Genomic DNA, 57,344 nt, shown 5'->3' on the forward strand with positions numbered 1-57,344 from the left:
GTGCCTACACCGAGCGCGAGCTCATGATGGTGAAGGTGCGCGCGGTGGGCAAGGAGCGCGAGGAGATGAAGCGCATGGCCGACATCTTCCGTGGTCGCATCATCGACGTGACCGAGAAGAGCTACACGATTGAGCTGACCGGCGACCAGTCGAAGAACGACGCTTTTCTGCAGGCCATTGACCGCACCGCCATCTTGGAAACCGTACGTACGGGTGCCAGTGGCATCGGCCGCGGCGAGCGCATCTTGCGCGTGTAAGACAATTCACCCCGTTTTTCCCATTTCAACCCCCAACAACGCATTTCAACCGGAGCGACCCATGAAAGTTTTCTACGACAAAGACACCGACCTGAGCCTGATCAAAGGCAAGACCGTGGCCATCATCGGCTACGGCTCGCAGGGCCATGCCCACGCACAAAACCTGAACGACAGTGGCGTGAAGGTAGTGGTCGGCCTGCGCAAGGGCGGTGCATCGTGGGACAAGGTCGGCAAGGCTGGCCTGACGGTTCTGGAAGTCAACGACGCCGTCAAATCTGCTGACGTGGTCATGATCCTGCTGCCTGACGAAGACATCGCAGCCGTCTACAAGAACAACGTCGAGCCCAACATCAAGCAAGGCGCCTCGCTGGCCTTCGCCCACGGCTTCAACGTGCACTACAACCAGGTCGTGCCCCGCGCTGACCTGGACGTTTGGATGGTGGCGCCCAAGGCCCCTGGCCACACCGTGCGCAACACCTACACCCAAGGCGGCGGCGTGCCCCACCTGGTCGCTGTGCACCAGGACAAGTCCGGCAAGGCCCGTGACCTGGCCCTGAGCTACGCAGCTGCCAACGGCGGCGGCAAGGCCGGCATCATCGAGACCAACTTCAAGGAAGAAACCGAGACCGACCTGTTCGGCGAACAAGCCGTGTTGTGCGGCGGTGCCGTCGAGCTGATCAAGATGGGTTACGAAACCCTGGTTGAAGCTGGCTACGCCCCTGAAATGGCCTACTTCGAGTGCCTGCACGAGCTCAAGCTCATCGTGGACCTGATCTACGAAGGTGGCATTGCCAACATGAACTACTCGATCTCGAACAACGCCGAGTACGGCGAGTACGTGACCGGCCCCGAAGTGATCAACGAGCAGTCGCGCGCCGCCATGCGCAATGCCTTGAAGCGCATCCAGAACGGCGACTACGCCAAGATGTTCATCCAGGAAGGCCGTCTGAACTACCCATCGATGACAGCCCGTCGCCGCAACACGGCCGACCACAGCATCGAAAAGGTAGGCGGCCAACTGCGCGCCATGATGCCTTGGATCGCCAAGAACAAGCTGGTCGATCAGACCCGCAACTGATTCTCCATCGCTGGAGCATCACGAGGCCACTTCGGTGGCCTTTTTCGTTGGCGGTCGGTCCTGTTGGCAGGCGCTACACTGCGACCTTCGCCTTGATGGCGCGCGGCGATCTGTCTGTGCAGCGGGAGTTGCCGGATACTATAAATTTAATAGCTGCTCACGCAATATGGGCAAGCGCTGGAGGTCAATTTAATGCATGACGGCAATGAATCCACCGACAACCCCGGTGTGATGGTGCGCAAACGGCGCAAGGGCATCTACATCCTGCCCAACCTGTTCACGCTGGCGGCATTGTTTGGGGGCTTCTATTCGATCGTGATGGCCATGAATGGCCGTTTCGACATGGCGGCCGTGGGCGTTTTTTGTGCGATGGTGCTCGACAGTCTTGATGGCCGGGTAGCGCGCATGACCAATACCCAGAGCGCGTTTGGCGAGCAGATGGATTCGCTCTCCGACATGGTGTCCTTTGGAGCGGCGCCTGCCCTGATCGCCTATGAGTGGTCCCTCCAGGGGCTGGGCCGCTGGGGCTGGATTGCCGCATTTGTGTACTGCGCCTGTGCCGCGCTTCGCCTGGCGCGCTTCAATGTGAATACCGGCGTGGTGGACAAGCGCTATTTTCAGGGGCTGCCTTCGCCAGCCGCTGCAGCTTTGGTGGCGGGGTTCATCTGGCTGATGACCGAGCTGGGCGTGCATCCTGGTGAAGACCACTGGCTGACCTGGAGTCAGACGACCTGGATCATGTTCGCATTCACGCTGTACGCGGGGCTCACCATGGTGACCAATGTGCCGTTCTACAGCTTCAAGGATGTGCAGATGAAAAAGAGCGTGCCTTTTGCAGCCATTGTGTTGATCGCGCTGGGCATTGCCATCATCAACATCCACCCGCCCATCGTGCTGTTTGGTGTGTTCGTGTTCTACGGCCTGAGCGGTTACGGCGTGTACGCCTGGCGCAAGGCCAAAGGACAGCACAGCAGCGTGATCAGCACCTCGACGGACGAACCGGACGAACGTGGACTGCACAAGTGATTGGAATGATGTCTGGCCAGTTGTGCTACATTGCACCGCATGAATTCGTTTGCACTGGCTCTACTGCTACCTCCCTACGGGCGGAGACAGTAGGCGCACGCGCACACTTTTTCCACAAAGGCCCGTATGCACCCGCAACGGGCCTTTTGTTTTGGGCGCCAGATTTTTAGTGTTGCGGGCCAATTCCACCCCACCAGTATCAGGAGAAACAACATGGCTGACAAACTCATCATTTTCGACACGACCTTGCGCGATGGCGAGCAGTCCCCCGGCGCCTCGATGACCAAGGATGAGAAGCTGCGCATTGCCCGCCAGCTGGAGCGCCTGAAGGTGGACGTGATCGAAGCCGGTTTTGCGGCCAGCTCGAACGGAGATTTCGAGGCGGTGCAGGCGATAGCCAATGCCATCAGGGAGTCCACCATCTGCTCGCTGTCGCGCGCCAATGACCGCGACATTTCCCGCGCAGCAGAAGCGCTTGCAGGGGCGAACAGCGCGCGCATCCATACGTTCATTGCCACCAGCCCGCTGCACATGGAAAAGAAGCTGCGCATGACGCCAGAGCAAGTGCTGGAGCAGGCCAAGCAGTCGGTGCGTTTTGCGCGCAACCTGGTGGGAGATATTGAGTTCAGCCCCGAAGATGGCTACCGCAGCGACCCAGACTTCCTGTGCCGCGTGCTCGAAGCTGTGATCGCCGAGGGTGCCACGACCATCAATGTGCCCGACACCGTGGGCTATGCCATCCCCGAGCTGTACGGCAACTTCATCAAGACCCTGCGCGAGCGCATTCCCAACAGCGACAAGGCCATCTGGTCCGTGCACTGCCACAACGACCTCGGCATGGCCGTGGCCAATTCGCTGGCTGGTGTGAAGATTGGCGGCGCGCGCCAAGTGGAATGCACGATCAATGGACTGGGCGAGCGGGCAGGGAATTGCTCGCTGGAAGAGGTGGTGATGGCGGTCAAGACCCGCCGCGACTATTTCAACCTCGATCTCAACATTGATACCCAGCACATCGTTGCGGCCAGCCGAATGGTCAGTCAGACCACGGGGTTCGTGGTGCAGCCGAACAAGGCCGTGGTGGGGGCCAATGCCTTTGCGCACGCCAGTGGTATCCACCAGGATGGCGTGCTCAAGGCGCGCGATACCTACGAAATCATGCGTGCCGAGGATGTGGGCTGGAGCGCCAACAAGATCGTGTTGGGCAAGCTCAGCGGCCGCAACGCCTTCAAGCAGCGCCTTCAGGAACTGGGTGTGAGCCTGGACAGTGAAACCGAAGTCAACACCGCTTTCACGCGTTTCAAGGAACTGGCCGATCGCAAGAGCGAGATTTTTGACGAGGACATCCTGGCACTGGTGAGTGATGAGAGCGTGACTAGTGAAAGGGAGCAATATGGCTTTGTCTCTCTGTTCCAGCAGAGCGAAACGGGTGAGCACCCCCGGGCACGCATCGTCTTTACGGTAGATGGCCAGGAGGTGCGGGGCGAGTCCGAAGGAAACGGCCCTGTGGATGCTTCACTCAAGGCCATCGAATCGCATGTGAAGAGTGGTGCGGAGATGGTGCTGTACTCGGTGAATGCCATCAGCGGCTCGACAGAGAGTCAAGGCGAGGTCACCGTGCGCCTGCAGAACAGTGGCCGCGTGGTCAACGGCGTGGGAGCAGACCCCGATATCGTGGTCGCTTCGGCCAAGGCCTATCTGAGTGCGCTGAACAAGTTACAAAGTAAAGCTGACCGGGTGGCTGCACAGGGTTGAATGATCAATTTATAATTTCATTCACTTTCTTGGAAAGTCGCGCAAGGTATTGATCTTGCGCGACTTTTTTTGATTCTGTACACTGCTCAACACTTATTACCGTTTGGAGCACTTTGATGCACCATCGCCACCGCGCCGCAGTGACCCGTTTTTTCCAGCTTTTGGGCTTTGTCGTCGTCAGTACGGCGCTGGTTGTGCCGATTGCGCACTCAGGTGAGCGCTCCAAGGCGCCAGCCAAAAAGCAGCAAGCCAGTTCGGCCAATGCCAAGCGCGCTGCTCCGGCCCGCAAGGTCGCTACCAATACCCGGGCCGTGCGTGTCACGGCCAAGACCGCCAAGGCGCCGACCCGTGTGGCCTTTGTGCCTGCCAAGCAGTCGTTCGGGCAAATGGCGGGGCTGCATGAGGTGAGTGATCCGCTGGACCTGAAGTCCAGCGTCGCACTCGTCATCGACCAGGACACACATGAAGTCCTACTCAGCAAGAATGATCAGGCCGTGCTTCCCATTGCGTCCCTGACCAAGCTCATGACGGGCTTGCTGATTTCCCAGGCCAAGCTGCCGATGGATGAGCCCGTTACGATCACTCAGGATGACGTTGATACCGAAAAAGGCAGCCGCTCGCGCCTGACCGTGGGCTCTACGTTGACCCGGGGCGAGATGCTGCACCTGGCGCTCATGTCCAGCGAGAACCGCGCAGCGCATGCGCTGGGTCGTACGTACCCTGGTGGCCTCGAAGCGTTTGTTGTGCAGATGAATGTCAAGGCCCGCCTGCTCGGCATGACCGATACCCGTTATGTTGAGCCAACCGGCCTTTCCAGCCGCAACCAGTCCAGTGCACGTGACCTGGCTACCCTGGTGAATGTGGCGCATGGTGATCCCCTGCTGCGCGAACTGTCCACGTCACCGGGATATGAGGTGGCAGTGGGTCCCAAAACATTGCAGTACAACAACACCAATGGGCTGGTAAAAAACCCCACCTGGGACATTGGCCTCCAGAAAACCGGCTACATCTCGGAAGCAGGGCGCTGCCTGGTGATGCAAACCCAGATCGCTGGGCGCAAGCTCATCATGGTGTTTCTGGACTCGGCGGGCAAATTCAGCCGCCTGGGTGATGCTGAGCGTGTGCGCCATTGGGTGGAGTCGATGCCGTCATTGACGGCGCCTTTGCAGGCCCGTGCAGGGTCCAATGGGTGAGGCAGCTAATCCTGTAGCTTGTACATCCTTCCCTGGTGCGCCAAGCATTTGGTGCTGGTAGCGTCGGCGGGATTTCGTGCCGACTGCCTTGTGCGCTGATTTGATGGATCCACCGGCCGACCGGGCATCACTGCCCGAGTCGGTTTTTTTTCAAGGATCAGGCCCGGCTGCGGCTGCGGCTGCGGCTGCGGTAGCTGTTGTGTCCCGAGGCTCAGCGAAGTCCCGGACGCAAACCCGCATCACCGGATGCCGACGCTTCCATGCTGGGTGTGTGACCCAGAGCCAGAGAAATTTCGTTGGCCGTGGCTTGGAGCTTGGGAAGCCATCCTTCGTCCAGTCGATCAGCGGGTGCTGATATGGACAGTCCGGCTACCAGCTTGCCTTGGTCATCGTAGACGCCAGCGGCCATGCAGCGCACGCCCAGTTCCAGCTCTTCGTTGTCGCGGGCAATACCGTACTGGCGTGCTTTGGCGAGTTCGCGCTCCAGGATGGGCAATTGGGTGATGCTGTTGCGGGTGTGTCCGGCCAGACCGGTTCGGGTGGCGTAGGCCCGCACGCGCTGGGGGTCGTCCAGGGCCAGAAAGAGCTTGCCTGTGGAGGTAAGGTGCAGAGGGGCCCGTCCGCCAATGGCGCGCACCACCTGCATGCCGGAGCGTTCACTGTAGGCACGTTCGACATACACAATCTCGTCGCCCTGGCGCATGCTCAGATTGACGGGCTGCTGGATCAGCTTGTGAAGATTGCGCATCGGGGTCAGGGCGGCATCGCGCACGCTCAGGCGCGCTTTTACGAGGTTGCCCAGTTCCAGCAGGCGCATGCCCAGTCGGTAGCTGCCCGATTCTGGCCGATCCACGAAACGGCCAATCGTGAGGTCGTTCAGGATGCGGTGCGTGGTGGACGGGTGCAGCCCTGTTTTCTCGCTGATTTCCTTGAGAGATATCGCCTCTTCGCGTGACGCCAGAACATCGATCAGCGTAAACATGCGCTCAAGCACCTGAACGCTGGGTTTGACGGGGATGCTGGGATCGTTTTTTTTCATGGACGGCGATGCAGTGACGGCCGCAGCATTTTATCTTGTGAAATGCGAGCCTGCATTCACGCGCTCTGATTCGCGCCTGGGCTGGAGCGATGCCACTGGCCATCGGTCCGGATCTCGTGGGGGTGAAAGCGCGCCTTGTAGTTCATCTTGGGGCTGGCCTCGATCCAGTAGCCCAGGTACACATGGGGCAACTCCAGGGAGCGTGCCTGGGCAATCTGCCACATCACGTTGTAGGTGCCGTAGCTGCAATGTGGCTCGGGTTCGTAGAAGGTGTAGACCGCCGAAAGCCCGTCGTCGAGCACGTCGAGGATGGACACCATCTTGAGCGCGCCGGGCTCTCCTGTTATGCCATCTGTTTCGCGGAACTCCACCAGACGTGAATTCACCCGGCTTTGCAGCAGAAACTGCGTGTATTGGTCGATGCTGTCATGGTCCATGCCGCCGCCCGCATGGCGGCCGTTCTGGTAGCGCAGGTACAGCTGATAGTGCTCGGGTACAAAACACAGGCGCAATACCCGCGCCTGCAGATTGCCGTGCCGCACGGTAGCGCGCCGCTGGCTCCGATCCGGCTGAAACTCGTTCACCAGCACGCGCAAGGGGGTGCAGGCCTGGCAGCCATCGCAATAGGGGCGGTAAGTGAACATGCCACTGCGGCGAAACCCCTTGGCCACGAGATCGGAATACACATCGCTCTGGATCAGGTGGCTGGGCGTGGCGACCTGCGACCGTGCCTGCCTGTCCGGCAGATAACTGCAGGGGTAAGGGGCTGTCGCGTAGAACTGCAGGGTCTGCAGTGGTAGGTCATTGAGTTGCGTCATGCCGTGGGCGCCGTGGAGGGCAGCAGCTCGTTCCAGTATACGGGTTCAAACGACCACGAGAGGGCGGGCTGGTCCAGTGCGTTTTGTATGTGAGACAGGAACTGGGCTCGCGAGATTTCGTGGGCTCCCAATGAGGCCAGGTGCCGGGTGTTCTGTTGGCAATCAATCATTGCCACACCCTGGCGGCGGCACAAGGCCACCAGGGCTGCAAGCGCGATTTTCGATGCATCGGTAGCGTGGGCGAACATCGATTCACCGAACACTGCCTGCCCCAGTGCGACGCAATACAGGCCGCCTGCCAGTTTTCCATCGATCCAGGTTTCAACGCTATGAGCACTGCCCGCTGCATGGAGGCGGGTGTAGGCTTCAACCATCTCGGGCACGATCCAGGTGCCAGCCTGCCCGTCGCGCTCCTTGGTAGCGCAGGCCGTGATCACTTCCAGGAAGTTGTGGTCTATGCGGATCTCGCAGGCTGTATTCGCTCGGAATGCCTGCAGGGTCCTGCGAAGCGAGCGATGGAGTCGGAAGTTCGCCACGGGCAAGACCATGCGTGGATCGGGAGCCCACCACAGGATGGGTTGCCCCGGGCCGTACCAGGGGAAAGTGCCCTGGGCATACGCCGCTCGCAGATGCGCTACATCCAGCGTGCCACCGGCAGCCAGGAGTCCGGGGGCGGGGTCGTCGGGTCCCCATGCTTTCGCAGGGTCGGGTAGCGGATCTTCAAGCTCCAGCCAAGGCAGTTGCGGGGGCATGGGGTTGCAATACAAATAGGACTTGCGCAAATCGGGGTGCAACGGCCGCCTCGCCTTGGGATGAGCCGCTTGGCTGGGCCAGTTTTGCGCAAGTCATGACAAAGAACTGTATTGTCAGGCAGGCACAGGGGTGGTGGATTTTCTTGAGGCGTATGAATGAAAAAGCCCACCATGCGTGAACATGGCGGGCTTCTTGGCTGGCTCCTCGACCTGGGCTCGAACCAGGGACCTACGGATTAACAGTCCGGCGCTCTACCGACTGAGCTATCGAGGAATGATCGGTATGTAAAAGGCCCCGCGTACACATGCAGGGCCTGCAAAATTCTTGGCTCCTCGACCTGGGCTCGAACCAGGGACCTACGGATTAACAGTCCGGCGCTCTACCGACTGAGCTATCGAGGAACAAGACTTAGATTATATACATAAAAATTGGGGCTCCGAAGATTTGACGCCGGGTTCTTGCGTGGTGTTGCGGTCGCGTGCCGAGGTGTGCGAATGACGGTCCACTTTCACTACTCCGGTGAGGGGAAGGGTGAGCTTCAGGGCTCGGGGCGGTGCCACAGCCAGGCTGCCACGCAAACCATGGAGGTGATGGCGATACCCACCACCCACGGCCGGGTGCCCGTGGCGAACAGCACGATGCCGCTCAGCGCCATGAGCAGTGTGGCGCTCCACTTGGCCCGTCGGCTGACCTTGCCGCCCTGGGCCCAGTTGCGAAGCAGGGGGCCGAACAAGCGGTGGTTCCATAGCCAGCGGTAAAGCCGTGGCGAGCTGCGGGCTGCGGCCCAGGCCGCCATGAGGATGAACACCGTGGTCGGCAGTCCGGGAACGATCACACCGATGATGCCCATGACCAGGCACAGCACGGCAAATGCGAGCAGCAGCCAGCGCACGGGCCAGGGCAGGGTGCGCAGTGGCGGCGCGGCGTCTTCGTGGGACTCGGTGGGGGGCTGGGGCATGTCCGTTATTGTGAATGCCCCGGCGGCGGCGCCTGGGCGTGCGCACGCGCTATGCTGCCGCAGCAGCGCATGTGCCGCTTTCTTCTCTTGACCTGAATGCACCTTCGATGACCATCCACACCATCCTGAAGATGGGCGATCCGCGCCTGCTGCGTGTTGCCCAGCCTGTCACTGAATTCGATACCGATGCGCTTCACCTTCTGGTGCGCGACATGTTCGAGACCATGCAGTCTGTCAACGGCGCGGGGCTTGCCGCGCCGCAGATTGGCGTGGATCTGCAGCTCGTGATTTTTGGGTCTGGCGAGCGCAATCCACGCTATCCGGACCGGCCCGTGGTCCCTCCCACCGTCTTGCTCAACCCGGTCATCACGCCCCTTGGTGATGAGGAGGACGAGGACTGGGAAGGTTGCCTTTCGGTGCCAGGGTTGCGCGGCAAGGTGCCCCGCTGGTCGCGCATTCGCTATACCGGGTTTGATCCGTATGGCGACCCGATCGACCGCACGGTGGAAGGGTTTCATGCCCGGGTGGTGCAGCACGAATGCGACCACCTCATCGGCAAGCTCTACCCCATGCGGGTGCGCGATTTCACGCAGTTTGGCTTTACCGAAGTGCTGTTCCCGGAGATCAGCGCCAACGAGGACGACTGATGCCTCCGCCTGCCAGGCACGCATCTGTCACCGGTGTACCCGCACCGGGATAGATCTTGCTGTGGGTGAGGGCTTCGTACGCGTGGTTGCTGAAGCTGATCAGGGTTTCATATATCAAAAAAATGCCGCTAGCGCTTTCTGGTAAAGCGCTGGTAGCTATTAAAAAGAGAGCATTTTTTCGGGCGTGGCTCACGCGGACAGTTCGCGCAGCAGCTCGGTCTCGATCTCGATCTGGCGGGCGTTGTTCTGCAGCTCGGGGCCCTGGATCAGGAAGGTGTCTTCCACCCGCTCCCCCAAGGTGCTGACCTTGGCCAGTTGCACGCTCAGGTGGTGCTGCGCCAGGATACGGGCCACCAGGTAGAGCAGGCCCGCCCGGTCGCTGGCCGAGATGGCCAGCAGCCAGCGCTGGGCCTTTTCGTCGGGTCGCAGGGTGACGCGCGGCGCCACCGGAAAACTCTTGACCCGGCGCGAGACCCGCTTGCGGGCGGGCTCGGGCAGCGGGCCACCGGCCTCGATTACACGCACCAGATCGCTTTCGACCATGTGCGTCAGCTCCCGGTAGTGCCCCGGCTGCGATGAGGCCACCACCTGGAAGGTGTCGAGGGCATAGCCGTTGTTCGCGGTGTGCACGCGGGCATCCAGGATGGAAAACCCCGCGCGGTCGAAGTATCCGCAGATGCGCGCAAACAGATCGGCCTGGTCGGCCGCATACACCATCACCTGCAGCCCGTCGCCCGCTAGCGACTGGCGCGCGCGCACCACAGGCTTTGCCGTGCCGACATGGCGCGACAGATGGCGCGTGTGCCAGGCGATGTCGGCGGCCTCGTGCCGCATGAAATAGCTCACGTCCAGTGTGGCCCAGAGAGCCTTGTGTGCCTCGAAGGGCAGGGCGCTCAGGGCCAGCAGCACCAGCGCCTCGCGCTTGCGGGCCTCGATTTCGGCGGCAGCGTCGGGCGCCCGGCCGCCCAGGGTGCGCAGCGTGGCGCGGTACAGGTCTTCCAGCAGTTTGCCCTTCCACGCATTCCACACCTTGGGACTGGTGCCACGGATGTCGGCCACGGTGAGCAGATACAGCGCGGTGAGATAGCGTTCGTTGCCCACGCGCTGTGCGAACGCGGCGATCACGTCGGGATCGCTCAGGTCTTCCTTTTGGGCGATGCGGCTCATCGACAGGTGTTCGCTGACCAGGAATTCGACGAGTTTTGCGTCCTCGCGGGCGACGCCGTGCTGGCGGCAAAAGCGGCGCACTTCCACGGCACCGATCTGCGAGTGGTCGCCCCCACGGCCTTTGCCAATGTCATGGAAGAGTGCGGCGATGTACAGGATCCACGGCTTGTCCCAGCCGCCAGCCAGCTGCGAGCAAAAGGGGTACTCGTGCGCATGCTCGGCCATGAAGAAGCGCCGCACATTGCGCAACACCATCAGGATGTGCTGGTCCACCGTGTACACGTGGAACAGGTCGTGCTGCATCTGGCCGACGATGCCGCGAAACGCCCACAGGTAGCGGCCCAGCACCGAGGTCTGGTTCATCAGCCGCATGGCATGCGTAATGCCCGACGGCTGCCGCAGGATGCGCATGAAGTTGTCGCGGTTGACCGGGTCGCGGCGGAAAGCGCCATCCATCACGCCGCGTGCGTTGTACAGCGCACGCAAGGTGCGGGCTGACAGGTCTTTCAGGCCCACCGTGGTCTGGTAGAGCAAAAAGGTTTCGAGGATGGCGTGTGGGTCGCGCGTGTAAAGGTCATCGCTGGCCACCTCGATGAGCCCAGCCTTTTCGAAGAAGCGCTCGTTGATGGGGCGCGGCTCGTGCGTCGAGGGATTCAGGCGCTCTTCGATGTTCAGCAGCAGGATCTGGCTGAGCTGCGATACAGCCTTGGCCGCCCAGTAGTAGCGCCGCATGAGGCTCTCGCTGGCGCGCATGGGCAGCCGCGATCCGTCGGGCGCCTGTGAGCGGTAGCCAAACGACTCGGCCACGGCGGTCTGCAGGTCAAACACCAACCGGTCTTCATGCCGCCCAGCGGCGGCATGCAGGCGCGCACGGATGAGGCACAGCACCGCCTCGTTGCGCTCGATCTGGCGCACCTCGAACGCGGTGGCCATGCCGCTGGCGGCCAGCTCTTTCCAGTTGCGGCCCAGCCCCGCCGCCTGGGAGACCCACAAGATCATCTGCAGGTCGCGCAGCCCCCCAGGAGACTCCTTGCAGTTGGGTTCCAGCGAATAGGGCGTGTTCTCGTACTTGTTGTGGCGCTGGCGCATCTCCAGTGTCTTGGCCACCAGAAACGCCTGGGGATTCATCTGCGCGCGGTACTGTCGCTGGAAGTCTTCAAACAGCGCTGCGTTGCCGCACACGAGGCGTGATTCAAGGAGGGAGGTCTGCACGGTGACATCGCCCGCACTTTCGGCCAGGCATTCGGCCACCGTGCGCACGCTGGAGCCAATCTCCAGCCCCGCATCCCAGCAGCTGCCGATGAAACCTTCGAGCTGGGTGCGCAGTGCGCTGCCCGCCTCGGGCGCCGCACCATCGGGCATCAGCAGCAGTACATCCACATCCGAATAAGGAAAGAGCTGGTCGCGCCCGAAACCGCCCACCGCCACCAGGGCCATGTCGGCAGGCAGTTCGGCGCGCTGCCACAGCGTTTGCAGCAGGTTGCCTGCCAGGGTGGACAGCTTGCGCAGCAGCACCCGGATGCCGCGTGTGGAGGCCCCCGTCGCTTTCATGGCGGCCAGCAGCGCCGCTTTGTCGCTGCGGTAGGCGTCCCGCAGGACGTGCACTTCAGGCAGGGCATGGATTTTGGTCATGGTCGTCGAAGGTCGCGCTGAAGAAGGGCCATGCAAAAAGCCATGCAAGAGTTGTGCGAGCCGGCTGGCAGGGGCCGGCGAGCGGGTCAGGTCTTGGTCGCGGTCACAAACGCCGGGAGCGGCGGCGAGCCTGCCGACAGCGTCATGACTTCATAGCCTGTTTCGGTAACCAGCACCGTGTGCTCCCACTGGGCTGACAGGCTGTGGTCCTTGGTCACGATGGTCCAACCGTCGTTACCAAAGTCTTTTACCTCGCGGCGGCCAGCGTTGATCATGGGCTCGATGGTGAACACCATGCCGGGCACCAGTTCTTCGAGCGTGCCGGGACGGCCGTAGTGCAGCACCTGAGGCTCTTCGTGGAATTTTTTGCCAATGCCATGGCCGCAGAACTCGCGCACGATGGAAAAGCCCTGGCCTTCGGCAAACTTCTGGATGGCGTGGCCGATGTCGCCCAGATGCGCGCCGGGCTTGACCTGCACGATGCCGTGCCACATGGCATCAAACGTGATGGCCGACAGCCGCTTGGCGGCGATCGAGCATTCGCCGATCAGGTACATGCGGCTGTTGTCGCCATACCAGCCGTCCTTGGTGATCACAGTCACGTCCACATTGACGATGTCACCCTTCTTCAAAGGCTTGTCGTTGGGGATGCCGTGGCACACCACATGGTTGACCGAGGTGCACAGCGAGGCCGGGTAGGGTGGATAACCCGGTGGCTGGTAGCCCACGGTGGCCGAGATGGTGCCCTGCTGGGCCATGCATTCGGCGCCCAGGCGGTCGATCTCTTTGGTGGTGATGCCGGGCTTGATGTGGGGGGCGATGTAGTCCAGTACTTCGGAGGCCAGACGGCAGGCCAGGCGCATGCCCTCGATGTCCTCAGCGCTTTTGATGGTGATGCTCATCCCCGGATTATCCCATTGGCCCCCGCGCCGCGCAGGCGGTGCGGCCATGCCCGGTAAAATAGCGGGCTCCGGTCCTGGCTGCACGCTGGCGCCCGGAGCCACCCTCTACCCCTGACACCCCCCAACAGGCCGCTACCGTGACCTTGCACATGACCACGCTGGCGGGCGGCAACGCCCTCAGCTCCTTCCGCGCCCAGCAATTTCAACCCGCCCTGGAGGCGATCCACCCCAAGATCAGCGGCATTGCAGCGCGTTTTGTGCACCTGGTCGCTACCGACGCGGCCCCTACACCCACTGAGCAAGAACGTTTGGCCGCGCTGTTGACCTACGGCGACCCTTATGCGGGCCCCGAAGACGGCGCCGTGCTCATCGTCACGCCCCGCCTGGGCACGCTGTCGCCCTGGGCCTCCAAGGCCACCGACATCGCCCGCAACTGCGGCATCGCCATCCGCCGGGTCGAGCGCATCACTGAATACCGCATCAGCCTCAAATCCGGTCTGCTGGGCAAAACCCCTGAGCTGACGGCCGAGCAGCTGGGCCAGGTGGCCGCCTTGCTGCACGACCGCATGACCGAATCGGTGGTGGCCGACCGCAGTGCCGCTGCCGCCCTGTTCACCGAACTGCAGCCCGCGCCCATGGAGCATGTGGACGTGCTGGCCGGCGGCCGCGTTGCACTCGAAGCCGCCAACACCCGCTTTGGCCTGGCCCTGGCCGATGATGAAATCGACTACCTTGTGACTGCCTTCACGGGCCTCGCGCGCAACCCCACCGACGTGGAGTTGATGATGTTCGCGCAGGCCAACAGCGAACACTGCCGCCACAAGATCTTCAACGCGCAGTTCACCATCGACGGCGTGGCGCAGGACAAGAGCCTGTTCGGCATGATCCGCAACACCCACCAGCTGGCGCCTCAGCACACGGTGATTGCGTATTCGGACAACGCCTCGGTCATGGAAGGCCACCAGGTCGAGAGATTTGTGGCAAAAATGGCCGCTACCGCGCATCCATCAAGCGCTAATAGCTATCAAAAGAGTAGCGTTACTCAGCATGTGCTGATGAAGGTGGAAACCCACAACCACCCCACGGCCATCTCGCCCTTCCCTGGCGCCTCCACCGGCGCGGGCGGCGAGATCCGCGACGAAGGCGCCACCGGCCGGGGCTCCAAGCCCAAGGCGGGCCTGACGGGCTTCACCGTCTCCAAGCTCTGGGGCAGCACCGTGGGCAAGCCTGAGCACATTGCCAGCCCACTGCAGATCATGGTCGAAGGCCCCCTGGGCGGCGCGGCGTTCAACAACGAATTCGGCCGGCCCAACCTGAACGGCTACTTCCGTGAGTACGAGCAAGAAGTCGGCGGCGTGCAGCGCGGCTACCACAAGCCCATCATGATCGCGGGCGGTGTGGGCGTGATCGACGCCGAGCTGACCAAGAAGATCGAATTCCCTGCGGGCTCGCTGCTGATCCAGCTGGGCGGCCCCGGCATGCGCATCGGCATGGGCGGCAGCGCTGCCAGTTCCATGGCCACCGGCACCAACGCGGCCGAGCTGGACTTTGACTCGGTGCAGCGTGGCAACCCCGAGATCGAGCGCCGTGCGCAAGAGGTCATCAACCACTGCTGGGCGCAGGGTACGGCCAACCCGATCCTCGCCATCCACGACGTGGGTGCAGGCGGCTTGTCCAATGCCTTCCCCGAGCTGACCAACGACGCAGGCCGTGGCGCACGTTTTGACCTGCGCGCCGTGCAGCTCGAAGAGTCGGGCATGGCGCCCAAGGAAATCTGGAGCAACGAATCGCAAGAGCGTTACGTGCTGGCTATTGCGCCCGAGTCGCTGGAACAGTTCAAAGCCTTTTGCGAACGCGAGCGCTGCCCGTTTGCCGTGATCGGCACCGCCACCGAAGAGCGCCAGCTGGTGTTGCACGACCCCGCTGCCACGGCCGAAGACCAGAAGCTGCCCGTGGACATGCCCATGAACGTGCTGCTGGGCAAGCCGCCCAAGATGCACCGCGATGTGAAGACCGTGGAGCGCCAGTTCGCACCGATGGACTTGACCGGCGTGCCGCTGCAAAAGGCCGTGATCGACGTGCTGGCCCACCCCACCGTAGCCTCCAAGCGCTTCCTCATCACCATTGGCGACCGCACCGTGGGTGGCCTCAGCCACCGCGACCAGATGGTTGGCCCCTGGCAAGTGCCTGTGGCCGATTGCGCCGTGACCCTGGCCGACTACAAGGGTTTTGCGGGCGAGGCGATGAGCATGGGCGAGCGCACGCCGCTGGCCGCCATCAACGCGCCCGCCTCTGGCCGCATGGCTGTGGCCGAGGCCATCACCAACCTGCTGGCGGCACCCATCGAGCTGCCGCGCGTGAAGCTGTCGGCCAACTGGATGGCCGCCTGTGGCGAGCCCGGCGAAGACGCCGCGCTGTACGAAACCGTGAAGGCCGTGGGCATGGAGCTGTGCCCTGCGCTGGGCATCAGCATCCCCGTGGGCAAGGACAGCCTGTCCATGCGCACGCAGTGGAGCGAAGGTTCTGAGAAGAAGAAAGTTACCTCGCCCGTCAGCCTGATCGTGAGCGCATTTGCCTCGCTTGCCGACGTGCGCGGCACGCTCACGCCCCAGCTCAACGCCACCGAGACCGACACCACGCTGGTGCTGATCGACCTTGGCAAGGGCCAGAACCGCATGGGCGGCAGCATCCTGGGTCAGACGCTGGAGCAAAGCGGCGATGTGGTGCCCGATGTGGACGACCCGAAAGACTTGGTCAACCTCGTCAACGCAGTGAACGCACTGCGCGCCAAGGGCCAGATCCTGGCGTACCACGACCGCAGCGACGGTGGGCTGCTGGCGGCCGCCGCCGAAATGGCCTTTGCGGGCCATGTGGGCGTGGCGCTGAATGTGGACTTGCTGGTCACTGAAGGCGACGGCATCAGCGACAGCCGCATGGACACGGGCGATGCCAAGAACTGGGCAGGCCAGGTGGGGGCTCGCCGCGAAGAGCTCACGCTGAAAGCCCTGTTCAACGAGGAACTGGGTGTGTTGCTGCAGGTGCGTACTGCCGAGCGCAACGACGTGATGCAGACCTTGCGCGAGCATGGCCTGTCCAAGTTCAGCCACTTCGTCGGCAAAACGCGTCCAGCATCGTCCGAGATCGACGCAGGCAAGGGCGAACTGCAGGTCTGGCGCGATGCCAAGGCCGTATTCAGTGCGCCGCTGGCCGACCTGCACCAGGTGTGGGACGCTGTGAGCTGGAAGATTTGCCAGCAGCGCGACAACCCCGCCAATGCCGATGCCGAACACGCCGCAGCGGGCGAGCCCACCGACCCCGGCATGCACGTGCACCTCACGTTCGACGCCACTGACAACGTGGCTGCGCCATACCTGAACCTCGCCAAACCCAAGGTCGCCATCCTGCGCGAGCAGGGTGTGAACTCGCACATCGAGATGGCCTACACGTTCACGGAAGCAGGCTTTGAGGCCTACGACGTGCACATGACCGACCTGCAGACTGGCCGCGTCAAGCTCGAAGACTTCAAGGGTGTGGTTGCCTGCGGCGGCTTCAGCTATGGCGACACGCTGGGTGCGGGCATTGGCTGGGCTCGGTCCATCACCTTCAACCCTGTGCTGGCGGCGCAGTTCCAGGGCTTCTTCGGTCGCACCGACACGTTCGGCCTGGGCGTGTGCAACGGCTGCCAGATGTTTGCCGAGCTGGCCGACATCATCCCCGGCGCACAAGACTGGCCGCGCTTCACCACCAACCAGAGCGAGCGTTTCGAAGCCCGCCTGTCGCTGGTGGAAGTGCTCGAATCACCCAGCCTGTTCCTGCAGGGCATGGCCGGCAGCCGACTGCCGATTGCTGTGGCGCATGGCGAGGGTTATGCCAACTTCAAGTACCGGGGCAACGCCGACAAGGCCATTGCCGCCATGCGCTACGTGGACAACCACGGGCGCGGGACGGAGCAGTACCCCTTCAACCCCAATGGCAGCGCAGGCGGCCTGACGGCGGTGACCACGGCCGACGGCCGCTTCACGGCCATGATGCCGCACCCCGAGCGCGTGTTCCGCAACGTGCAGATGAGCTGGACGAGTGAAGACAAGGCGCAGTACAGCGGCTGGATGCGCATTTGGCGCAACGCGCGCAACTGGGTAGGCTGACCCAGCGCTGATCATCTGCACCGCTGCGGCGGTTGTTGCCAAAAGGCTGGCCCTTCATGGGGTCGGCCTTTTTTCGTGGAGCCAACCATTGAGAAATGTGTGCGGCGCGGGTGAAAGGCGGCAAGCCAAGGGCTGCACCGCAACGGGGGCCCGGCCCGGCCCCCTCGGGGGAGGGTGCTCCCGGCGGCTCCGGGGCTTATCCCATCTTGCGTTGGTAGATCAGCAGGCGGCCCTTGTAGGCCGGGCGGTCTTCCAGGGCCGGGTGGTCCAGGCGCTCTTCCACCACTTCAAACCGGTGCACTGCCATCTGCTTGTGGAAGGTAGAGCGGTTGCCCCGGTTCGGGTCCACGATCCAGATCTGCGCGCCCTGGCCGGCGTGGCGGTCCAGAAAACTGGCCAGCGAGGCGCGGGCGTCGCGTTCATACAGCACATCGCTGCCCATGATGAGGTCGAACTGACCTTGTACCGCGCCTGTTCCCGCGGCGGCGTCCGCGCCCCACTGGCCCGTGCGGTATTTGAGGGGCGGCAGGCCGTTGAGCCGCAGGTTTTCCAGCAGAAACGTTGGTGCCAGCGGGTGGCAGTCGCTGGCGGTCACATCCATGCCGCGCCGATGGCACACCAGGCTTGCCAGGCCCAGGCCACAGCCAATCTCCAGCACGCGCTCGCCGGTCAGCAAAGGGCGGCTGGCCATGCGTTGTGCCAACTGTGCCCCCGATGGCCAAAGCAGGCCGAACAGGGGCCACGCGGCCGACGATATGCCAAGCGCCTCGGCGGCTCCCAGTGGATCAGAGAACTGTTGCCTGTCGAGCAATGATCGAATGATCAGGTCGGCTGCGCCAGTGATGGCGATGTCTTCGTGTTTGGTGAGGTAGCCGGGCATGGCTTGGGCATGAAGCCCGAATGAGAGCACATGCTCCAGGACCCCAGAGGTGATGGGTGAGGGCGCGAGTATGCGCTTTGTGCGGGGCGGCATTCGCGCCATCCATCGCTGTGCGGAGCAAGGCGCGGCCCACCAGTGGGAAACAGGTCGTGCAAGGGCCGCCCAGATCGAGGGGTCTGTGCCGCGCGGCGCCGTTGGCCTGGGCGTTGCTATAGTCCGGCGCACGCATGGCGGCATGCCCGCCGATTTTGTATAGACTTATTTCAAGGATTCCCCATGGCCACTGGCAGCCTGCTTGCCCTGTTGGACGATATCGCCACCATCCTCGACGACGTGGCCCTCATGACCAAGGTGGCGGCCAAGAAGAGCGCTGCCATGGCCGATGACGTTTCGGTCATGACCAAGGTGGCCGCCCAGAAGACGGCGGGTGTGCTGGGGGATGACCTGGCACTCAATGCCCAACAGGTCACCGGGGTGCGGGCCGAGCGCGAAATCCCTGTGGTGTGGGCCGTGGCCAAGGGCTCCATGATCAACAAGGTCATCCTGGTGCCTGCCGCGCTGCTGATCAGCGCGTTTGCGCCCTGGGCGGTCACGCCTTTGTTGATGGTGGGGGGCGCATTTTTGTGTTTTGAGGGCTTTGAAAAAGTGGCTCACAAGCTGTTGCATGCCCAGCACCAGGATGAGGCCGAGCACGAAAGCCATGCCAAGGCCAATGCGAACCCGGCGGTGGACCTGGTAGCCTTTGAAAAGGACAAGATCAAGGGCGCGGTGCGCACCGATTTCATCCTGTCGGCCGAAATCATTGCGATCACGCTGGGCACCGTGGCCAATGCACCGTTTACCCAGCAGGTGGCCGTGCTGTCGGGCATCGCCATCATCATGACCATCGGTGTGTATGGCCTGGTGGCGGGCATCGTCAAGCTCGATGACCTGGGCCTGTGGCTCAACAACAAGGCCAGCAGCGCGGCCCGTGCCGTGGGGGCAGGCATCCTGCGCGCTGCTCCCTGGCTCATGAAGGGCCTGTCCATTGCTGGCACGGCGGCGATGTTTCTGGTGGGCGGTGGCATCCTGGTGCATGGCGTTCCGGTGCTGCACCATGCTGTAGAGGGCGCAGCTGCCGCAGCAGGCCAATGGCCGACGGGCGGGTTGTGGAAGGTGGTGGTGGAGAACCTGCTCAACGCTGTGGTGGGCATTGTGGCCGGGGGGCTGGTGCTGGCCGGTGTCACGCTGGTGCAGCGCCTGCGCGGCAAGTCCACAGCGTGAGAGTGGGTATGCCTTGATCTAGGTCTAAGGGTTAGTACGGAGGTCTTGAGATAGGGCAAGGTCGGCGGGTGGATGCAGCGGTTCAATACATGCACGGGGGTCGTCCCCGTCCAACCGATGCGAAATCACCATGAAAAAAACTCTGCTGGCTGTAGCCGCTCTGTGTGTTCTGTCTTCTGGCGCTGCGCTGGCGCAACAAGCAGAAGGCCCCTGGATGGTCCGCGCGCGCGTTGTCAACCTTGACAGCGCCAACAAGGACAGCACGCCGCTGGGCCTGACGGTCAACGACAAGACCATCCCTGAAGTAGACATCACCTACTTCTTCAACAAGAACATCGCCGCCGAGCTGATCCTCACCGTCCCCCAGAAGCACACCCTGCGTGCGGGCGGCGCTGCCATTGGCACGCTCAAGCACCTGCCTCCCACGCTCACTGTGCAATACCACTTTGACGTAGCCGGCTTTAAGCCCTACGTGGGTGCGGGCCTGAACTACACGCGCTTCTCCGGCGTGCACCTGCCCGCTGGTGTGGACATTGACCGCAACAGCTTTGGCCCCGCCTTGCAAGCCGGTGTGGACATTCCGCTGTCCAAGAACCTGTACCTGAATTTCGACGTGAAGAAGGTCTACATCAAGACCGACGTGAGCGCAGGCGGTGCCAAGCTGGGCACCTTCAAGGTGGACCCCGTTCTGGTGGGCGTGGGTCTGGGCTGGCGCTTCTAGTGTGGTGTTGCAGGCTTGATGGCACATTAAAACCGATGGATTTTTGGTCAGGGCAAGGCGCAAACCACAGCGATACCAGTAGGTATCGCGAGGATTTGCAACGCAGCCCTGGCCGAAAAGACGCGGTTTTAAGTGCCCGATAGCGTGCAACACCACACTAGGGAGGCTGGGGTCAAGGTTGGCCCTGCATTCCTGGCAGCAAGAGTTCTCCAAGGTTAAAAGGGCTGGCGCCTGCGCCAGCCCTTTTTTTTGGGGTGCGGAAATGGCCTACACACAGTTGCAGGCGAGGCGACGCACAATGGCGTGAAGGGAGCGTGTGGGGCGTGCCGCCGTGCGTGCGCCCCAGGTGCCTCTGCTTTTGACCACCCGGCGGCGCTGCCGCACCCAACGTCTCATTGACCCATGCTCCTGCCTCGCTACTCCGACATCACGCACGGGCTGACCCAGCGGCCCGCACGCATCTCCCCCAAGTATTTTTACGACCAGCACGGCTCGCAGCTGTTTGAGGCCATCACGCGCCTGCCGGAGTACTACCCCACGCGCACCGAGATGGCCCTGATGCAGACGCACGCGGACAGCATTGCAGGCACGGTGGGCCCGGGGCGTACCCTCATCGAACTGGGCGCAGGCAACTGCCAGAAGGCCCGCACCCTGTGCCGCCTGGTGCAGCCGGCGTGTTTTGTGGGTGTGGACATTTCAGCGGATTTTCTGGAACAGGCGGTGCAGGGGCTGCGCGACGACTTCCCCGCACTGGATGCCCGCGCACTGGCGGGCGACATGACCCTGGGGGTGGCACTGCCGGACGACATTCCCCGCACCGGCCGGCTGGTGTTCTACCCGGGCTCTTCCATCGGCAATTTCGACCCGCCGCACGCCCTGGAGTTGCTGGGCCACATGCGCGAGCTTGTGGATGACGATGGCGGCCTGCTCATCGGCATCGATCTGCCCAAGGACGTGGCGGTGCTGGAGGCCGCCTACGACGATGCGGCGGGCGTGACGGCCGAGTTCAATCGCAACGTGCTGCGCCACGTGAACCGCCTGATCGGCAGCGACTTTGATGTGGGGCAGTGGCAGCACCGTGCGTTCTTTAACCCCGAGGCGTCGCGCATTGAAATGCACCTGGAGGCGACATCCGATACCGAGGTGTGCTGGCCCGGCGGCGGCCGCAGGTTTGAGCAGGGCGAGCGCATTCACACCGAGAACAGCTACAAATACCCCTTGCCCGTGTTCACCGACATGCTGGCCCGCGCTGGTTTTGCACAGGCCCAGGCGTGGACGGACGAGCGCGGCTGGTTTGCGGTGGTGCACGCGCGTCCCTGATCAGTGGCTGCAATGACCATGGCATCCAACACACTGCAGTCCCGCTACACCGCCGTGCGCGGCCGCTCGGTGGCACTGGCGGCGCCCCTGTCGCCCGAGGACTGCAGCGCGCAGTCCATGCCGGACGCCAGCCCCACCAAATGGCACCTGGCGCACACCACCTGGTTTTTTGAAACCTTCGTGCTCGAAGCGCACGAACCCGGGTTTGTGCCGTTTGCGCCCGCGTTCCGGGTGCTTTTCAACTCTTACTACAACGGTGTGGGGGCCAAGCACCCGCGCCCGCAGAGGGGGCTGCTTACGCGCCCCGCGCTCCATGAGGTGCTGGCCTACCGGGCCGATGTGGATGCCCGCATGGCGCGCCTGTTGTCGACCGTAGCGCACGATGCCTCGCTGTGTGCCCTGATCGAGTTGGGCTTGCAACACGAGCAGCAGCACCAGGAGTTGATGCTCACCGACATACAGCACCTGCTGTCGTGCAACCCGCTGTTCCCTGTCTATGCGGCGGCTTGCGATGTGGTGCCACAGCCAGTGGCTGCAACTTTGACGTGGCATTCTTTCGACGGAGGGCTCATCGAAATCGGCCATAAAGGCGAAGGCTTTGCGTTTGACAACGAAGGCCCACGCCATCGCACGTACCTGCACCCTTACGCACTGGCCTCGCGCCTTGTTACCCAGGCTGAATTTGCGGCCTTTGTGGAGGGCGGGGGCTACGAGAACCCCATGCTCTGGCTGGCGGAAGGTTGGGATTGGCGGGCAGCACAGGGTCTGAATCACCCGCTGTACTGGCACCGCGTGGAGGGGGCGTGGCATCACTTCACGCTCTCGGGGCTGCAGCCATTGCAGGGATCGCAGCCTGTGGTGCACCTCTCGTACTACGAAGCCGATGCCTACGCGCGCTGGGCGGGAGCCCGCCTGCCGACCGAGGCCGAATGGGAGCACGCTGCGGCGCAGGATGCCGACCCCATGGTGCAGCTCTTTGGCGTCGCCTGGCAATGGACACAGTCGAGCTATGCCCCGTATCCCGGCTTTCAGGTGGCGGCAGGTGCCGTGGGCGAATACAACGGCAAGTTCATGGTGAATCAGTACGTGCTGCGGGGCTCGTCCTGCGCTACGCCACCGGGGCATGAGCGGCTGACCTACCGCAACTTCTTCCCGGCCACCGCGCGCTGGCAGTTCACGGGCATCCGGCTGGCACGCGACCTGGGTTGATACCGGGCTCTGCCGTCCCGAATGCTGCTGTAGACAGCGGCGAACCACACGTTTTTGGTGGGGTAGGGCTCTCCTACAATCGCGCTCGCTCGCCCTGCCGGCGCAGCCACGGCGCGCCGTGCCTACCAATCCCCTTTTGATCCATGAGACTCCCATGACCGCTTTGCGTACCTTGTCCCTGTTGTGCCTGAGTGTTGCGCTGGGCGCGTGCAGCCAGATCGATACCGGCAATGTGGGTGTGGAGCGCACGCTGGGCAAGGTGGGGCAGGAGGCCCTGCCGCCGGGGCTTTACTTCACGCTGTTCAAGACGGTGGATGAATTCACGGCTAAAGAGGTGAGCTTTTCGCTGGAGAACCTCACCCCCAAGAGCCGTGACAACCTGACCATGCAGGACGTGGACATCGACATCTATTTCAAGACCACGCCGGCCTCCATCCCTACGCTGTTCGTCAAATACCAGGGCGATGTGGTGCAGCACAAGCAGGTCGTCAAGGACGGAACGGCGGACCTGCTGGTGGCCTACAGCCGCGTGCAGCGCGAAGCCCGTGAAGCCATCTACAAGGCCATTGCGCAGATGGATGCGACCACCATGCACACCAAGCGCGCCGAGCTGGCAGAAAGCGTGCGCACCACCTTGCAGGCCGAGCTGGACGCCACGGACAAAGGCGCCTTCACTGTCACCGCCGTGAATGTTCGCAACATGCTGACCGACAAGGCCATCGAATCCGCCATCCGCCAGCGCGCCGAGACGGACCAGGCGATCGAGAAAAAGCGCAAGGAGATCGACCTGGCCAAGGCCGAGGCAGAGCGCCTGATCGTGCAGGCCGAAGGCGAGGCACGGGCCAATCAGATCATCAGCGCATCGCTCACGCCCGCGCTCAAGGAAATCCGGTTGGCCGAGATCCAGCGCGACACCGCCCTGGCCATTGCCAGCAAGCAGGGCAACACGGTGCTGATGGGCGGCGGCGCTGCACCACTGGTCAGTGTGGGCCGGTAAATCAGGGCGCCAAGCGGTGCCACTGTGGGTTGATTTGCTATTGAAATAATAGCTAATGGTGCTTACCAGTCAAGCGCTGGAGGCTAAAAACACTTGAAATTTTGAGTGGCCACGCGCCTTCAGGGCATGGCCACTCGCAGTTCACACCTTGTCGAGCGCCTGGGCCAGGTCGGCCTGCAGGTCGTTGATGTGCTCGATGCCCACCGACAAGCGCACCATGCCCTCGCTCACGCCGGCCTTGGCCAGCTCCTCGGGGTTGAGCTGGCGGTGGGTGGTCGATGCGGGGTGCGTGGCGAGGGACTTCGCATCGCCGATGTTGACCAGGCGCGTGAAGAGTTGCAGCGCATCCAGAAAACGTGCACCGGCCGCACGTGGGTCGGCGTCGCTGTTCTTCACCCCAAAGCTCAGGATGCCCGAGGCCTTGCCGCCTGACTGGCGCTGCACCAGCGCGTGGTCCGGGTGGTCGGGCAGACCGGCGTAGCGCACCCATTCCACCTTGGGATGGCTTTGCAGATACTTGGCAATGGCCAGCGTGTTGTCGCAGATGCGGTCCATGCGCAGCGCCAGGGTTTCGATGCCTTGCAGGATCAGGAAGGCATTGAGCGGCGCCAGCGCCGCGCCGGTATTGCGCAGCGGCACCACGCGCGCCCGGCCGATAAAGGCAGCCGGGCCCAGGGCCTCGGTGTAGACCACGCCGTGGTAGCTCACATCGGGCTCGTTCAGGCGCGGGAAGCGGGCCTTGTGCTCGGCCCACGGGAACTTGCCGCTGTCCACAATCGCGCCGCCCACGCTGTTGCCGTGGCCGCCCAGGTACTTGGTGAGCGAGTGCACCACGATGTCGGCGCCATGCTCGATGGGGCGCAGCAGGTAGGGGCTGGGCACCGTGTTGTCCACGATCAGCGGCACGCCGTGGTCGTGCGCCACCTTGGCCAGCGCGGCGATGTCGGTCACGTTGCCCAGCGGGTTGCCGATGGACTCGATGAAGATGGCCTTGGTGCGCGCGTCGATGTGCTGCGCAAAGCTGGCCGGGTCACGCGGGTCGGCAAAGCGCGTGGTGATGCCTTGCTGCGGCAGCGTGTGGGCAAACAGGTTGTAGGTTCCGCCGTAGAGCGTGCTGGCCGACACGATGTTGTCGCCCGCCTCGGCAATGGTCTGGATGGCATAGGTGATGGCTGCCATGCCCGAGGCCACGGCCAGCGCGGCAATGCCGCCTTCGAGCGCTGCGACGCGCTTTTCGAGCACGTCGGTGGTGGGGTTCATGATGCGGGTGTAGATGTTGCCCGGCACCTTCAAATCGAACAGGTCCGCGCCGTGCTGGGCGCTGTCAAACGCGTAGGCCACCGTCTGGTAGATGGGTACGGCCACGGCCTTGGTGGTGGGGTCGGGGCTGTAGCCGGCGTGGACGGCCAGGGTTTCGATTTTCATGAAGCTTGTCTCTTTCGTTGAAGGGAAGGGAGTGGCACCACCGGTCTCCACCCGTGGCTGGGCGGAGCTCGGTGCGCCGATGGCGCGGGCCATTCTGGCACCGCTGGCCGCTGGCGTCATCGAATCGTTGGCTATGTGCTTATGACGTTCTTGTGCGTGCTGGGCAACCTCACGCCGCAGGCTCGTCCATGGCGCTGTCGATGGGCTCTGGCGCGGTGCGCCGCTTCTGCTGACTGCGCCGCCAGGCCTTCTCGATTTCCACGACCACGAGCACCACCAGCGCGGCGCCAATGCACAGCGCTAGCTCGCCAATACTCAGCGGCTCCGTGCGGAATATGGGGTTGAGCCAGGGCACGTAGATGGTGGCCATCTGCAGCGCAAAGGTGAGCAGCACCGCGCCCAGCAGCGGGCGGTTGCTCAGCAGGCCCAGGCGCCAGATGGGTTCGGATTCGGAGCGGATGGCGATCACGTGCGCCATTTGCGCCAGCGTGAGCACGGTGAACACCATGGTCTGCCAGTGCGCGTGGCCGGTGTGCAGGGCCCACGCCTGCACCGCCAGGCACAGCCCACCAATGAGCAGGCCCACGCCCAATATGTGCTGCCACATACCGTGGGCAAACAGGCTTTCGCGCGGCGCTCGGGGTGGGCGCTGCATGATGCCGCGTTCGGCCGGTTCGGCGGCCAGCGCCAGGCCGGGCAGGCCGTCTGTGACGAGGTTGACCCACAGGATGTGGATGGGCAGCAAAGGGATGGGCAGCAGCAACAGCGGCGCGAGGAAGATGGTCCAGATCTCGCCCGAGTTGCCCGTCATCGCGTAGCGCACAAACTTGCGGATGTTGTCGTAGATGCGGCGGCCTTCGCGCACCGCCGCGACGATGGTGGCGAAGTTGTCGTCCAGCAGCACCAGGCTCGATGCCTCGCGCGCCACGTCGGTACCGCCCTGGCCCATGGCTATGCCGATATCGGCGCGTTTGAGGGCCGGGGCGTCGTTCACGCCGTCGCCTGTCATGGCCACGAAGTGGCCCTGGGCCTGCAGCGCTTCGACGATGCGGATCTTCTGCGCCGGGTCCACGCGGGCGTAGACCTGCACCTGTTCCACGCGGGCGCGCAGTGCGGCATCGTCCAGCGTGGCCAGGTCGGCACCAGTCAGCACGGGTGCATCGGTGCTGCGCACAACGCCCAGGCGGTGCGCAATAGCGCGGGCGGTGGCGGGGTGGTCGCCCGTGATCATTACGGGCGTGATGCCCGCGCTGATGCAGTCGCGCACTGCGGCCTTCGCCTCGGCGCGGGGTGGGTCGATGAGGGCGATCAGGCCCAGCAGCTCCAGCTGGTTTTCTACTGCGTCGATGTCGTTGGTATCGGGCAGGCGGGTGTGGCTGCGGCGGGCCAGGGCCAGCACCCGCAGGCCCTGGGCGGCCAGTTGCTGGGCAGTGGCGAGGACCTGGGCCGTGTCCAGTGCGGCAGCGCCTTCGGGGGTCCAGTGGGCGGTGCAGCGGGGCAAGACTGATTCCGGCGCGCCCTTGGTGTAGGCCACAAAACCATCGGCAGCGCGGTGGAAGGTGGTCATGCGCTTGCGTTCAGAGTCAAAGGGCTGCTCTTGCACGCGGGGGCTGCTCACATCTAGTTGGGCCTTGTCCAGCCCGCCGGCGTGGGCGGCGAGCACTAGCGCGGTTTCGGTGGGGTCGCCCAGCCACTGGGTGCCTGAATGACCCTCTTCGTTCTTTGTCTGGAGCGTGGCGTCGTTGCACAGCGCGGCGGCGCGCAGGGCCTCGGCATGGGCGGGGCCGGGCAGGGGGTCACCGGGCACCCAGCGCACGCCGTGGGCCAGCAGCAGCTCGGCATGCATGCGGTTTTGCGTGAGGGTGCCGGTCTTGTCCGAGCAGATGGTGGTGACCGAGCCCAGGGTTTCGACCGACGGCAGGCGCCGCACCAGCGCATGCACGGCCACCATGCGGCGTGCGCCCAGGGCCAGGAGCACGGTGACCACCGCAGGCAGTGCCTCGGGGATGGCGGCCACGGCCAGACTGATGGCGGTGAGGGCCATGAGCAGCGGCGCCTCGCCGCGCAGCACACCCACCACAAAGATCACCGCGCAGATGCCCAGCACCGCGATCGCCAAGCGCTTGCCAAAGGCCGCCAGGCGCAGTTGCAGCGGCGTGCTGCGGTCGCCGGTGTCGAGCAGCGTGGCCACCTTGCCCAGCTCGGTGTGCATGCCGGTGGCCACCACCAGGCCGCGTGCCCGGCCATGCGTGGCCGTGGTGCCCTTGAAGGCCATGTTGGTGCGGTCGCCCAGCGCGCCCACATCCTCGGCGGCCAGGGCCTCCGTCTGCTTGGCGACGGTGACGGACTCGCCCGTGAGGGCCGATTCATCCACCTGCAGCTGCGCAATCTCGATGAGCCGCAGGTCGGCCGGAATCTGGTTGCCCGCCTCCAGCAGCACGATGTCGCCCGGCACCAGCGCCGTGGCGGGCACCACCTGCACCGCGCCGCTGCGCAGCACGGTGGCGTGGGCGGCGGCCAGCTGGCGCAGCGCCGCCATGGCCTGGTCGGCGCGCCAGGCCTGAACAAAGCCGATGACGGCATTGAGCACCACGATCACCAGGATGACCAGCGTGTCGGTGACCTCCCCCACCAGGCCCGAGATGACGGCGGCGCCCAGCAGCACCAGCACCATGAAGTCCTTGAACTGGTCAGCCAGCAGATGCCACCAGGGGCGGTCTTGCCCCGCCGCCAGCTCATTGGCGCCGTGGGTGGCGCTGCGGCGCAGGGCTTCGTCGGGGTGCAGGCCCGCGTCAGGGTCAACGGCGTGCTCGCGTGCCACGTCTATGGCATCGCGCAGATGTGGATGGGGGTGTTTCACGGCATCAGTTTCCATACAGAAAGACCACGTAGGTGTTGACCAGGTACACCGCCGCCATGCCGATGCTGACCATGCCCACTGCGCGTAGCACACGGCTGCGCGGGCGAAAGAACAGGCCCACCACCGCCAACCCGGTCATCACCACGGCCGATGCGGCGGTGATGGCATGCACGGGCGACACATGGGCCAGCAGATCGCCTGGGCGGTAGAACAGATCATCTATGCCCACGATGGCCACGTTGAACAGGTTGCTGCCCAGCAGGTTGCCAATGGCCATGTCGAGCGCACCCAGCCGCAGGGCGGACAACGTGACCGCCAGCTCGGGCAGGGTGGTGACCAGGGCCACGAACAGGCTGCCTACAAAGCTGCGGTTCCAGCCCATGGTGGTGGCCAGGTTGACCGCCACAAAGGGCAGCCACATGCCGGCCCCCACCACGATGGCAGCCGCCATCGCAAAGCGGGTGGCCGCTTGTCGAAGGCTGGGCAGCGCAGGTGCTGCGTTGTTGGTGGGCGGCAATGTGTCGGCGGGTGGCGCAGCGGGGTGGCTCCGTTCATACGCAAAGACGGTGCGCATCGCCACCAGGTACAGCAGCAAGATGACGGGCGTGAGCAACCCCACGCTGCGCTGGGAGGCAGTGCCAGCGCCGGTGGAAGCACTGGCAGTAGCCCCCAGTTGGCCCATCAGCAGCCCCAGCAGCAAAAAGCCCAGCAGCACCACGCCAAAAGCGCCTGCCAGCACGTGGCCGTGGGCGGCCCGGGTCCATACCGGTGCTGGCCGGTACAGCAGGTCGATCACCACCAGAAACACCAGGTTGAGCACGCAGCTGCCCAGTGCGTTGCCCACAGCCAGGTTGGGGGTGTTTGCGATGGTGACGCTGGTGATGCCGGTGGCCAGCTCTGGAAGCGACGTCACGCTGGCCACGAGCGTGAGGCCGATCCAGCTGCCCGACAAGCCTGTGCGCTGGGCAATGGCATCACCGTAGCGCGACAGCTGGTAGCCCGCAGCGCCAATCAGCCCAGCGCAGGCGGTGAGCTGCAGCCACACCAGCAGCGTGGCCATCATGGTGCTCGCCCGCAAGGCGGGTATGAAAACGGTTCAGTGTGCATGGGGCATTGCTGTTGAGCCGCCACATGCAGGTGCATCAATGTGCTTTGTGCGGCCGGGCTTTGTAGAAGGTCAGGGGGATCTCTTTGGCCTGGTTCAGCACCTGGCGCTTGATCTTGCCCACCACATGCATTTCACAGGGCTTGCAGTCAAAGCGCAAGGTCAGCTTTTCCTTGCCGTTGATCAACATCAAGGGTTCCGCCTTGATGGTGCCCTGCACACCGGTGACGCCTTTGGCCTGCTTGGGGCACAGGCTCATGGAAAAGCGCACGCAGTGCTTGGTGATCATGAGGCTCACCTCGCCTTCCTCTTCGTGCGCCTCGTAGGCTGCGGCGATCACCTTCACGCCGTGGCGCACGTAGAAGTCGTGGGCCTTGTGGTTGAACACATTGCCCAGAAACGACAGCGTGTCTTCGGGGTAGAGCGCAGGCGGCTCCACCGGCGTGGCGCGCGGCAGGCGGGCAAAGTTGCGGGCCCGGTTGGTCTCCAGGTCGGCCACGGCATCGCGGCGCAGGGCGTTGAGCACCGAGGCGGGCACAAACCACGGCTGCGAGAGCTGCAGCGCAATGTCATGCACGGCAAAGACCGTCGCACCAAAACGGCCGAGCTGTTCACGTAGGCTGGCCTCAGCCTTGGCGGCATCGGTGGCGCTCTGGTGGGGCTGCTGCACTTCGGAAGATCCCACGTTGCCATCTTCGTCGGTCAGCATCAGGCTGAAGCCGGTGGGCGTTTCGCTCAGGTGGGCCCACAGGCCGATGCGACGGTCGCTGGACTTTTTCTCGAGCGTGCGCACCCAGTCCATGTCGCGGTTGCGGTTGACCTCGGTGCCCTTGCGCAGGTCCTTGAAGCCGTCCATCGGGTCCTTGGGGTACACGCGCCACTGGCCCACGCTGCGCGCCGACACCGGCTCTGCCACGTTGATGGCCATGCCCACCAGTTCCTTGTGCAGGTCGTAGTAGCACAGGCCGTCGCCGTTGTGCAGCACAGTGGCTGGGTCGCTCAGTTCCAGCTCCACAAAGTCTGGGCCCAGCTTGGTTACCCAGCCGATGGCCTGGCCGGGGTTCTTGGGGGTGTCGAAGGCGCCAATGTCTTCCTTGCGGCCGGTGACGAAGTAGTCGGTGAACTCGCGGTTGAAGTTCTGCAGCGGGTCGGGCGTGAAGGTGAAGGTGGTGCGACCGCTGGACGAGCGCGACAGCGGTCGGCCTTGGGCCTCGCGCTCTTCGATGATCTCGTCGAGCAAGGTGCGGTAGTGGGCGGTGATGTTCTTCACGTAGCCCATGTCCTTGTAGCGCCCTTCGATCTTGAAGCTGCGCACTCCGGCGTCGATGAGCGCGCGCAGGTTGTCGCTCTGGTTGTTGTCCTTCATGGAGAGCACGTGCTTGTCGTGCGCAATGAAGCGGCCCTGCGCATCCGTCACCTGGTAGGGCAGGCGGCAGGCCTGGCTGCAGTCACCGCGGTTGGCGCTGCGGCCGGTCTGCGCATGGCTGATGTTGCACTGGCCGCTGTAGGCCACGCACAGTGCGCCGTGGATGAAGAACTCGATGTTAGCCCGGCCGGGGGCGTCCACTGGCCCCAGGGCCTTGTGCACGGCGGCGATCTGCTGCACCGTGAGCTCACGCGCCAGCACGATTTGCGACAGGCCCGCGTCCTGCAGAAAGCGCGCTTTTTCGGGCGTGCGGATGTCGGTCTGGGTGCTGGCGTGCAGTTGGATGGGCGGCAGGTCGATTTCGAGAAGGCCCATGTCCTGGATGATGAGGGCGTCGGCACCGGCCTCGTACACCTGCCACGCCATTTTGCGAGCGGCCTCCAGCTCGTCGTCGCGCAGGATGGTGTTGAGCGTGATGAAGATGCGGCTGTTGAAGCGGTGCGCATGCTTCACCAGGCGTTCGATGTCGCGGATGTCGTTGCCGGCACTGGCCCGCGCGCCAAAGGCTGGGCCGCCGATGTAGACGGCATCGGCGCCGTGGTTGATGGCTTCGATGCCGATGTCTGCGTCGCGCGCGGGCGAAAGCAGTTCGAGCTGGTGGGGCAGGAGAGACATGGGGCGTGATTATTTCAGTTTCGCGGTGCCGTGGAGCTTCCGTCGGGTATCGGGCACTGCACTTTTGGTAACCATGTGACGATGCATTGTGCGGTGGGGGTCTGGTACAACGGGCGCAGCGTGCAAGCCTCGGCGGCCACCCCATGGTCTCTGTGAACCGCGTTCTTGCAAGGCCGTCGGCATCGTCGGCCACCCCGTAAAACCCAGTGAAAGGACTCTGATGAGCACCTCCCGCGTGAAGAAGCCCACCCAGCTGACACTGGCGATCAATGACCTCGACTTTTGCTACCTGCCGCCTCGGCTCAGCTTGTCTCCCATGCGGCACAACGACCTGGTCTGCACGGTAGACTGTTCGTGGTTCTTTTCCGAAGGTGCCAACCATATGGTGTTTGCACTGGACTGCACCGGCGGGCAGGGCAGCTACAACCCCCACTGCGGGCCGATCTACCGCCATGGCCAGAACCTTTGGTCCGAGGCCCGGGGCTTCATCATCTTTGCGGACGGCATGGTGATGGCCGAGCGATGGAACGGCACGGCCATGCCGGGGCTGGTGACGGTTACCAACACCTCGGGGGCGATCTTCAACCCGGCGGTGCACCCCGTCTTCACGCTTCACGTCCGGGCCGGCTACAGGATGGGTGGGTTTGCCGACCGGATGCGCATCACCATCCACCAGGGCATCGCGGCCGATGGCCCGGTTTTGTTCGAAGGCGAGGTGACCGGGGCCGGGTGGGGCTGGGACTGGACGGGGTCGCACAAAGTGGCCATTGCCGGTATTGGTCCGCACTTCGTGACCCCCAATGACACGGGCTGCGTGGAAGAGCGCGTACCCCGCGACGCACCGAACGCCATCCTGCCGTTTACCAACTTCAAGTTGCGGATGGTGAAAGGTTGAGCGCTTGCCAACGGGCGCGCTGCCGCTCAAAGGGCAGCTTCATAGGGTGACTTCGGCGAATCATCTTGCGCCATTAGCCGTTTTAATGGCCCAGCAAATTACTAAGCTTGCATAGCAATTGGCGACGGCAAGGGAGGATGGTGGCTAGGATGCGGTGCGTTTTGCCCCGAAATGGTGCGCAAAAGTTGCGACTATATTTTTTGGAGATTTCTACCGTGTTCCGAGCTTTCACCCGCCTGCGTCCGTCGTCTTTTCCCGTGTCCGTTGTGCAGCTGGCTGCCGTGGGTGTGTGTGTTGCCGCCGCCACTGCAGCCACCGCACAGGATGTGCAAACCGTCAAGATCGCCCACGCTGGCCCAGTGTCGGGCGGCATTGCCCACATCGGCAAGGACACTGAAAACGGCGCGCGCTTGGCGATTGACGACCTGAACGCCCAGAACCTCGTGATCGGTGGCAAGAAGATCAAGTTTGAAATTGCGGCCGAAGACGACGCGGGCGACCCGCGCCAGGCCACCGCCGTGGCGCAGAAGCTGTGCGACCAGAAGGTGGCCGGCGTGGTGGGTCACCTGCAGTCGGGCACGTCCATCCCCGCATCGGCCATCTATGCCAAGTGCGACCTGCCGCACATCACGGCATCGGCCTCCAATCCTGACCTGACCAAACCCGGCCACAAGACCACCTTCCGCCTGATCGCCAACGACAACGCGCTGGGCGCGGCGCTGGCCCTGTTTGGTGCCGACCATCTCAAGCTCAAGAGTGTGGCCATCATCGACGACCGCACGGCCTACGGCCAGGGCGTGGCCTCGGTCTTCAAGGCCACGGCGCAACAAAAGGGCCTGAAGGTGGTGGCCGAGGAATTCACCAACGACAAGGCCACCGACTTCATGGCCATCCTCACCGCCATCAAGAACAAGAAGCCCGATGCGATCTTCTACGGCGGCCTGGACGCGCAGGCCGGCCCCATGCTGCGCCAGATGGAGCAGCTGGGCCTGGGCAATGTGAAGTTCTTCGGCGGCGACGCGCTGTGCACCGAAAAGCTGCCCGAGCTGTCGGGCAAGACCCCCGCCCTGAAGAACGTGACCTGCGCCACCGGCGGCGCGTCGGTGGACAAGATGCAGGGCGGCGCCGACTGGAAGAAGCGCTACGACGCCAAGTTCTCTGGCCAGTTCCAGATCTACAGCCCCTATGCCTATGACGCCGCCATGGTGCTGGCCGACGCCATGAAGCGCGCCAATTCGGTGGACCCGAAGGTGTTTACCCCCTTCCTGGCCAAGACCGAATACAAGGGCGTGACCGCCAACATCGCCTTCACCGCCAAGGGCGAGCTGACGACGCCCGCCGTGACGCTCTACACCTTCAAGGACGGCAGCCGCGTGGCGCTGAACTGAGGCCGACCGCCGCCGCTACGTCAGCGACCCTTGCCTTTTCGGCCGCCCAGTGCGGCCGTTTTTGCATGCGGAGTTTGGCTTTACAGTCAGGCCCCATAGCAAGCAAACAAGCGGGCCGCCGGTGTCCGCCAAGGAGCCAAGGTATGCGCGCAATGTTCGGACTGGTCGGGTTGGTGGTGGTGCTGGCCGTGGTGGGTGTGGTGGTCAAAAAGCAGATGTCTGCAGCGCGTACTCCGGTGCCAGCTCTGCAGACCGCTGCTCCCGCCTCGGCGCCCGCCGGTTCAAGCTCGGCCACTGTGCGCGACCAGAGTCAGCAGATCCAGCAGCAGGTCAAGCAACAGGTGGAAGGCCTGATGCAGCAAGCCCGCCCCATGCCCGACGAAGAAAAATAAGCAAAATTGGCCCCTGGCGCTTATATATCAAGCGCTAGAAGCTATCATTTAAATAGCAATGACCTTTGACCAAGATTTGCACTGGATGCGCCTGGCCCTGGCCGAGGCGCAGGCAGCCGCGCAAGCGGGTGAGGTGCCCGTGGGCGCCATCGTGGTCAAGGACGGCCAGGTCATCGCCACGGGCCGCAACGCCCCCGTGGAGGGCCACGACCCCACGGCCCATGCCGAGATCGTGGCCCTGCGCGCGGCCGCGCAGCGGCTGGGTAACTACCGGCTCGACGGCTGCAGCCTCTACGTCACGCTGGAGCCTTGTGCCATGTGCAGCGGCGCCATGCTGCATGCGCGGCTGGCGCGGGTGGTGTACGGCGCGGCAGATCCCAAAACGGGCGCGGCAGGCTCGGTGTTCAACCTGTTCGGCCATGCCGAGATCAACCACCAGACCCAGGTGCTGGGCGGGGTGCTGGCCGAAGAATGTGGCGGTCTGCTCAGCGGCTTTTTCCGCCAGCGCCGCCATCAGCAACGCACCGAGGCACTGGCCCGCCATCCGTTGCGGGACGACGCTTTGCGCACGCCCGATGCGGCGTTTGCCAACGTGCCCGGCTACCCCTGGGCGCCTCACTACATCAGCGACCTGCCCAGCCTGGCGGGCCTGCGTTTGCACACCCTCGACGAAGGTCCTCACGACGCGCAGCGTACCTGGCTGTGCCTGCATGGCAACCCGGCCTGGAGCTACCTGTACCGGCGCATGCTGCCCACCTTTTTGGCTGCAGGCGACCGCGTGGTGGCGCCCGACCTGATCGGCTTTGGCAAAAGCGACAAGCCCAAGAAAGAGGGCGTGCACCAGTTCGACTGGCACCGCCAGGTGCTGCTGGAACTGATCGAGCGGTTGGACCTGCGCAAGGTGGTGCTGGTGGTGCAAGACTGGGGAGGCATCCTGGGGCTGACGCTGCCCATGACCATGCCGGATCGTTTTGACGGCCTGCTGGTGATGAACACCCTGCTGGCCACGGGCGATTCGCCACTGCCTGCCGGATTTGTCGACTGGCGTGCCATGTGCCGCGACAAGCCGCTGTATGGAGTAGGGCGCCTGCTGGCGCGTGGCAACCCGCATCTGACGGCGGCGGAGTGCGCTGCCTACGATGCGCCGTTCCCGGACAAAGGCTACCGCGCCGCGTTGCGGGCCTTTCCAGAACGCGTGCCCGCTGCTGCGGGTGACCCGGGCGTCGCCGTGTCGCGCGCGGCCCGCGATTTTTGGCAGCACCAGTGGCAGGGCCGCAGCCTGATGGTGGTGGGTGCGCAAGACCCGGTGCTGGGCCTGCCCACCATGCGGGCGCTGCAGCAGTGCATCCAAGGCTGCCCCGAGCCCATCGTGCTGCCCCAGGCCGGCCACTTTGTGCAGGAGCATGGCGAGGCCATTGCCGCACAGGCTGTGGAATACTTCGCGCACTGACTTGTCCGCTGGCGCCGCCTGACTGCATGTGGCGCCCGGCATTCCCCCTGTTTACGGAGCAGGCCCCTCGGCGGGTCTGAGCGCTTTGCACGACCACCATCACGACCCTTCCCATTGCGACCACGACCACGGTCCCAAACACATCTATATCTACTCGCCCTCCAGCGCCGTGCGCGACAAGGCCGCCTTCAAGCGCGGCATTGCCCGGCTCAAGGCCCTGGGCCATGAGGTGGAGGTGGATGAGGACGCGCTGGCCACCCACACCCGCTTTGCGGGCGACGACGCCACCCGGCTGGCCGCCATCCACCGTGCTGCGGCCAGCGGCGCCGATGTGGCGCTGATCTCGCGCGGGGGCTACGGCCTGTCGCGCATCCTGCCGGGCATCCGCTACAAGGCGGTGGCCAAGGCGATTGAAAAGGGCATGCACTTTGTGGGCGTGAGCGATTTCACCGCCTTCCAGCTGGCCGTGTTGGCCAAGACGGGGGCCACCACCTGGGCGGGGCCATCGCTGGGGGCTGACTTTGGTGTGGCGGGCGAGCCCGACGACATCATGGAAGCCTGCTTTGACGACCTGCTGACCGGCCACGGCGAAGGCACGGGCTGGCGCATGCACAAAGAGCAGCTAAACGCCGCCACGGGCAAGCCTGCCGTGCCCAATGTCTATGTGAAGAGTGCCACGCTGTGGGGTGGCAACCTGGCGGTGCTGGCATCGCTGGTGGGCACGCCGTATTTCCCGCAGGTCAAGGGCGGCGTGCTGTTCATCGAAGACGTGCACGAGCACCCCTACCGCATCGAACGCATGCTGACCCAGCTGCTGCACGCCGGTGTGCTGGCCCAGCAGAAGGCTGTGGTGCTGGGGCAGTTCACCAACTTCAAGCTGGCACCGCATGACAAGGGCTACAAGCTGCAGTCGGTGGTGGACTGGCTGCGCACCCAGATCAAGGCGCCGGTGCTGACCAACCTGCCGTTCGGGCATGTTGAAACGAAGGTCCTGCTGCCCGTGGGCGCGACGGTGTCGCTGTCGGTGGAAGAGCGCGATGCGCTGATCTACTGGGGGCACCAGCACTGACGCGGTGAGGTCTCCACCCACGACACCGCCACAACGGCGGTTCGCCACGCGCGCCTGGTGCGCGTCAGGAGGGGGTGTGAGGGGCGGCCTGCGCCGGGCGCAGTGCGCGTGGGAGCTGCCCCTGGAACAGCTGGGTGACCTGGTCGATCACGCCCCGGGCACCGTGCTCACCCTGCAGCGGCACCAGTGTGCTGAAGAGGTCGGTGCGCAGGTACCACAGCGCCTCGATGTCGCCGGCATAACGCAGCCGCATGTTCATGCGCGCCACGTCGGAGCCGGTCATGCCGACCAGGCTCTGCAGCATGGCCCGGCGCACTTCTTCCAGCCCCTGGTTGCGCACCCATGCCGTGGACGACGGCTTGTCACGGCCCAGCAGGTCGTGAAGGTTGTTGCGGAGAGTCGGCTTGTTCCAGCGCATGGCGGGGTGAGGGCGGGCTTTTTGTAACAGGGACGGCCAAAGTAAGCGGGAGCGAGGTGCAGCGCAAGGGGCGTGCTCCTGTTTTTGCATAAAGACAACAACTTGCCCTGGCTTGTTGCGAATTTTTACGTGTTGGTGGATTTTCAGGCTACCGGGGTTGCGCCTCCCTTTCGCGACGCTGACGATGTGCGGAGTCGTTGTGGTGAACGTTGCAACCGCGCCTTTCGCTGCAGCGGCGGCCTCAGGCAACACTTGTTGGCGCTTTGAAGGGTGCGCAGCCAGGGCGCTTGCACTAAACTGATTCACATGATGTTACCAACGGGCCCGCGTTCATGAGTGTGTTGTCGACGATGGTCTTTGCGGACATCTCAGGCAGCACTGCCTTGTATGAAGCGCTGGGCAACGAACGCGCTACCGAGGCCGTGACGCAGGTCACCCAGTGGATTGGTGACACCATCGAGGCCCACGGCGGCCGGGTGGTCAAGAAGCTCGGGGATGGGGTGCTGGGGGTCTTTGACGATGCCTCCAGTGCGGTGTCTGCAATGGCCACCATGCTGCGCCAGCACAAGGTCCGCCTGGACCGCTGGCCCCACCCCTTGCGCATGGAGATCCGCGTGGGCGTGGCCAGCGGCGAAGTGGTGGATGTGGATGGCGATTGTTATGGCGACGCCGTCAACGTGGCTTCCCGGCTTTGCGAACGGGCCGGGCCCGCTGAAATCTGGGCTACCGAAACCACCGTGCTGCTTGCGGGCACGGCGCCCGATGTCTGGTACCGCAAGCTGGGCATGATGGACATTCGGGGCAAGGCCGAGTTGCTCATGCTCTACCACGTCGAATGGCGTGAGGACGAAGCGCCCGATTCCCTCACCATGCAGGCGGCACTGGTCAGCAACTTTGCACCGGTCGATTCCATCCTGGGGCAGATCCAGTTCTCCTGGCATGGGGTGGACCGCACCTTCACCTCGTCGGATGCCCCGGTCATGGTGGGGCGGGCCGAGCATGCCCAGCTGCGCATCAACGACCCGCGCGTGTCGCGCCTGCATGCGCGCATCGACTGGCGCAACAGCGGGTTCGTGCTGACCGACATGAGCAGCTTTGGAACCTGGGTGCGGTTCGAGGGCAGCGACTCGCCCGTGCGCCTGCGGCGCGATGCCTGCATCCTGCATGGCGCGGGGCACATTGCGCTGGGCGTGTCGTTCAACGAGCCCAGTGCGCCGGTCATGAGCTTTCATGTGGCGGGCGGCAGTGTGCACTTGAGCTGACACACGCAGAGCTGGCGGCTCCTTCTGCATTGCGGTGTGGCCGCAGCGCGGGCGCGGAGCCACCATGGCTTTGCGTGCACAACATCAACAACAAGACCAACGGCAGGAGACAAGAAACATGGCATGGATGAAGCGGACAGCCCTCGGGCTGGTGGCAGTGGCGCTGCTGGCAGGCGCGGGCGCGGCGGTGTATGTGCAGCGCAGCTTTGCACAACTCGATGGTTCCCTGGCTGTGGCGGGGCTCAGCGAAGCAGTACAGGTGCGGCGCGATGGCGCCGATGTCACCCACATCCAGGCTCAGACCCCGCAGGATGCCTGGTTTGCAATGGGCTATGTACATGCGCAGGAACGCACCTGGCAGTTGGAATTCAACCGCCGGGTCATGCACGGCCAGCTGTCCGAGGTTTTTGGCCCTGCCACGGTCGAGACCGACAAGCTCATGCGCAGCCTGGACATCATGGGTGTGGCCCGGCGGCAGTACGCTGGGCTGCCGCTGTATGCCCAGGAGGCCTTGCAGGCCTACAGCAAGGGCATCCATGCCTTCCACCAGAAACGTCCCCAGGCCTTGCCACCGGAGTTTCTGGTGCTGGGCGTGCAACCCGGAGGCGCCGCAGGCGCGGTGTGGGAGCCCGAGGACAGCGTGGGCTGGGCGCTGATGATGGCGCTGGACCTGGGGGGCAATTGGGGCACCGAGTTCGCACGCCTGTCGGTGGCGCGCACGCTGGACACCGACCGGCTGTGGCAACTGATGCCACCCTATCCGGGGGAGCCGCCCGCTGCGTCCGCAGACCTGGCGGCGCTGTATCGCCAGCTGGGGGTTTATCGTGCACCTGCCGCCGGTGCTGCAGCGGCTGCTGTGGCGCCAGCCAACCGCGAAGGTCCGTTGTCCCGGCAGATCAGCGCTGGCATGCTGGCCTGGGCCGACGAACTGACCCGCAACGCAGGCACCAACGAGGGCAAGGGTAGCAACAACTGGGTGATTGCGGGCACCCGCACCGTGAGCGGCAAGCCGCTGCTGGCCAACGACCCGCACCTGGGCCTGTCGGCCCCCGCCATCTGGTACTTTGCGAGCCTGCAGGCCCCTGCGGGCAAGGCGTCTGACGGCACACCCTTGGGCCCCATTGATGCCGTAGGCGCCACATTGCCGGGCCTGCCCTTTGTGGTGCTGGGCCGTACCGACAAGGTCGCCTGGGGCTTCACCAACACCGGCCCCGATGTGCAGGACTTGTATCTGGAGCAGATCAACCCCACCGATGCCACGCAGTACCGCACGCCCGATGGATGGGCCCAGTTCACCGTGCGCAACGAAAGCATTCGCGTCAAGGGCGAGGCCGACCTGTTGCTGCAGCTGCGCAGCACGCGCCATGGCCCCGTGCTGAGCGACGTTCAGAAGTCGCACGCCGAGGTGCTGGACCTGGGCAAATATGTGATCGCGCTGCGCTGGAGCGCGCTGGACGATGACAACCAGACCGTGCTGGCGGGCTTCAAGACCAACCAGTCCAAGAGCGTGGATGAGCTCTTTGCGGGGCTGGCGCACTACCACTCGCCGATGCAAAGCGTGGTGGCTGCGGACGACCAGGGCAACATCCGCTTCAAGGCCGCAGGCCGTGTGCCGCTGCGCGATGCCGCCAACGACATTCGGGGCGTGGCGCCTTCGCCCGGCTGGGACGCGCGCTACGACTGGAAGGGCTGGCTGCCGTATGAGCAAACCCCGCAGGATGACGGTGTCAGCGGAGGGGCGGGCGTCCAGGGTGCCCGGGGCTGGATCGCCACGGCCAACCAGCGCGTGACGGCGCCAGGCTACCCCCACTTTCTGACGCAGGACTGGGCCTTGCCCTACCGCTACGAACGCATTGCGCAGCTCATCGAGGCCACGCCCAAGCACGACGCGGCCAGCATGCAGGCCATCCACCGCGACGTGACCTCGCTCGCAACGCGGCGCCTGCTGCCGCACCTGCAGCAGGCGCAGTCCACGCAACCGCTGGCCGCCGCTGCGCAGAAAGAGCTGCAGGGCTTTGACGGCGTGATGGACGCGGGCCGCGCCGCGCCGCTGATCTTTGTGGCCTGGACGGACGAACTGGCACGCGGCCTCATCATTCCGCGCATTGGCGAAGACCGGTTCACCGCCACGTATGGCAAGCGCGACTACCGCGCGGCCATCGAAGGCATTCTGGAGCGCAACGACACTTGGTGGTGCCAACCCGCATCGTGTGCCGAACAATCTGCCGCTGCCCTGGGCCGCGCGCTCGACCGCTTGCAGGCTGCGTATGGCGCAGACCCGGCCCAGTGGCGCTGGGGCGCGGCGCACCCGGCGCTCAGCGCGCACCGGCCCTTCGGCAACGTGCCCGCACTCGCGCGTTTCTTCGATGTGAGCGTGCCCTCGCACGGCGATTCGTACACCGTGAACGTGGGCCAGTACAACGCGGGCGAAGCCTCTGGCCCGTACGTGAACCGCCACGCCGCCTCGCTGCGCGCGGTGTACGACCTGGCCGATCTGGAACAGTCACGCTTCATTTACCAAACCGGCCAGAGCGGGCTGGTGTTCTCGCCGCGCTACCGCGACATGAGCACCACCTGGGCCGAGACCGGCTATCGCGCGCTGCAGCGCCAGCCCGCGCGCTGGATGCACGAGCTCACACTCACGCCTTCCACTGCCGCCAGCAACGCCGCTGCTGCGCAGTGATGCAGGCTGCAAGAAAGCACACCATGGGTTTTGTACCGTTGATCGAAGTCAACCGCGGCGGACTGGTCGAGTGCCAGCACTGGGGCGCAGTGGCCGTGGCCGACCGCGACGGCAGGGTATCGGCCCAGGTGGGTGACCCGTACACCGTCACTTTCACCCGCTCCACCATCAAGGCGTTCCAGGCGCTGCCTTTCATGCAGTCGGGCGGAGCCCGCGCGCTGGGCTGGGGGCAGGGCGAGCTGGCGCTGCTGTGCGCCAGCCACAACGGCGAGCCCATGCATGTGGCGCAGGCCGAGCGCATGCTGGCCAGCGTGGGCAAGGACTACCACGCGCTGCGCTGCGGGTGCCACCGGCCGCTGTTTGCCGAGCTGGGGCTCGCCTCGCTGCCACAAGGTTTTGTGCCAGACGAACGCCACAACAACTGCAGCGGCAAACACGCGGGCTTCGTCGCGCACTGCGTGCAACAAGGCTTGCCGCTGGACGATCACCTCGACCCAGCGCATCCGCTGCAGGTGGCCATTCGCGACCACGTTGCGCAAGCGGTGGGGCTGGCACCAGAACAGCTGGCCATGGGCATTGACGGCTGCTCGGCGCCCAACTACGCCATGCCGCTGGCCAGCTTGGCCCGGGGCTACGCTCGCCTGGCCGGTGGTGCACCGGACACGGACCTGGACCAGAGCCTTACCGAACTGGCCGATGCCATGGTCGCCCGGCCCGAGCTGGGCTCGGGCACCGGCCGGCACGACCTGGATTTCATGCGTGTGGGTGAGGGCGACTGGGTGTCCAAGACCGGCGCCGACGGCGTGCAGGTGGTGGGCAGCCGTAGCCGGGGCGAGGCCTTCGCGCTCAAGGTCATGGACGGCAACATGGTGGCGCAGGTGGCCGCCGCAGTGGAGGTCATGGACCAGCTTGGCTGGCTCGACGCCCGGCAGCGCGAGGCATTGGCGCCGCGCCGGTCGGGCCGTATCCTCAATGCCCGGGGCCTGGAGGTCGGCGGGCGCAGGGCCGTGTTCCAGCTGCAGCCTGTCTGAACCGGGCAGCCTGACGCCGCACGGCGGCAGGCCGGATTCGAAAAATCAAGTAAAAAATGGCCCTAGCGCTTTATGGGTAAGAGTTGGCAGCTATAAAAAAAGTAGCAAATGGCTCTGTGTCCGGCAGCACATACACCACGCCGCGTGCCTGGCCGAACACAGGCGCGATGAACTGGTTGTAGAACGCCTCGGGTGCGTTCACGCAGCCGTAGCTGATGCGCTTGTCGCTCACGCCCCGGCTTGCCAGGCGTTGCTGGCGGCGCTCAGCGGCATGAACGCTGCGCACGCGGTGCAGCGAGACGGCGGATTCATAGTCGATCCACACAATGTCGTCGCCGCGCAGGTTTCGCCCGGGTTCTGTCACGAACCGGCCAGCGGGCGTGGTGCGCTCCTCCGGGCGGATCTGTGACAGTGGCCGCTGCCCAATGTCCGGCGCAGACCGGTCGCCCAGCGCCGCGCCCAGCAGCACCGGAGCACTGCTCAGCCACTGCCCCTGGGCCGAGAACACATGGATGCGGGCGGCGGGCTTGTCGATCACGGCAAAAGGCAGACCCTGGTGGTCGCCGGTTTCGGTGGCCCAGCGCACCAGCTGGCGGGCCGTGGCCGAGGTGTCCCTGGGCAATTCCGCTGCGGCCGCAGGCAAGGTCCCCAGTACACCCGCAGCAGCCATGGCGGTCAGGGCAAAACGGCGGTTCATAGTCAAAAGTGGCATGTCGTTCATCCAAGCGCCGTACCAGGCCCCCACCTGCCGAAACTGGCGCGCCCCAGGCCAGTCCACCGGGTGCGTCCCCCTCAGGGGGAAGGCGCCGCAGGCGACTCAGGGGGAATTTCAATTTTCGCCCAATAATGCCTGTACCCGCGACTCTTGCGAAGCCTTGCGCTTCGGCCTCTCATGTTTGACCGCCTCCGCAAAGCATTCGGTACTTCCGGCTCCCCGGGTTCGGACCTGGGCCGGCCTGCCACCAACCGGGACGTGGCCCGCTGGGCTGCGAAACAGCAGCTGGCCATCGTTGCACATTCCACCGAGGGGCATTTCGATCTGGGCGGTGACATCCACGGCCACCCGTGGCGGCTGGAATGCGGCGCACCCACACGCGACTATGTGACGGGCCTGGAGCTGCGCGGGCGCGCCGACGTGGGCGCCGACCCCGATGCCGCCGTGATGGTGATCAACCGTCCCTTGCAGGAAATTCTGGAAGGCACGGCCTACACCGCCATCACCGATACGCTGCAGACCGCGGTGAGCAGCAGCCTGCCCGAAGAAATGCGCTGGTTGTCCATGTACGAGGAAATGGCCTGGCCCGGCCTGCCCGTGTCATTCCGCGAGCACTTCGCGGTGGTGGCAGAGCGCATTGAGCTGGCCCAGCGCTGGATCCATGCGCCCGTGGTCTCACAGCTGCTCAATGCCGTGGAGGGGGAAGGGGGCTCCGAACGGGCGAAATCGCCCATGGTGCTGATGCTGGCGCGTGGCAAGGTCTACCTGCGCATGGAACACACGCAGCGCAGCCTGGCCGAGATCGCGCATGCCAAGCAACTCCTGCTGGTGGCCGGGCAGGCGGCCCTGCAGAACCTGCCGCCCATGTCGGTGGCGGGGCCGGACGACGTGCCCAACATCACCCGGTAGCGTTCCAGCCAGCGCCTGCGCCAAAGAAAACGCACAACGGAGCCTGTGGCCCCGTTGTGTGTTCTGCAATATGTTCCCGCAGGTTATGACGCTGGCACGCTGCAAGCCAATGCCCTGCGCAAGGGTCGCCCAGCCGCGTTGGGTGCGGTTCCCTCCCGCGCGTAGTGCGAGAGAGGAGGGGGAAAGGCCCAAGGGGCCTCAGGGGGTGATTTCCAGTCAGCTTCCCCGGGTGACGGGCACGGCCGCATCACGGCCGTAGGTACCGTACTTGCCCAGCTCCCACTTGGCAATGGCGTTGCGGTGCACCTCGTCCGGGCCGTCTGCAAAGCGCAGCGTGCGTGCACCGGCGTAGGCATAGGCCAGCGGGAAGTCATCGCTCATGCCGCCGCCGCCGTGCACCTGCATGGCCCAGTCAATCACCTGGCAGGCCATGCTGGGTGCCACGACCTTGATCATGGCGATCTCGGTCTTGGCGACCTTGTTGCCAGCCACATCCATCAGCCAGGCGGCCTTGAGCGTGAGCAGGCGTGCCATGTCGATCTTGCAGCGGGCTTCGGCAATGCGCTCTTGTGTCACGGTCTGCTGGGCCACGGTTTTGCCAAACGCCACGCGCGACGAAGCACGCTTGCACATCAGCTCCAGCGCGCGCTCGGCCAGGCCGATCAGGCGCATGCAGTGGTGGATACGCCCGGGGCCGAGGCGGCCTTGAGCGATCTCGAAGCCACGGCCTTCCCCCAGCAGGATGTTGGAGACGGGCACGCGCACGTTCTCGAACGTCATCTCTACGTGGCCGTGGGGCGCATCGTCATAGCCCAGCACGTTCAGCGGGCGGACGATGGTGATGCCCTTGGCATCGGCGGGTACCAGCACCATGCTCTGCTGCGAGTGGCGGGGTGCGTCGGGGTCTGTCTTGCCCATGGTGATGAACACCGCGCAGCGTGGGTCGGCCGCGCCGGAGATCCACCATTTGCGGCCGTTGATCACGTACTCGTCGCCCTGGCGCTCGATGCGTGTCTCGATGTTGGTGGCGTCGCTCGATGCCACGTCGGGCTCCGTCATCGCAAAGGCCGAGCGGATCTTGCCGTCGAGCAGCGGCTTGAGCCAGCGGGCCTTGTTGGCTTCGTCGCCGTAGCGGGCAATGGTCTCCATATTGCCGGTGTCGGGTGCCGAGCAGTTGAACACCTCGCTGGCCCATGGCACGCGGCCCATGATTTCGGCCAGCGGTGCGTATTCCTGGTTGGTCAGGCCCGCGCCTTCGTAGCCCGAGGCGGCGGCGCTATCGACCGGCAGAAACAGGTTCCACAACCCGGCAGCCTGCGCCTTGGGCTTGAGGTTCTCGATGGTGTTCAGCGCGCTCCAGCGCTTGCCTGCGGCTGTGTTGGCGGCCAGTTCGTCTTTGTAGGCAGACTCGTTCGGATAGATGTGGTCATCCATGAACTGGAGCAGCTTGGCCTGCAGTTCCTTGGTTTTGGGCGAGTAGTCAAAGTCCATGGGTTTCTTCTCCGTTGGTAATCGAGGGGCGGCGCTTGTACTTGCGTCGTGTGTTTAGCCGCGCTGGGCAAACGACCAGGCCAGTTGGGCCATGGGCCGCGCGGTGTCGCCCGATGCCTTGGCCTGCGCGCTGGAGGCCGTGCCAGCCTCCACCCGTTTGGCAATGCCTTGCAGGATGGCCGCGATGCGGAACATGTTGTAGGCGAGGTAGAAGTTCCAGTCGGCACGCAGTGCCTCGGGCGTTGTGATGCCGGTGCGCTCGCAGTACAGGCGGATATAGGTGTCTTCGTCGGGGATGCCCAGCGCGGCCAGGTCCAGCCCTGCGATGCCGCGCCCGAGCGAGGCGGGGATGTGCCAGCTCATGCAGTGGTAGCTGAAGTCCGCCAGCGGATGGCCCAGCGTGGACAACTCCCAGTCGAGCACGGCAATCACGCGCGGCTCGGTGGGATGGAACATCAGGTTGTCCAGGCGGTAGTCGCCGTGCACAATGGACACATGGCCCTCGTCCCGCGCGCTGGCGGGCATGTTGGCGGGCAACCACTCCATGAGGCGGTCCATCTCTTCGATGGGCTGCGTGATGGACGCCACGTATTGCTTGCTCCAACGGCCGATCTGGCGGTCAAAGTAGTTGCCGGGCTTGCCATAGCTGGCCAGCCCCCGGTCTGCAAACTTCACGGTGTGCAGCGCGGCAATCACGCGGTTCATCTCGTTGTAGATGTCGCCGCGCTCGGCTGGCGTCATGCCGGGCAGAGATTGATCCCACAGCACGCGGCCCTGCATGCACTCCATCACGTAGAAGGCGCGGCCGATGACGGATTCGTCCTCGCACAGCACAAACATGCGGGGAACGGGAACGTCGGTGCCATACAGGCCGCTCATCACCGCAAACTCTCGCTCGATGGCGTGGGCAGAAGGCAGCAGTTTGGCCACGGGGCCAGGCTTGGCCCGCATCACGTAGCTGGCACCGGGCGTGATGAGCTTGTAGGTCGGGTTGGACTGCCCCCCTTTGAACATTTCCACGGTCAGGGGGCCCACGAAGCCTTCCATGTTCCGTGCAAGCCACGCGGTCAGCGCTTCGGTATCAAAGGCGTGCTGATCGGAAACAGGACGGGTGCCGACGAAATGGTCAAAGTTGCTCATGGAGGAATGGGGAGAGGTTCGGTCAGTCAATGAGTCAGTTGTCGGTTTCAGCAATGCGCATCAGGGCTTCGCGGTCACGCACCACCAGGCCGCCCGGCTCGATGCGAATGGCGTCCTCGCGCTCCATGGCCTTGAGTTCCTGGTTCACGCGTTGGCGCGATGCGCCCAGAAGTTGCGCCAGTTCTTCCTGCGCCAGTTGCAGGCTGATGCGCATCTCGCTGCCGTCCGACAGGCTGGGCACGCCGTAGCTGCGCACCAGGTGCACAAGCTGCTTGGCCAGGCGCGAGCGCAAGGGCAGGGTGTTGAGGTCTTCCACCAGCCCGAACAGCTGGCGAATGCGCCGCGCATGCAGTCGCAGCATGGCTTCGTACAGCTCGGTGTGCACCGCCAGAATCTTGCGGAAATCGGCCTTGGCCACACACAGGATCGTGGTGTCGCCATGCGCGTAGGCGTCGTGTGTGCGCCGGTCCCCGTCGAAGATCGCCACGTCGCCAAACCAGATGCCCGGCTCCACATAGGTCAGCGTGATCTGCTTGCCCGAGATGGAGGTCGAGCTCACCCGCACCGCACCGCGCGCGCAGGCAATCCACTCCTCGGGCGGATCTCCGCGTGCGGCAATGAGGCCGCCGTCCTTGAAGCGTTTGACGTATGCGCATCTGAGGATGTCGTGGCGTAGAGAAGGTGAGAGAGATGAAAACCAGCGACCTGAGTTGATCGCTTCACGTTCTTCGATAGTAAGAATCGGGTCGTCCATGGCCTGTCTTTTGGGTGACTAGAAACAGACCCATTGTCGCGTCAGGGACCTTCGTGCTGCGTCAGGGTTGTCACCTGCGTGTCTGCACGGTGGGCGCCCAAAAGAAAACCCCCGGACGCTGCAGCGCAGCGGGCCGGGGGATGGTGCGTGGCGGTGGGTGCTCTGTGGGTACGGCACCCAGGTCCAATGCTATTCGTAGCGGGGCACGCGTTTCTCTAGGAAGGCAGAAATACCGGCCCCGCCGTTCGCATGGTGCAGGTTCTTCACGAAATGGTCGCGCTCATGGGCCAGGTGGTGTGTGAGCTGGGCATGGGGCGCTTCGTTGAGCAGCTCCTTGATGCTCGCGAGGGCATTGGGTGCACGCGCGTTGAGCTGCTCGGCCAGTGCCAGGGCGGTCTCCAGCGCGCTGCCGGTTTCTGCAATGCGGTTGACCACCCCGAGAGCGTGCAGGCGTTCTGCGCTGATGCGGTCACCACACATGAGGATCTCGGTTGCCACCTGGCGGGGCAGGGCGTACGACAGGCTCCAGCTGGCGCCGCCATCGGGTGACAGGGCCACATTGCTGTAGGCCATCACAAACACCGCGTTGCGGGCCGCCACGATGAAATCGCAGGCCAATGCCAATGAAAAGCCCGCACCGGCCGCCGCGCCTTCCACGGCTGCAATCACAGGCTTGGGGTAGGTGCGGATGGTCTCGATCCAGTTGTGCAGGCCTTCAATGCTCTGTGCCTGTACCTCGGGGGCTTCCTGGCGGTTGGCCAGCAGGCGCTGCAGGTTGCCGCCCGAGCAGAACATGCCATCGGCCCCCGTGATGACCACGCTGCGAATGTCAGGGCTGCTTTCGGCCACACCCAGCGCCTCCACGCCCGCTGCGTACATCACCGGGTCGATGGCGTTGCGCCGCTCAGGGTTGCGAAGGGTCAGGATCAGGGTCTGGCCCTGGCTGGTGCTCTGGAGTTCTGCGGGCATGGTGGCCTTGGTTGGGGAGCGGCTCTTGCTCTGTTCGCGCGATCAGGCTTCTTCGACGTGGGTCAGGCTCAGGCCGATGGCGCCGCGCCTGCGCAGCCAGGGGCTCGGGCGGTAGCGTGTGTCGCCGTACACGGTCTGCATGTTGAACAACACTTCGAGGATGTTGGTCGGCCCCCAGCGGTCGCCCATGGCCAGGGGGCCCAGGGGGTAACCCAGGCCCAGTGTCACAGCGGTTTCCAGATCCTTGGGGGAGCAGATGCCTTGCTGACAGATGTCGCTGGCGATGTTGACGATGGTGGCCACCACACGCTGCGTGACAAAGCCGCCGCTGTCGCGGATCACGCTCACGGCCTTGCCGTCGCGGGCAAACAGCGCATGCGCTGCGTTGCGGATGTCCACGCGGGTGGCGGGGTTGGTGGCCAACACGCGGCGCTTGGTAGCGGCGTCGTCGATCAGCATGTCGATGCCGATGGTGCGCGCCGGGTCCAGGCGCTCCACGACCGCCACGGTGGTGATGTCAAACCCCAGCGGCGCGACCAGCGTGATGGCCTGGGGCGAGGGCGACTGGCCGGTTTCGATGGTGGCGCCCAGGTCCTTGAGCAGCTGGTACAGCTCCGCGCGGCGCGCGGCACGGGGCGAGACCCACACGGGGGGAATCTCTGCCACCACGGGCGGCGGCGCCTCTGCCGGTATCTGCGCCACGCCATCCACGTAGCGGTAAAAGCCTTCGCCTACCTTCTTGCCCACCACGCCGCCTGCTAGGCGCTGCGCGGTGATCACACTGGGGCGAAAGCGCGGCTCGTCGTAGTACTGGCGGTAGATGGATTCCATCACCGGGTGGGAGACGTCCAGCGCCGTCAGGTCCATCAATTCAAAGGGGCCGAGCTTGAAGCCGACCTGGTCGCGCAGGATGCGGTCGATGGTGGCGAAGTCGGCCACGCCTTCGCCCACGATGCGCAGGGCCTCTGTGCCAAAGCCGCGCCCGGCGTGGTTCACGATGAAGCCGGGGGTGTCTTGTGCCTGAACGGGGGTGTGTCCCATTTCCCTCGCATAAGTGGCCAGGGCGGTGCACACGGCTGCATCCGTCTTGAGCCCGGCAATCACTTCCACCACCTTCATGAGCGGGACGGGGTTGAAGAAGTGGAAACCTGCCAGGCGCTCGGGCCGCTGCAGGCCCGCGCCGATGGCGGTGACCGAGAGGGATGAGGTATTGGTGGCCAGCACCGCATCCGGGCGCACCACAGCTTCCAGTTCGGCGAACAGCGTCTTTTTCACATCCAGCCGCTCCACGATGGCTTCTACCACCAGGTCGCAGCCTGCCAGGTCGGCCACGACCTTGACGGGGTGCAGCCGCGCGGTCAGGTCACCGGCCTGCGCGGCATCGATGCGGCCCTTGGCCACCAGTTTGTTCCATTGCTCCTGGAGCGCCGCCTTGGCCGCATCGGCGGCGCCGGGGTTGGCATCAAGCAGAAAAACCTGGCTGCCAGCCTGTGCGGCGATTTGTGCAATGCCCCGACCCATGGCGCCGGTGCCCACGATAGCGATGTTGGGAAACTGAATTTTCATAGCGCCATTATGGCTCTGGCGTTGCGCGGGACTTATGTGCAAGAATGGGTTGCACCAAAAACAGAACATATTGTGAAAATCCGTAACGCCATTTTGGGGACCAGTCTGTGGGCGGTCGCTGCAGGCGCCTCGGCACTGTCCTTGGGCGGCAGCAGGGGCGTGGTGGTGTTGGGTGCCCCGGTAGATCTTTCCTTCGATATCCAGCCCGACCCAGGCACCGATCTGGCCTCTTCCTGCGTGACGGCCAAGCTGGTGGCCGGCGATACGGTGATTGGCGATGCCAAGGTGCGGGTAGTGCCTTTGCCGGACATGCGGGGGCGGTCTCCGGCGGTGCGGGTGCAGGCCGCCATCGCGGTGGACGAACCGGTCTTGATGGTCACCTTGTCTGCGGGGTGCACAGGCAAGGTCACGCGCACCTACACATTTTTTGCCGAGCTTCCATCCACGGTGGCACGGTCCGCATCGCCGGTCGACGTCTCGCGGCTACCTTCCCTTGCGGCCGGTGGGGTCGAAGCACCCCGTCCGGCCCAGGGTGCAGCAGGGCAGCGCGCTGCAGGGGCTGCCACTGCGCCTGTGGCGCCTTCTCCGTTGGCATCCGTGCCCTTGTCTTCCGAAAATCGGCCCGAGCCCGTACCCAGCACCCCGTCGGTGGCCAAGCCCGCTGCGCGGACGGCACCGGTACGGCCCCCAGAGCGCCCGGTGGCGCGCCCCCAGGCCAGCGCTGAAAAAAACAAGCTGCCTACAGCCCCCAAGCCTGCTGACCGGGCTCGCTTGGTCGTCGAGCCACTCGACCTCTGGGTAGACCGTCCGCTGGCACTGCGCACCTCGCCTGAACTGCTGGTCATGCCATCAGACCAGCCCTCGGCCCAGCGTGCCCAGGCGGCAGCGCTCTGGAAAGCGATGAATGCCCAGCCCGAGGATGTCAACCAGGAGGCTGACCGGCTCAAGGCCCTGGAATCCGACGTTGCTGCCCTGCGGGCGCAGGCCGCCCGCGACCGGGCCAGCGCAGCGCAATTGCAGCAACAGCTGGAGCAGGCAGAGAGCGAGAGATTTCCTGCCACGGTGGTCTACGCGCTGGGCGGGTTGCTGCTGCTAGCACTGTTGCTCGCTGTGTGGGCCTGGGGGCGGATGCGCAGCGCCTCCGAAAAGGCGGTGCGCGCATGGCGCGATTCGGTGGCTGCGCTGGGTGGCCGAGATGCCGTGGTCGAGCATGGGGCTGCGCTGGGCCTGCCCCCCGACCCCAGCGATCACTGGCTGCCGTCCGACGAGTCCGCCGAAGCCCGGGAACCTTCCCCGGGCTCAGCTGCTGCCCCGCTGGTACCTCCTTTTGTGGCCACGGCCCCTTTGCCCAGTGCCCCGGTCCCCCTGAAGGCGACCGTTCCCCCGCCAGCACCTGCCGCTGTAGTCACGCAGCAACCCGCGCTGCACATCGTCAGCCCGGAAGAGCTTTTCGACATCCAGCAACAGGCCGAGTTTTTTATCTCGGTGGGGGAACACCAGCAGGCCATCGAAGTGCTGAAAACGCACATCGCTGAGCGCGGTGCCACTTCGCCGCTGGCGTATCTGGAGCTTTTGCGGCTGTACCACACGCTGAGCCGGGTGGAGGAGTTCACGCAACTGCGTACGCAGTTCATGCAATCGTTCAACGCGCAGGTGCCGGAATTTGCCAGCTTCCACCGCACGGGCCGCATGCTGTATCACTACACCGATGCGCTCGCTGACATCGAGGCTGAATGGACGTCTCCGTCCGTGCTGCAGCTGCTCGAAAAGCTGCTGTTCCGGCAGAACGGTGTCGGTTCGGTCGAGCCCTTTGACCTTGCGGCTTACGACGACCTGCTGCTGTTGCTCTCCATTGCGCAGACCACGCCCGCAAGTGCCCGAGGGGAGCCTGCGCCCCGCAAGCGCACCACACCGCTCGCCGCACCTCGGGACGAAACCCAGGTGCAGCAAGCGCCAGCCCCGAAGGTGCCTGCGACAACGGCGGCATTACCGCAGGACTCGCGCGCGGCGAGCCTGGAGTTCGACTTTGACGGGATGCCTCCCGCTACAGAGCGGCCAGCTCAGGCATCGGGTGTCGCAGCGCCCTCCGCACTGGATGGCGACACGCGCGGTGCGCCGCTGGATCTGGACCTCGACCTTGATCTGTCAGAGCCGCCCCATCTCACCCTGAGCGATCTGCCGGCCGTGCCGGTGACCGCGCCCCCGGCCGCGGGTCAGGCCGTCGGTTTTGGCATGGACAACGACCTGGTCGAACTGCGGCTGGAACTGGAGCAGAAGAAAGGCGACCGCAAATAGGCCGATAGGCAGACAGGCCGACAGGCCAATGGATCGTCCCTTCAGCGGCTCGCGCGCTGGCTGTTTTGTTCCATCAGGCGCATCAAGTGCGTGGCGGTGGCTTCAGGGTCTGGGGCATTGACAAGGGCCCGCACCATCGCAATCGACCCCACGCCTGTGGCCTGCACCGGCGCAAACTGCTCGGCGCCGATGCCGCCAATGGCCACCTGGGGGTAGTGGCGCAGCAGGCGCGCATACACACCCAACCGGCCCACACCCTGCGGGGCCGTGGCCATCTTCTTGAGGGTGGTCGGGAATACGGCGCCCATGGCGATGTAGCTGGGGCCTACTGCATCTGCACGCACCATTTCTGCGTAGCCATGGGTGCTGACACCCAGGCGCAGGCCCGAAGCGCGCAGTGCTTGGAGTTCGTCGGGGGCCAGGGCATCCAGATCTTCCTGGCCGAGGTGAATGCCATAGGCACCCGCCTGGATGGCCGTGCGCCAATGGTCGTTGATGAACAGCAGCGCACCCGTGCCCTGCACGGCCCGTACGGCGGCGTGCACTTCCCGTTCAATGGCGGCAGCGTTGTCCGACTTGAAGCGAAGCTGCACGGTGGGCACGCCCGCACGCGCCATGCGGCCTACCCAGTCGGCGTCGGGCAACACGGCGTACAGGCCCAGGTGCTCAGGGCATGGGGCGAACGCTTGGGCATGTGGCACGGGTTGCAGGCCAAAATCCTCTGGCGCGTCGGGCCATTGCTCAGGCTGGAAGGTGCCGGTGCGCAGGCTCTGTGCCAGCCAGGCCTGGGCCAGGCACTCCGCGTCGTGGGCAATAAAGCCCAGCGTGCTGCAGGCCTGCAGGGCTGCCAGGTATGCGGCTTCCTGCCGCGTGGGTTCCGGGGCGGGCTCGGCGCCAAAGCCCGCGAAGGTGGCGGCGTGGTGCGCAAGAATGGCCTGCACCATGGCGCTGGTGTCGTCACGCATGTTGTTCATGGTGCCAGAAGGGGGTGCCGAGCACGGGCGTACTGGGCTGGGCCGCATCCTGCGCTGCCATGGCACCTGCCTGGCGCGCGGCACGCCCGGCATTCACAGCATCGGCGAAGGCGCCGGCCATGGCCACGGGGTCTTGCGCCAGTGCGACCGCAGTATTGAGCAGCACGCCGTCATAGCCCCATTCCATCACCTGGCAGGCGTGGGATGGCAGGCCCAGCCCGGCATCCACTAGCATCGGCACGTTCAGCCGTTCACGCAGCGTTTGCAAGGCATAGGGGTTGACGGGGCCGCGCCCGGTGCCGATGGGTGCCGCCCAGGGCATCACAGCCTGACAGCCTACATCCACGAGGCGCTGGCACAGCACCAGGTCTTCCGTGCAGTAGGGCAGCACCTGAAAGCCTTCCTTGATGAGGTGTTCGGCCACGCCCACCAGGTTCAGGGTGTCGGGCTGCAGCGTGTAGTCGTCGCCAATCAGCTCCAGTTTGATCCAGGGGGTGTTGAACACCTCGCGCGCCATCTGTGCCGTGGTGATGGCCTCTTGCGCACTGTGGCAGCCTGCCGTGTTGGGCAGCACAGGCACGTTGAGCTTGCGCAGCAGCTCCCAGAAGCTGCTGCCGCTTTCGGCCGGGTTGCTGCCCTGGCGGCGCAGCGAGGCGGTGACCATGGCAGGCTTGGCGCGCAATACGGTGGCTTCGAGCACTGCGGGGGATGGGTAGCGCGAGGTGCCCAGCAGCAGGCGGCTGGCGAACTGCTGGCCGTAGAGCACCAGGGGGTCTTGGGGCGTTGAAGTGGTCATGGTGTTTACTATGCTTTTGATAGCTGCTAGCGCTTGTCCATCAGGCACTAGGTGCCAATTTGGCTTCAAGTTTCAGGCGGCGGATCAGCCCCCCGTCACGGGCGAGATGATTTCCACACGGTCGCCGGGCTGCAGGGCCTGAGCGGCGTAGCGGGTGTTGGGCACAAAGGTCGTGTTCACGGCCACGGCAAAAGGCGGGCGGGCCGCGATGGCGGCCACGGCGTCGGCCACGGTGGCGCCCTCGGGCAGTTCGTGCGGGATCTGGTTGATGGAAATGTTCATGCGAAAGCGGCGGCCGCGCTGGGTGGGGGCAGGGGGGCGGGCTCCAGGTCCAGCGCGAGGTCAAATCGTTGCGAAAGCTGCGATTGTCCTGCGTTCAGCACTTCCAGCGTCACATCCAGCATCGCGGGCGCGATCATGAAGCCGTGGCGGTACAGGCCGTTGATTTCCAGCACGCCCTTGCGCGGCTGGCGGATGGCGGGCAGGTTGTCGGGCAGCGTGGGGCGGCACTGCGTGGCCAATTCCAGGATGCGGCCCTCTGCAAAGCCGGGGTGCACGGCGTAGGCGGCGGAGAGCAGCTCCAGTGTGGAGCGCACACTGGCGGGCGAGAGGTCGTCCGATTCGATTTCGGTGGCGCCGATGACGAACAGATTGTCTTCTTTGGGCGCAATGTAGATGGGGTAGCGCGGGTGCACCAGCCGCGTTGGGCGCTGCAGCCTGACATCCGGCGCGTGGATGCGAACCACCTCGCCGCGCACGCCGCGCAGTGCACTCCACTGGCCCTTGGCGCCCAGGCCACGGCAGTCCAGCACCCAGTCGGGTTGGCCAGGGGCGCGGGGTGCAAAGGCCTCGGGCGACTGGGGGCTGTGCCAGTGCGTGCGCACCGACAGCCGCTGCATTTCCACCACCAGGGCGGCCAGCAGCTGCCGGTTGTCGAGCTGGCCTTCGCCGGGCAGGTACAGGCCCTGCGCAAAACGCTGCGCGAGGGTGGGTTCCGCCTGGGCCAGCGCGGCGCCGTCCAGCTTTTGCAGGGCGGGCAGCTCTGGCACCTGGTGCTGGTTGGCCTGCAGCTGGCGCGTGAGCCGCTGGGCTTCGGCCGCGTCCTGCCGGTGCCACACGATGAGCGTGCCGGCCTGCTGGAAGAACACGGGCTCGGCCAGCGCCGCCAGCAGCTGCGGCCAGCGGGTGAGGGCGTGGTGGCCCATGCGCACCACGCCGGGCTCGGTGATGGCCGATTCGGCCAGCGGCGCCAGCATGGCCGCGGCCACGGTCGCGGCCGAATGTTCGGCGGCCGGGCTGCCCGCGTCGTAGATGTCCACACGGTGACCCTGGCGGGCCAGCTCCACCGCAAGCAGGCGGCCCATGAGGCCCGCGCCCAGAATCGCAAAAGAAGAGGGTTGAAGTGGCATAGGTCCGTCGGTGTGTCCGTGTTGGCTGGCAACCATGGACAAAACGGGGGCAGCGCCGCTCTTGGAAACTCCCCACGCCAGCATGACCTGGATCGGGTAGCGGGGCCACGTTGCAGGCAGTGCCATGCAGCGCTGCGTGCGAGCCCCAGGGTATTTCTCAGTCGCACACCGAAGAACCTGTTCAGGTTCTGAACGGAGGGACACCCCTGTTTCGTCCGGAAAAAATCAATTACAGCACAACCCTTGGCCGCTCTTTTTGCGCTAACGCATAGGCCATAATTTTTGCCATGACTTCATTGACCCCACCGACCTCCGCAGCGCGCCGCTATGTGCGCGTGCTTTCCATTGCCGGTTCTGACAGCGGCGGCGGGGCGGGCATCCAGGCCGACCTCAAGACCTTCAGCGCCCTGGGCTGTTACGGCATGACAGCGATCACGGCCATCACGGCGCAGAACACCTGCGGCGTGACGGGCATCCACGGCATTCCGCCCGAGATGCTCAAGGCCCAGATCGACGCCGTGGTGCAGGACATTGGCGTGGATGCGGTCAAGATCGGCATGCTGCATTCGCCCGAGGTGGTGCGTGTGGTGGCCGATGCCATCCGCACCTACCAGCTGCCGCACGTGGTGCTCGACCCCGTGATGGTGGCCACCAGTGGCGACCGGCTCATCGCTTCAGAAACCGTGAGCGTGCTGGTGCAGGAGCTGTTTCCGCTGGCCGAGGTGATCACCCCCAACCTGGACGAGGCCGGCTGGCTGCTGGGGCGCAGCATCAAGGGCGTGGAAACGCTGGACGAAGCCGCGCAGGCACTGTGCGCTCTGGGTGCACGTGCGGCGCTGCTCAAGGGCGGCCACCTGCCTGGAGACTGGGTGGTGGACGTTCTGGCCACCCGCAGCGGTGTGCGGCAGCGGCTGGAGTCTGCACGCATTGCCACGCCCAACGGGCACGGCACCGGCTGCACCCTGTCGTCGGCCATTGCGGCACACCTGGCGCAGGGCCTGCCCTTGCAGCAGGCGGTGGAGCGCGCGCGTGCCTACATTCTGGGCGCCATCGCCGCAGGGGCTGATGTGACCACCGGCCGCGGCCACGGCCCGCTCAACCACGGCTATGCGCCTGTGGCGCAGTTGGTGCTGTAGAAATTTAAGAGTTTTTGACTGCTAGCGCTTATCTGGTAAGCGCTAGCAGCTCACAATTCGATAGCTATTCAACGGCCCCGTGGCCGTGTGGCCCAGGCCAGCAAAAAGCTGAACACCAATGCCGGCAGCGCCGAGCCCGCACCCGGCAGCACCTTGGGAGCCAGGTGGTAGACGGCAATCCCCACCAGCCAGATCGCCACGGGCGCCGCATTCACCTTGCGCGCCGCTGCCAGCAATGCAGGTGCATCGGTGCCAAACGCCAGCCGCCCCAGGATCACGCCAAACAGCGGCACAAACACCGAGCTGAGCAGCAGCAGGAAGGGCTCCAGGCTGTGCATGGGCAAGACCAGCGCAAGGCCAGTGCATACCGCCGCCATGGCCAGGCCCCACTTGCGTACGCCCCAGCGCGGCAGCAGGCTGTGGGCTGACACCGCGCCTGAATACGTGTCGCCATAGGCGTTGTCCACTTCGTCGATCAGGATCAGCGACAGCGCAATCAGCCCGCCCTGGGCCAGCAGCAGCGCCTGCACCAGATCCTTGCTGGGCAAGGTCAGCGCCACCAGCACACCCAGCGAGTAGCACCACATGTTGGCCAGCGCGTAACCCAGCCAGGTGCCACGCAATGCCGAGCCACCGTTCTTGCCGTGGCGCGCATAGTCGGCCACCAGTGGCAGCCACGAAATGGGCATGGCGATCACCAGATCCAGCGCAGGGAACACGCCCATGCCGCCCGCGCCCTGGCGGTTCCACAGCGCATCAAACCCCTGGGCCTGCGCCAGCGACAAAAACTGCCACGACAGCCACAGCAGCGACAGCACCACCAGCGGCAGCGCCACGCGCGCAATCACCTTGCGCACCAGCTGCACCATCGATCCGCTGATGAGCAGCATCACCACGCCGCCCCACAGCAGCGTGGCCAGCACCGGCCAGTGCGCACCGGCCATGCTGCCCGACTGCTGACCGATGGCCACGGTGGCATCGCGCATCACCACCAGCTCGAACGTGCCCCAGCCCACCAGCTGCACGATGTTCAGGATGATGGGCAGGCTGGCAAAGGTGCGGCCATACACGGCGTGCATCAGCCCGGCGCTGGCCAGGCCGCTGTCGCAGCCCAGCTTGGCCACCCAGCCCAGCAGGCCCGCGCCCACGATGGAACCGGCGACGATGGCAATCAGTGCCTCCTTGGTGCCCAGCGCGGGCATCAGGTACGCCCCCACCTGCATGACCAGCAGGCCCACGCCCAGGCTGAACCAGAGCGAGGCGTGGTCATGCCACTGGAAGACGCGGCGGTCGGGGGAGACGGGGGCCAGCGCTTCGTTGTGGGAGGGCGCGGCGGGCGATGAGGACATGGATGGCTCCGTGGCAGTACAGAGCAGGGGCGGCCCGCCAGCGCGCCCCAAAGTCATTTCATTCA

46 protein-coding genes and 2 tRNA genes (1 of these 48 only partly in view) are annotated in these 57,344 nt (G+C 64.8%); 23 read left to right on the plus strand and 25 right to left on the minus strand.

What is annotated here, in order from left to right; all coding sequences use genetic code 11:
* The 5 genes from ilvN to pbpG all read left to right on the plus strand — a co-directional run.
* Positions 1-257: the 3' portion of an acetolactate synthase small subunit gene (gene ilvN, locus C8C94_RS04000; protein WP_007857867.1), read on the plus strand. It extends 235 nt beyond the left edge of the window; the window shows 257 of its 492 coding nt (coding positions 236-492); its start codon lies off the left edge, out of view; it ends in the stop codon at positions 255-257.
* 61 nt (positions 258-318) lie between these two features.
* Positions 319-1,335, plus strand: a complete 1,017-nt coding sequence (gene ilvC / locus C8C94_RS04005; protein WP_055393779.1) for a ketol-acid reductoisomerase — start codon at positions 319-321, stop codon at positions 1,333-1,335.
* Positions 1,336-1,527: 192 nt separating this feature from the next.
* Positions 1,528-2,361, plus strand: a complete 834-nt coding sequence (gene pssA / locus C8C94_RS04010) for a CDP-diacylglycerol--serine O-phosphatidyltransferase (protein ID WP_055393781.1) — start codon at positions 1,528-1,530, stop codon at positions 2,359-2,361.
* Between the two features lie 213 nt (positions 2,362-2,574).
* Positions 2,575-4,113, plus strand: coding sequence for a 2-isopropylmalate synthase (locus C8C94_RS04015; protein ID WP_121419808.1), 1,539 nt, complete (start codon positions 2,575-2,577; stop codon positions 4,111-4,113).
* A 116-nt stretch (positions 4,114-4,229) separates the two neighbouring features.
* Positions 4,230-5,306 carry a D-alanyl-D-alanine endopeptidase gene (gene pbpG, locus C8C94_RS04020; RefSeq protein ID WP_121419809.1) on the plus strand — a complete coding sequence of 359 codons (1,077 nt, stop codon included), beginning with the start codon at positions 4,230-4,232 and terminating at the stop codon, positions 5,304-5,306.
* A gap of 211 nt (positions 5,307-5,517) precedes the next feature.
* Here the strand turns inward: pbpG and C8C94_RS04025 are convergent, their stop codons facing one another.
* The 6 genes from C8C94_RS04025 to C8C94_RS04050 form a co-directional block, all read right to left on the minus strand.
* Positions 5,518-6,345 carry an IclR family transcriptional regulator gene (locus tag C8C94_RS04025; protein ID WP_055393786.1) on the minus strand — a complete coding sequence of 276 codons (828 nt, stop codon included), beginning with the start codon at positions 6,343-6,345 and terminating at the stop codon, positions 5,518-5,520.
* Positions 6,346-6,401: 56 nt separating this feature from the next.
* Positions 6,402-7,163, minus strand: coding sequence for an arginyltransferase (locus tag C8C94_RS04030; RefSeq protein WP_121419810.1), 762 nt, complete (start codon positions 7,161-7,163; stop codon positions 6,402-6,404).
* Positions 7,160-7,915: a leucyl/phenylalanyl-tRNA--protein transferase gene (gene aat / locus C8C94_RS04035; RefSeq protein ID WP_121419811.1), complete on the minus strand. Its 756-nt coding sequence runs from the start codon at positions 7,913-7,915 to the stop codon at positions 7,160-7,162. The genes C8C94_RS04030 and aat overlap by 4 nt, the downstream gene beginning before the upstream one ends.
* A gap of 198 nt (positions 7,916-8,113) precedes the next feature.
* A tRNA-Asn gene (locus C8C94_RS04040) sits at positions 8,114-8,189 on the minus strand.
* Between the two features lie 52 nt (positions 8,190-8,241).
* Positions 8,242-8,317: transfer RNA gene (locus tag C8C94_RS04045), tRNA-Asn, on the minus strand.
* Positions 8,318-8,454: 137 nt separating this feature from the next.
* Positions 8,455-8,874 carry a YbaN family protein gene (locus C8C94_RS04050; RefSeq protein WP_055393793.1) on the minus strand — a complete coding sequence of 140 codons (420 nt, stop codon included), beginning with the start codon at positions 8,872-8,874 and terminating at the stop codon, positions 8,455-8,457.
* Between the two features lie 107 nt (positions 8,875-8,981).
* On the opposite strand from C8C94_RS04050, the gene def reads away from it, so the two are divergent.
* Positions 8,982-9,521 (plus strand): peptide deformylase, encoded by a 540-nt coding sequence (gene def / locus C8C94_RS04055; RefSeq protein ID WP_121422684.1) that lies wholly within the window; start codon positions 8,982-8,984, stop codon positions 9,519-9,521.
* Positions 9,522-9,710: 189 nt separating this feature from the next.
* On the opposite strand, the gene C8C94_RS04060 is transcribed toward def, so the two are convergent.
* Both C8C94_RS04060 and map read right to left on the minus strand, forming a co-directional pair.
* Complete coding sequence (locus tag C8C94_RS04060) at positions 9,711-12,320, minus strand: [protein-PII] uridylyltransferase (RefSeq protein WP_121419812.1); 2,610 nt, start codon at positions 12,318-12,320, stop codon at positions 9,711-9,713.
* Positions 12,321-12,406: 86 nt separating this feature from the next.
* Positions 12,407-13,222 (minus strand): type I methionyl aminopeptidase, encoded by an 816-nt coding sequence (gene map, locus C8C94_RS04065; protein WP_055393799.1) that lies wholly within the window; start codon positions 13,220-13,222, stop codon positions 12,407-12,409.
* A 137-nt stretch (positions 13,223-13,359) separates the two neighbouring features.
* On the opposite strand from map, the gene purL reads away from it, so the two are divergent.
* Complete coding sequence (gene purL, locus C8C94_RS04070) at positions 13,360-17,367, plus strand: phosphoribosylformylglycinamidine synthase (RefSeq protein WP_121419813.1); 4,008 nt, start codon at positions 13,360-13,362, stop codon at positions 17,365-17,367.
* 196 nt (positions 17,368-17,563) lie between these two features.
* Here purL and C8C94_RS04075 read toward each other — a convergent pair whose 3' ends face one another.
* Complete coding sequence (locus tag C8C94_RS04075; protein ID WP_121419814.1) at positions 17,564-18,247, minus strand: methyltransferase; 684 nt, start codon at positions 18,245-18,247, stop codon at positions 17,564-17,566.
* A 276-nt stretch (positions 18,248-18,523) separates the two neighbouring features.
* Between C8C94_RS04075 and C8C94_RS04080 the strand changes: the two genes are divergently transcribed.
* The 5 genes from C8C94_RS04080 (at position 18,524) to C8C94_RS04100 (ending at position 23,757) form a co-directional block, all read left to right on the plus strand.
* Entirely contained in the window at positions 18,524-19,510 is a 987-nt protein-coding gene (locus C8C94_RS04080; RefSeq protein ID WP_121419815.1) for a DUF808 domain-containing protein, read from the plus strand.
* A gap of 130 nt (positions 19,511-19,640) precedes the next feature.
* The gene (locus tag C8C94_RS04085) at positions 19,641-20,231 is read left to right on the plus strand and encodes an OmpW family protein (RefSeq protein WP_055393808.1); all 591 of its coding nucleotides are present in this window, start codon (positions 19,641-19,643) and stop codon (positions 20,229-20,231) included.
* Between the two features lie 402 nt (positions 20,232-20,633).
* Positions 20,634-21,551 carry an L-histidine N(alpha)-methyltransferase gene (gene egtD / locus C8C94_RS04090; protein WP_055393810.1) on the plus strand — a complete coding sequence of 306 codons (918 nt, stop codon included), beginning with the start codon at positions 20,634-20,636 and terminating at the stop codon, positions 21,549-21,551.
* An 18-nt stretch (positions 21,552-21,569) separates the two neighbouring features.
* Positions 21,570-22,760, plus strand: coding sequence for an ergothioneine biosynthesis protein EgtB (gene egtB / locus C8C94_RS04095; RefSeq protein ID WP_370449728.1), 1,191 nt, complete (start codon positions 21,570-21,572; stop codon positions 22,758-22,760).
* 154 nt (positions 22,761-22,914) lie between these two features.
* Positions 22,915-23,757, plus strand: coding sequence for an SPFH domain-containing protein (locus C8C94_RS04100; RefSeq protein ID WP_121419817.1), 843 nt, complete (start codon positions 22,915-22,917; stop codon positions 23,755-23,757).
* Between the two features lie 141 nt (positions 23,758-23,898).
* On the opposite strand, the gene C8C94_RS04105 is transcribed toward C8C94_RS04100, so the two are convergent.
* The 4 genes from C8C94_RS04105 to C8C94_RS04120 all read right to left on the minus strand — a co-directional run bounded on the left by C8C94_RS04105 (position 23,899) and on the right by C8C94_RS04120 (position 31,188).
* Positions 23,899-25,182, minus strand: a complete 1,284-nt coding sequence (locus C8C94_RS04105) for an O-acetylhomoserine aminocarboxypropyltransferase/cysteine synthase family protein (RefSeq protein WP_121419818.1) — start codon at positions 25,180-25,182, stop codon at positions 23,899-23,901.
* A 169-nt stretch (positions 25,183-25,351) separates the two neighbouring features.
* Positions 25,352-28,042, minus strand: coding sequence for a cation-translocating P-type ATPase (locus C8C94_RS04110; RefSeq protein ID WP_233573385.1), 2,691 nt, complete (start codon positions 28,040-28,042; stop codon positions 25,352-25,354).
* A 4-nt stretch (positions 28,043-28,046) separates the two neighbouring features.
* Positions 28,047-29,105: a sodium:calcium antiporter gene (locus tag C8C94_RS04115; protein ID WP_121419820.1), complete on the minus strand. Its 1,059-nt coding sequence runs from the start codon at positions 29,103-29,105 to the stop codon at positions 28,047-28,049.
* Between the two features lie 79 nt (positions 29,106-29,184).
* Positions 29,185-31,188: a U32 family peptidase gene (locus tag C8C94_RS04120; protein ID WP_121419821.1), complete on the minus strand. Its 2,004-nt coding sequence runs from the start codon at positions 31,186-31,188 to the stop codon at positions 29,185-29,187.
* A gap of 220 nt (positions 31,189-31,408) precedes the next feature.
* On the opposite strand from C8C94_RS04120, the gene C8C94_RS04125 reads away from it, so the two are divergent.
* The 5 genes from C8C94_RS04125 (at position 31,409) to C8C94_RS04145 (ending at position 36,382) form a co-directional block, all read left to right on the plus strand.
* Entirely contained in the window at positions 31,409-32,083 is a 675-nt protein-coding gene (locus C8C94_RS04125) for a hypothetical protein (RefSeq protein WP_121419822.1), read from the plus strand.
* Positions 32,084-32,340: 257 nt separating this feature from the next.
* Positions 32,341-33,471: a branched-chain amino acid ABC transporter substrate-binding protein gene (locus tag C8C94_RS04130; RefSeq protein ID WP_121419823.1), complete on the plus strand. Its 1,131-nt coding sequence runs from the start codon at positions 32,341-32,343 to the stop codon at positions 33,469-33,471.
* A gap of 143 nt (positions 33,472-33,614) precedes the next feature.
* Complete coding sequence (locus tag C8C94_RS04135) at positions 33,615-33,863, plus strand: hypothetical protein (protein ID WP_121419824.1); 249 nt, start codon at positions 33,615-33,617, stop codon at positions 33,861-33,863.
* 58 nt (positions 33,864-33,921) lie between these two features.
* Positions 33,922-35,313, plus strand: a complete 1,392-nt coding sequence (gene tadA, locus C8C94_RS04140; protein ID WP_121419825.1) for a tRNA adenosine(34) deaminase TadA — start codon at positions 33,922-33,924, stop codon at positions 35,311-35,313.
* Positions 35,314-35,398: 85 nt separating this feature from the next.
* Entirely contained in the window at positions 35,399-36,382 is a 984-nt protein-coding gene (locus C8C94_RS04145) for an LD-carboxypeptidase (protein ID WP_121419826.1), read from the plus strand.
* A gap of 64 nt (positions 36,383-36,446) precedes the next feature.
* On the opposite strand, the gene C8C94_RS04150 is transcribed toward C8C94_RS04145, so the two are convergent.
* Positions 36,447-36,800 (minus strand): hypothetical protein, encoded by a 354-nt coding sequence (locus tag C8C94_RS04150; RefSeq protein ID WP_121419827.1) that lies wholly within the window; start codon positions 36,798-36,800, stop codon positions 36,447-36,449.
* Positions 36,801-37,132: 332 nt separating this feature from the next.
* Here C8C94_RS04150 and C8C94_RS04155 point away from each other — a divergent pair, with 332 nt between their 5' ends.
* The 3 genes from C8C94_RS04155 (at position 37,133) to C8C94_RS04165 (ending at position 41,776) form a co-directional block, all read left to right on the plus strand.
* Positions 37,133-38,062 carry an adenylate/guanylate cyclase domain-containing protein gene (locus C8C94_RS04155; protein WP_199731187.1) on the plus strand — a complete coding sequence of 310 codons (930 nt, stop codon included), beginning with the start codon at positions 37,133-37,135 and terminating at the stop codon, positions 38,060-38,062.
* A gap of 118 nt (positions 38,063-38,180) precedes the next feature.
* Positions 38,181-40,745 (plus strand): penicillin acylase family protein, encoded by a 2,565-nt coding sequence (locus C8C94_RS04160; RefSeq protein WP_121419828.1) that lies wholly within the window; start codon positions 38,181-38,183, stop codon positions 40,743-40,745.
* A gap of 23 nt (positions 40,746-40,768) precedes the next feature.
* Entirely contained in the window at positions 40,769-41,776 is a 1,008-nt protein-coding gene (locus C8C94_RS04165; RefSeq protein WP_121422686.1) for an asparaginase, read from the plus strand.
* Between the two features lie 70 nt (positions 41,777-41,846).
* Here C8C94_RS04165 and C8C94_RS04170 read toward each other — a convergent pair whose 3' ends face one another.
* A complete protein-coding gene (locus C8C94_RS04170; RefSeq protein ID WP_121419829.1) occupies positions 41,847-42,473 on the minus strand; it encodes a hypothetical protein in 627 nt (208 codons plus the stop codon).
* Between the two features lie 195 nt (positions 42,474-42,668).
* Here C8C94_RS04170 and C8C94_RS04175 point away from each other — a divergent pair, with 195 nt between their 5' ends.
* Positions 42,669-43,400, plus strand: coding sequence for a hypothetical protein (locus C8C94_RS04175; protein ID WP_055393843.1), 732 nt, complete (start codon positions 42,669-42,671; stop codon positions 43,398-43,400).
* Between the two features lie 216 nt (positions 43,401-43,616).
* Here the strand turns inward: C8C94_RS04175 and C8C94_RS04180 are convergent, their stop codons facing one another.
* The 5 genes from C8C94_RS04180 to C8C94_RS04200 all read right to left on the minus strand — a co-directional run bounded on the left by C8C94_RS04180 (position 43,617) and on the right by C8C94_RS04200 (position 49,320).
* Positions 43,617-44,891, minus strand: coding sequence for an acyl-CoA dehydrogenase family protein (locus tag C8C94_RS04180; RefSeq protein ID WP_121419830.1), 1,275 nt, complete (start codon positions 44,889-44,891; stop codon positions 43,617-43,619).
* A 54-nt stretch (positions 44,892-44,945) separates the two neighbouring features.
* Entirely contained in the window at positions 44,946-46,031 is a 1,086-nt protein-coding gene (locus C8C94_RS04185; RefSeq protein WP_121419831.1) for a phosphotransferase, read from the minus strand.
* A gap of 34 nt (positions 46,032-46,065) precedes the next feature.
* The gene (locus C8C94_RS04190) at positions 46,066-46,785 is read right to left on the minus strand and encodes a Crp/Fnr family transcriptional regulator (protein ID WP_055393849.1); all 720 of its coding nucleotides are present in this window, start codon (positions 46,783-46,785) and stop codon (positions 46,066-46,068) included.
* A gap of 189 nt (positions 46,786-46,974) precedes the next feature.
* The gene (locus C8C94_RS04195; protein ID WP_121419832.1) at positions 46,975-47,754 is read right to left on the minus strand and encodes an oxepin-CoA hydrolase, alternative type; all 780 of its coding nucleotides are present in this window, start codon (positions 47,752-47,754) and stop codon (positions 46,975-46,977) included.
* 42 nt (positions 47,755-47,796) lie between these two features.
* Positions 47,797-49,320, minus strand: a complete 1,524-nt coding sequence (locus tag C8C94_RS04200; protein ID WP_121419833.1) for a 3-hydroxyacyl-CoA dehydrogenase — start codon at positions 49,318-49,320, stop codon at positions 47,797-47,799.
* A 72-nt stretch (positions 49,321-49,392) separates the two neighbouring features.
* Between C8C94_RS04200 and C8C94_RS04205 the strand changes: the two genes are divergently transcribed.
* Complete coding sequence (locus C8C94_RS04205; RefSeq protein WP_233573388.1) at positions 49,393-51,615, plus strand: hypothetical protein; 2,223 nt, start codon at positions 49,393-49,395, stop codon at positions 51,613-51,615.
* A 41-nt stretch (positions 51,616-51,656) separates the two neighbouring features.
* Here C8C94_RS04205 and C8C94_RS04210 read toward each other — a convergent pair whose 3' ends face one another.
* The 4 genes from C8C94_RS04210 to thiO form a co-directional block, all read right to left on the minus strand.
* Positions 51,657-52,580: a thiamine phosphate synthase gene (locus tag C8C94_RS04210; protein WP_121422688.1), complete on the minus strand. Its 924-nt coding sequence runs from the start codon at positions 52,578-52,580 to the stop codon at positions 51,657-51,659.
* Positions 52,573-53,385 carry a thiazole synthase gene (locus C8C94_RS04215; protein ID WP_121419834.1) on the minus strand — a complete coding sequence of 271 codons (813 nt, stop codon included), beginning with the start codon at positions 53,383-53,385 and terminating at the stop codon, positions 52,573-52,575. The genes C8C94_RS04210 and C8C94_RS04215 overlap by 8 nt, the downstream gene beginning before the upstream one ends.
* A gap of 84 nt (positions 53,386-53,469) precedes the next feature.
* Positions 53,470-53,667 carry a sulfur carrier protein ThiS gene (gene thiS, locus C8C94_RS04220; protein ID WP_055393858.1) on the minus strand — a complete coding sequence of 66 codons (198 nt, stop codon included), beginning with the start codon at positions 53,665-53,667 and terminating at the stop codon, positions 53,470-53,472.
* The gene (gene thiO, locus C8C94_RS04225) at positions 53,664-54,794 is read right to left on the minus strand and encodes a glycine oxidase ThiO (RefSeq protein ID WP_121419835.1); all 1,131 of its coding nucleotides are present in this window, start codon (positions 54,792-54,794) and stop codon (positions 53,664-53,666) included. Before thiO ends, thiS begins: the two co-directional genes overlap by 4 nt.
* A gap of 287 nt (positions 54,795-55,081) precedes the next feature.
* Here thiO and thiD point away from each other — a divergent pair, with 287 nt between their 5' ends.
* Positions 55,082-55,930 carry a bifunctional hydroxymethylpyrimidine kinase/phosphomethylpyrimidine kinase gene (gene thiD / locus C8C94_RS04230; RefSeq protein ID WP_055393862.1) on the plus strand — a complete coding sequence of 283 codons (849 nt, stop codon included), beginning with the start codon at positions 55,082-55,084 and terminating at the stop codon, positions 55,928-55,930.
* Between the two features lie 68 nt (positions 55,931-55,998).
* Here thiD and C8C94_RS04235 read toward each other — a convergent pair whose 3' ends face one another.
* A complete protein-coding gene (locus C8C94_RS04235; RefSeq protein ID WP_121419836.1) occupies positions 55,999-57,279 on the minus strand; it encodes a cytosine permease in 1,281 nt (426 codons plus the stop codon).
* Positions 57,280-57,344: the final 65 nt, after the last annotated feature.

Origin of the sequence: Acidovorax sp. 94 (assembly GCF_003634645.1) — a bacterium.
GTDB lineage: Bacteria > Pseudomonadota > Gammaproteobacteria > Burkholderiales > Burkholderiaceae_C > Acidovorax > Acidovorax facilis.

What these genes read in the sequence shown, in the direction of transcription:
- C8C94_RS04190 (WP_055393849.1), bottom strand. Translation starts at nt 46,785, where the DNA reads ATGGACGACCCGATTCTTACTATCGAAGAACGTGAAGCGATCAACTCA.
- C8C94_RS04155 (WP_199731187.1), top strand. Translation starts at nt 37,133, where the DNA reads ATGAGTGTGTTGTCGACGATGGTCTTTGCGGACATCTCAGGCAGCACT.
- thiD (WP_055393862.1), top strand. Translation starts at nt 55,082, where the DNA reads ATGACTTCATTGACCCCACCGACCTCCGCAGCGCGCCGCTATGTGCGC.
- C8C94_RS04185 (WP_121419831.1), bottom strand. Translation starts at nt 46,031, where the DNA reads ATGAGCAACTTTGACCATTTCGTCGGCACCCGTCCTGTTTCCGATCAG.
- pssA (WP_055393781.1), top strand. Translation starts at nt 1,528, where the DNA reads ATGCATGACGGCAATGAATCCACCGACAACCCCGGTGTGATGGTGCGC.
- C8C94_RS04105 (WP_121419818.1), bottom strand. Translation starts at nt 25,182, where the DNA reads ATGAAAATCGAAACCCTGGCCGTCCACGCCGGCTACAGCCCCGACCCC.
- C8C94_RS04160 (WP_121419828.1), top strand. Translation starts at nt 38,181, where the DNA reads ATGGCATGGATGAAGCGGACAGCCCTCGGGCTGGTGGCAGTGGCGCTG.
- C8C94_RS04215 (WP_121419834.1), bottom strand. Translation starts at nt 53,385, where the DNA reads ATGACCACTTCAACGCCCCAAGACCCCCTGGTGCTCTACGGCCAGCAG.
- C8C94_RS04060 (WP_121419812.1), bottom strand. Translation starts at nt 12,320, where the DNA reads ATGACCAAAATCCATGCCCTGCCTGAAGTGCACGTCCTGCGGGACGCC.
- C8C94_RS04135 (WP_121419824.1), top strand. Translation starts at nt 33,615, where the DNA reads ATGCGCGCAATGTTCGGACTGGTCGGGTTGGTGGTGGTGCTGGCCGTG.
- C8C94_RS04150 (WP_121419827.1), bottom strand. Translation starts at nt 36,800, where the DNA reads ATGCGCTGGAACAAGCCGACTCTCCGCAACAACCTTCACGACCTGCTG.
- C8C94_RS04015 (WP_121419808.1), top strand. Translation starts at nt 2,575, where the DNA reads ATGGCTGACAAACTCATCATTTTCGACACGACCTTGCGCGATGGCGAG.
- C8C94_RS04100 (WP_121419817.1), top strand. Translation starts at nt 22,915, where the DNA reads ATGACCGCTTTGCGTACCTTGTCCCTGTTGTGCCTGAGTGTTGCGCTG.
- tadA (WP_121419825.1), top strand. Translation starts at nt 33,922, where the DNA reads ATGACCTTTGACCAAGATTTGCACTGGATGCGCCTGGCCCTGGCCGAG.
- C8C94_RS04080 (WP_121419815.1), top strand. Translation starts at nt 18,524, where the DNA reads ATGGCCACTGGCAGCCTGCTTGCCCTGTTGGACGATATCGCCACCATC.
- C8C94_RS04235 (WP_121419836.1), bottom strand. Translation starts at nt 57,279, where the DNA reads ATGTCCTCATCGCCCGCCGCGCCCTCCCACAACGAAGCGCTGGCCCCC.
- aat (WP_121419811.1), bottom strand. Translation starts at nt 7,915, where the DNA reads ATGCCCCCGCAACTGCCTTGGCTGGAGCTTGAAGATCCGCTACCCGAC.
- map (WP_055393799.1), bottom strand. Translation starts at nt 13,222, where the DNA reads ATGAGCATCACCATCAAAAGCGCTGAGGACATCGAGGGCATGCGCCTG.
- C8C94_RS04195 (WP_121419832.1), bottom strand. Translation starts at nt 47,754, where the DNA reads ATGCCCGCAGAACTCCAGAGCACCAGCCAGGGCCAGACCCTGATCCTG.
- thiO (WP_121419835.1), bottom strand. Translation starts at nt 54,794, where the DNA reads ATGCCACTTCAACCCTCTTCTTTTGCGATTCTGGGCGCGGGCCTCATG.
- C8C94_RS04030 (WP_121419810.1), bottom strand. Translation starts at nt 7,163, where the DNA reads ATGACGCAACTCAATGACCTACCACTGCAGACCCTGCAGTTCTACGCG.
- C8C94_RS04170 (WP_121419829.1), bottom strand. Translation starts at nt 42,473, where the DNA reads ATGAACCGCCGTTTTGCCCTGACCGCCATGGCTGCTGCGGGTGTACTG.
- C8C94_RS04085 (WP_055393808.1), top strand. Translation starts at nt 19,641, where the DNA reads ATGAAAAAAACTCTGCTGGCTGTAGCCGCTCTGTGTGTTCTGTCTTCT.
- C8C94_RS04050 (WP_055393793.1), bottom strand. Translation starts at nt 8,874, where the DNA reads ATGCCCCAGCCCCCCACCGAGTCCCACGAAGACGCCGCGCCGCCACTG.
- ilvC (WP_055393779.1), top strand. Translation starts at nt 319, where the DNA reads ATGAAAGTTTTCTACGACAAAGACACCGACCTGAGCCTGATCAAAGGC.
- pbpG (WP_121419809.1), top strand. Translation starts at nt 4,230, where the DNA reads ATGCACCATCGCCACCGCGCCGCAGTGACCCGTTTTTTCCAGCTTTTG.
- C8C94_RS04025 (WP_055393786.1), bottom strand. Translation starts at nt 6,345, where the DNA reads ATGAAAAAAAACGATCCCAGCATCCCCGTCAAACCCAGCGTTCAGGTG.
- thiS (WP_055393858.1), bottom strand. Translation starts at nt 53,667, where the DNA reads ATGAACATTTCCATCAACCAGATCCCGCACGAACTGCCCGAGGGCGCC.
- C8C94_RS04115 (WP_121419820.1), bottom strand. Translation starts at nt 29,105, where the DNA reads ATGATGGCCACGCTGCTGGTGTGGCTGCAGCTCACCGCCTGCGCTGGG.
- C8C94_RS04200 (WP_121419833.1), bottom strand. Translation starts at nt 49,320, where the DNA reads ATGAAAATTCAGTTTCCCAACATCGCTATCGTGGGCACCGGCGCCATG.
- def (WP_121422684.1), top strand. Translation starts at nt 8,982, where the DNA reads ATGACCATCCACACCATCCTGAAGATGGGCGATCCGCGCCTGCTGCGT.
- C8C94_RS04175 (WP_055393843.1), top strand. Translation starts at nt 42,669, where the DNA reads ATGTTTGACCGCCTCCGCAAAGCATTCGGTACTTCCGGCTCCCCGGGT.
- C8C94_RS04165 (WP_121422686.1), top strand. Translation starts at nt 40,769, where the DNA reads ATGGGTTTTGTACCGTTGATCGAAGTCAACCGCGGCGGACTGGTCGAG.
- C8C94_RS04180 (WP_121419830.1), bottom strand. Translation starts at nt 44,891, where the DNA reads ATGGACTTTGACTACTCGCCCAAAACCAAGGAACTGCAGGCCAAGCTG.
- C8C94_RS04120 (WP_121419821.1), bottom strand. Translation starts at nt 31,188, where the DNA reads ATGTCTCTCCTGCCCCACCAGCTCGAACTGCTTTCGCCCGCGCGCGAC.
- C8C94_RS04210 (WP_121422688.1), bottom strand. Translation starts at nt 52,580, where the DNA reads ATGCGTGACGACACCAGCGCCATGGTGCAGGCCATTCTTGCGCACCAC.
- egtB (WP_370449728.1), top strand. Translation starts at nt 21,570, where the DNA reads ATGGCATCCAACACACTGCAGTCCCGCTACACCGCCGTGCGCGGCCGC.
- C8C94_RS04075 (WP_121419814.1), bottom strand. Translation starts at nt 18,247, where the DNA reads ATGCCCGGCTACCTCACCAAACACGAAGACATCGCCATCACTGGCGCA.
- C8C94_RS04125 (WP_121419822.1), top strand. Translation starts at nt 31,409, where the DNA reads ATGAGCACCTCCCGCGTGAAGAAGCCCACCCAGCTGACACTGGCGATC.
- egtD (WP_055393810.1), top strand. Translation starts at nt 20,634, where the DNA reads ATGCTCCTGCCTCGCTACTCCGACATCACGCACGGGCTGACCCAGCGG.